Consider the following 56188-nt stretch of genomic DNA (forward strand, 5'->3'; position numbering starts at 1 on the left):
CCTGCCGCCCGCAACGTGCCGTACGACTCGCCGCACAGGAACTTCGGCGACATCCACCGCCCGTTGCGCGCGGTCCACAGCCGGATGATCTCCGCGATGGAGTCGATGTCGGGCTGGTAGCCGTGGTAGTCGCCCGGCTTCTGCCCCTCGGCGGCCCGCGAGTAGCCCGTCGACACCGGGTCGATGAACACCAGGTCGCTCTCGGCGAGCAACGTCTCCTCGTTGTCCGCGATGCCGTACGGCGGCGGCGTGAGGTTGCCGACGTCGCCCGACAGCACCCGGCGCGGTCCGAGGAGACCCATGTGCAGCCACACGCTGGCACTGCCGGGACCACCGTTGAACGCGAACGTGACCGGCCGCTTCAACGGGTCGGCGCCGTCCAGCGTGTAGGCGGTCAGGAACACCTCCGCCTTCGGCTTGTGACCCTCGAAGACGCCGTCCTTGAGCACCTCCTCCCTGAGCACGACACGCCCGGTGGTGGCGGTGTAGTTCAGCTCCCGGCCCTTGACGGTGGTGCTGTGCTGGGTGGTGACCAGATCATCGGCAGGAGATACTGGCTTCTCTTCGGTCTTCTCCTCGGACATGGGAGCAACACTACGGAACTCGACGATCGAATAACGTCCTGTCGAGCGTGCCCGCGCCTGGTCGCCTGGCGCGAAACCGCCGCGCGCACCAAACGCGCCGCCTTCCGCGACCAGGTCTACTGGGGCCGCCCGGTCCCCGGCTTCGGCCCGATGGACGCCTCCGTCCTCATCGTCGGCCTGGCCCCCGCGGCCCACGGCGGCAACCGCACGGGCCGCATGTTCACCGGCGACGCGTCCGGCGACTTCCTGTTCCGCGCGCTGTACGAGGTGGGCTTCGCCTCCCAGCCCACCAGCACCTCCCGTGACGACGGCCTGGAGCTCCACGGCCTGCGGATGGCCTCCCCGGTGCGGTGCGCGCCGCCGGAGAACAAGCCGACGACGGAGGAACGCGACCGGTGCCTGCCGTACCTGCGGGAGGAGATGGCGCTGCTGCCGAACCTGCGTTCCGTCGTGGTGCTGGGCGGGTTCGGGTGGAAGGCGTTCCTGCCGTTGGTGGGTGGCCCGCCGGTGAAGTTCGGGCACGGGGTGGAGGTGGAGGCCGGTGGGGTGCGCGTGTTCGGGTGCTACCACGTGTCGCCGCACAACACCTACACCGGGCGGTTGACGCAGGAGATGCTGCAAGGGCTGCTGCTGCGGGCCAAGGAGCACGCGGGGCTGAGCTGACTGGACGTGCGGCGGCGCCGCGCGGTGTTCCCGCACCGGGACCGACCGGCTCGATCCTGCGAACCGGTGGGGAAACGCGCGCGGGCGTGCGACGCTGGCGCGCATGAGGTGGTGGCGGGCCGGTGTGGCCGTCGCGGCGCTGCTGGTCGTGGCCGCCGCGGCGAGCGGGGCGTCGCCGGTGCGGTTCGTGCCGCGCACCGGCTCCTCGCCGCCGCGGCCCGCCGACAACTCGCTGCCGGTGGACCTGCAGGTGCCCGGTGAGCTGCCGGACGTGGTGGCGGTGCCGTTCACGGTGTTCCTGTTCGTGCTGCTGGTGCTCGTCCTGTTCGGACTGGTCGGCCTCGTGCTCGCGGTCGAGCTGCCGCCGTGGCGCCGGCGCGGGGGCACCCGCGGGGTAGAGGTGGGGGACACCGCGCTGCCGCCGGAGCAGGCGCTCGTCCGGCGGGCCGAGAAGGCGTTGCAGGAGTTCACGGAGCACCCGAACCGGCCGCCGCGGGACGCCGTCATCGCTGCCTGGCTGGCGCTCGAAGGAACACGTACGCGCGAGCCGCACCAGACGTCGACCGAGTTCACCGGGGGCCTGGGCGTCGACGCCGACGTGCTCAGAGGTCTCTACCAACGCGCGCGGTTCGGGCACGAGGACGTCACCGCCCAGCAGGCGCGCGCCGCCAGGGACGAGCTGGACCGCATCATCAGGGAGCTCGCGTGAGGACCGTTCTCGCACTGGGCGCCGGGGTCGTCATCGGCGGCGTGCTGTGGTGGCTGGGCGCCACGCCGCTCTGGGCGACCGCGCTCGCCGTGCCGCCCGCCGCGTTCGCCGTGCTGGTCACCCGGCTGCCCAGGGCCACCGACGTGCTGTGGAGCGCGGGACCGCAGGTGCCGGGCTCGATCAGCACCGCCCACGCCAGCACGCTCGCGAGCAGGCTGGAGGAGGCCGCGGGGGATCAGACCCGGTTCGACGAGCGGTTCCGCGCGCGGTTGCGGCGGCTCGGCGTCGACGCCGACCGCATGCCGGACCCCGCGGACCTCGCGGAACGGCTCAGGAGGGTCGAGTGAGGGTCCGGGAGACCGGCACGCACGGCGTGTGGCTGCCCGAGGCCCTGCCGGCGCTGCGGCGCGTGCGGAGCACCGGGACCGCGGCGGACGAACCACCCGGGAGGGGCGAGTGACGATCGAGCTGGAGGCCGAGGCCGTTCTCGACGAGATCGGCCGGGTCGTGGTCGGGCGGGGGCGCACGGTGCGGCTCGCGCTCGCGGCGGTGCTGGCCGGTGGCCACGTGCTGCTGGAGGACGTGCCGGGGCTGGGCAAGACGCTGATCGCCCGGTCGCTCGCGCAGGCGCTCAGCCTCGACTTCCGGCGCCTGCAGTGCACGCCCGACCTGCTGCCCGCCGACGTCACCGGGTCGTTCCTCTACGACCCCGGCACGCGCGAGTTCGAGTTCCGCGAGGGGCCGGTGTTCACCGGGCTGCTGCTGGCCGACGAGATCAACCGCACGCCGCCCAAGACGCAGTCGGCGCTGCTGGAGGCCATGCAGGAGCGGCAGGTCACGGTCGAGGGCCGCACGTTCGCGCTGCCGGCGCCGTTCCACGTGCTGGCCACCTCCAACCCGGTGGAGTACGAGGGCACCTACCCGCTGCCGGAGGCGCAGCTCGACCGGTTCCTGGTGCGGCTCGACATCGGCTACCCGCCGGTCGACGAGGAGGTCGAGGTCCTGCGCAGGCGCATCGCCCGGCAGCGCGAGGACGCCGAGGTGCCGCCGGTGCTGGCGCCCGGCCGGCTCGCCGAGCTGCAGCGGGAGCTCGAACTGTCCACTGTGGACGAAGACGTGCTGCGGTACTGCGTCGACCTGGCCCGCGCGACGCGGCAGCACCCGTCGGTCGAGGTCGGCGCCTCCCCGCGGGGCGCGCAGGGGCTCGTGCTCGTCGCCCGCGCACTGGCCACCCTGGACGGACGCGGCTACGTGCTGCCAGAGGACGTGAAGGAGTGCGCCGTCGCGGTCCTCGCGCACCGGCTCGTGCTGAAGCCGGAGACGTGGACCTCCGGCGTGAGCGGCGTGCAGGTCGTGACCGAGCTGCTCGGCAGGGTGCCGGGACCACCGAGCGCATGAGCAGGGCCGACCGGGTTCGCAAGGCGTTCGCCGCCTCCCACGGCGCGCACTGGCACCCCACCGACGCCTATGCGCGGGCGGTGTGGCTGGGCCTCGGGCTGGTGCTGGCCGGACTGTTCCTGCACGAGGTGGAGCTCGTCCTGTTCGGCACCCCGCTCGTGCTGTCGGTGCTGCTCACGACCAGGCCGAAGGGCACGCCGACGGTGGAGGTCCGGCCCGTCCCGCGCGGTGCGGGCGCAGGGCTCGTGCACACCGTCGCCCACGTCGAGGGCGCCGACGCCGAGATCGCCGTCGTGAAGCTGCCCGGCAAGGTCGTCGCGCTGCCCGCCGAGGTGCCCGACCTGCCCGTCGAGGTCCGCCGCGACGCCTGGGGACCCGGCGTCGACCTGCGGCTCGACCACCTCTTCGCCGGACCGGACGGCCTGCACGTCCACGGCCCGGTCGTCGGCGTCGAGCACGTCCGCACGATCCTGCCGCCGGTCGAGCACCACCCGGCCGGCCTGGTCGGCGTCCACCGCTCACCACGCCCCGGCGACTCGACCGAGCTGCGCGACATCCGCGCGTTCCAGCCCGGCGACCGGCTGCGGCGGATCGACTGGCGGGTCACCACCCGCACCGGCGCGCTGCACGTCCGCGAACGGCACGCGGAGGCCGACGCGGAGGTCGTGCTGGCGGTGGACACCAGGACCGACCTCGGCGCCGAGGTCGGCGAGTGGGCGTCGGTCCGCCACGGCGCCACCACCCGCCCGGACGGCAGCCTGGACCGCTCGGTGCGCGGCGCCGCGTCGATGGCCGCCGGGTACCTGCGGCAGGGCGACCGGGTGGCGCTGGTGGACCTGGGCCGGCCGCAGCTCAACGTCCGCTCCGGCGTCGGGCGCCGCCACCTGATGCGCATCCGCACGCAGCTCGTCGTGTGCGCGCAGGCCGCGGGGTGGTCGGCCAAACCCGTGCTGCGCGCTCTCCCGCACGGCTGCGTGGTCGTGCTGCTGTCGCCGTTCATCGACGACGACATCGCCGACCTGGCCGTGCAGACGGCGAAACGCGGTCACCTGGTGCTGGCGGTCGACACGCTGCCCTCGCCGCTGGAACCCGACCGCGAGACCCCGTGGGGCGAGGTGGCGGCGGAGCTGATCGCCGCGGAGCACCGGGTGCGGCTGCGGCGGATGGCGCGGCACGGCGTGAGGGTGACGAGCGGATGCTGATGCGGCTCGCGCTCGTCCTGGCCGCGCTCCCGGTGGCCCTGGTCCTCGACGCCGAAGCGGACTCGATCGTGCCGCTGGTCGTCGTCGCGGGGCTGACCGCGTTGTCGGTGTTCCTGCCGGCGAGCGCGGGACCGGCGTTGCTCATCGGGTACGCGGCGGTCACGATGGCGTTCGGGGACGGGCACCCGCTGCGGCTCGGGGTGCTGGTGATGATCCCGTTGTTGCACCTCGTTCACGTGACGTCCGCGCTCGCGGCGGTCGTTCCGGTGAAAACGAATGTGGAACCCGCCGCGCTGAAAGCACCGGCACGCCGGTTCGCCATTGTCCAGACGATCACATTCGTTGTTGCGGCGTTCACCGCGTTCATCCCATCAGGGACTCGGACCGGGCTCGTGGAACTGCTCGGCCTGGGCTCTCTCACGGTGCTCATCGGGGTCGTCGCACTGAGGATCTGAACCGTTCCTCTCAGCGAGAACCGGTCGAACCGGGCTCCCGGCGCAGGTCAGTGCCGAGGGTGTCCGGCGTCACCCGGCGACGGTAGTCACAACGGCCCCTCCGGACGCGCGAAAAATGGGGTCGTGGTGCAACCATGTGTGTATGGCTGCTGTGAAGTCGCAACCCACGCGAATCGTCATTGTCGGCGGTGGGTACGTCGGGATGTACACGGCTCTCGGACTGCAGAAGAAGCTGCGTTCCGGTGAGGCGTCGGTCACCGTCATCGACCCGCAGCCGCACATGACCTACCAGCCCTTCCTGCCAGAGGCGGCGGCCGGCTCCATCGAGCCGCGCCACGTCGTCGCCCCCCTGCGCAAGGTGCTCAAGCGCTGCCACGTCGTCACGGGCCGCGTCACCAAGATCGAGCACGCGCGCAAGATCGTGACCGCCGAGCTGTCGGACGGCCACGTCGAGGAGATCGAGTACGACGTGCTCGTCTCCGCGTTGGGTGCGATCTCCCGCACGCTCCCGATCCCCGGCCTGGCCGAGGTCGGCATCGGCATGAAGACGATCGGCGAGGCGATCTACGTCCGCAACCACGTGCTGTCGCGCCTGGACCAAGCCGCCAGCACGAACAACGCGGACCTGCGCAAGAAGCTCCTGAGCTTCGTCGTGATCGGTGGTGGCTTCGCGGGCATCGAGACGCTCGCCGAGCTTGAGGACATGACGCGGTATGCGCTCAAGTACTACGAGGGCATCAAGCCCGAAGAGATGAACTGGGTCCTCGTCGAGGCGATGGGCCGGATCATGCCCGAGGTCTCCGCGAAGCTCGGTGCGTGGACGGTCGAGGCGCTGGAGAAGCGCGGTATCAAGATCTACCTCGACACCCGCGTGAAGTCGCTGGAGAACGGGCACGTCGTCCTCGACGACGGCACCGAGTTCGACTCCGACACGATCATCTGGACCGCCGGCATGAAGGCGAACCCGGTGCTGCGCAACACCGACCTGCCGCTCGACGAGCGCGGTCGCGTCCGCTGCACCGCCGCCATGCAGGTGCAGGGCCTCGAAGGCGTGTGGGCCGCCGGTGACTGCTCCGCGGTGCCGGACCTCTCGCGCACCGACGAGGACCCGACGGCGACGTGCGTGCCGAACGCGCAGCACGCCATCCGCCAGTCGAAGCTGCTCTCCAAGAACATCGTCGCGTCGCTGCGCGGCCAGAAGCCGAAGGACTACTTCCACAAGTACCTCGGCTCGGTCGCCGGCCTCGGCCTCTACAAGGGCGTCGCGGACGTGTTCGGCCTGCGCTTCAAGGGCCTGCCGGCGTGGTTCATGCACCGCAGCTACCACGTGGCGTTCATGCCGACCGTGAACCGCAAGCTCCGCGTGCTGATGGACTGGACGCAGGCGCTGTTCTACGGCCGCGAGGTCGTGGCGCTCGGCCAGATCAACGACCCGAAGTCGGACTTCGACCGCGCGGTCCAGAGCTGATCCTGGTTCGGTCCAGTGGGCCGAACGCGTGACCGCCACTCGCTGTGAGTGTGAAGATGCCCCGGACGACACCTCGTCCGGGGCACTCTTATGGCCCAGAGGCGGAACTTGAGCGCCCAATCGGAGTAAAGCGCTGACGCCTGCCTTGACATTGCGTTACGTGAACCTGAGACTACGGCTGGTGCATCACCTGAATGCGTGGTGCGCCCGTGTGGGAAAGAGGTGATCCCGATGTCTCTCGAGGAGCTGGCCGCACAGCTTCGTCGCGGCGAGATCGAGGACCCCGCGTTGGCGCGGTACGCCGCGGAGTACGCACAGGCGGGGAAGAGTTTCAGCAGCAAGAAGGACGATTGAGCAGGTCGGCTGACGGGCGGGTGCCGAGTGCCCCGTCCGAGGCTGCCAGACCACTGCTGCTGCAGGGTCAGGACTACCTCTTCCGCTCTCCTCCCAAGTGCCTGGACTTCCAGGAGCAGGTCCACCGCCTCGGCATGGTCGACGAGGGCGACGGAAACCCCCAGCCGTGCGTGCTGGTCCTGGCGCGCGCCGCCGACATGGAGATGAACGAGCTCTCCATCGCACTGGCCGAGCGCGGCATCCGGATGGCCCGCATCGATGCCGACCGCTGCGTCGACCTCCCGCTGTCGGTCTACACCGACCAGCCCCTCGTCGAGCTCGACCGCTGGCTGCTGCGCCCCCTGCTGGTCTGGCGCCGTCACTTCGAGCTCTCCGCGGTCCCCGTCGAGCCCGGCACCCTCGCCGGCGCCTACGCGGTCGACCAGTGGGCCTCAGTGGCCAACTGGCTGTCCTCCCGCTCCGACTGGGCCCACGTGAACCCCTCGCGCTTCTCGACGCACCTGGACCGCCTCACGCAGCTCTCCGACGCCGCCGCGTTCGGCCTGCGCGTGCCCCGCACCGCCGTGACGACCCGCCCCGGCCGCACCCGCCCCGGCGGTGGCCGCTGCATCGTCAAGACCGCGGGCCGCCACCTGCTCGAACCCCGCCCCGGCGTCCAGCACGGCCTGTTCCCGCGCCCGCTGGAGACCTCCAGGGCCTCCGACGCCCCCGAACCCGCGCCGGTGATCGTGCAGGAGTACGTCCCCTCCGACACCGAGCTGCGCGTCTTCGTGATCGGCGAACGCTGCATCGCCTACCAGGTCGACAAGCTCGACCCGGCCCAGCTGTGGGTGGACCCGGACGCCGTCCGCGTGACCCCGACCTCGGTCCCCACCTCGCTGTCGGACCGCCTGCTGGCACTGGCCCGCCACTGGCGCGTCCAGGTCGCCGCCTTCGACCTCCTCGTCACCGGCCGCGACCACGTGTTCCTGGAGATCAACGTCAACTGCGACTGGCGCTGGTTCGAACACCGCGCCGGCGACAACTCCGTGTCCGCCGCCGTCCACGACTGGGTCGCGCTGCGCTTCAAGGAGCTGCTCGGAGCGGGGAGGACGCGCTGATGTTCGGGTCCGTTCGATGCTTAGCCGGATGCTCGCTCTAGTCCAATTCACTGGGCCGCTCGGGCGAGAAACGACCATCCGCGCACACAAGCCGACGATCAAGGCCTAGGCTCCCCGTCGCCCCCGTAGCCCAATCGGTAGAGGCAGGTCCCTTAAAAGGATCACAGTACGGGTTCGAATCCCGTCGGGGGCACCATGCGCATCACCCGGTCGACCACGGCGTTGACCAGCGCGACCGTGCCGCAGAGTTGATCTTGTAACCGTCGGTGACACCCATTGGTCACCGATCTTCCCGGAGCGCTGAGAGCGCTCCCGCCCTTCTGCCGGGACGGCTGAGAGTTCTCGCAGCTCAGACCCCCTCCGTTACAGGATTTGGCAAACCTTTCATCGTCACCTAATCCATTCGGGTGTCAGCATGCCCACTGGGCTAACGACGACTACGGAGAGGCATATATCCCGGTCACGAGCATGTCCATAGGGGGACGAAGGGGGCCGGGATGCCGAACCCGATCGTGACCGAGAACCAGTTGCCGGGGAGTCCGAAGTCCGAGTGGGACGGCATCAGCGGGGCCGCTGATCCCACCCTGGCGGGCTTCACCACGAAGCTGAGCGTCAACAGGGGCCAGACGATCGACTTCAAGATCCACTCGAACTCCGCGAACTACCGCATCGACATCTACCGGCTCGGCTACTACGGGGGTGCCGGCGCGCGGAAGGTGCACACGATCCAGCGCACCACCTCGTCGGTGCAGCCGGCCGCGTTCAACGACCTCGGCACCGGGTTGTGGGACGCGTCGAACTGGTCGGTCACCGCCTCGTGGGCCGTGCCCGCGACCATGGTGTCCGGTGTGTTCCTCGCGAAGCTGGTGCGGCAGGACGGGGTCGCGGGGGCGAGTCACATCCCGTTCGTCGTGCGCGGCGACGGGACGCAGCGCGACATCGTCTTCCAGACCTCGGACACCACCTGGCAGGCTTACAACGGGTGGGGTGGCGCGAACCTCTACGGCGGCAACGCGGCGACCGGGACGCCGACGGGGCGGGCGTTCAAGGTGAGCTGCAACCGGCCGTTCAGCACGCGGCTCGCGCAGGGCGGTGTGGACGCCGGGCCGCAGGACTTCGTGCTCAGCGCCGAGTACGCGATGATCAGGTGGTTGGAGCGCAACGGGTACGACGTGGCCTACGTGACCGGCCTGGACGTCGGGCCGGGCAACTACGTCCTCACCAACCACCACGTGTACCTCTCGGTCGGGCACGACGAGTACTGGTCGGGGGCGCAGCGTGCGCGCGTCGAGGCGGCCAGGGACGCGGGGGTGCACCTGTGCTTCTTCAGCGGCAACGAGGTCTACTGGCGGGTCCGCTGGGAGCCCGACGTCACCGGCACGCCGAACCGGACCATGGTCTGCTACAAGGAGACCAGGAACGCCGCCAAGATCGACCCGAGTCCGGAGTGGACGGGCACCTGGCGCGACCCGGCGTTCTCACCGCCCTCGAACGGCGGCGTCGCGGAGAACCGGTTGACGGGCACCAGCTTCTCCGTCGACTCGCACCAGGCCGACCGGATCGAGGTGCCGGAGGCGTACGGGAAGCTGCGGTTCTGGCGCAACACCGGCATGGCCGCGCTGACCGCGGGGCAGGTCGGGTACGTCGAGGACGGCGTGCTCGGCTACGAGTGGGACGAGTCGCCGGACAACCGGTTCCGGCCGCCGACGCTCGTCAAGCTCTCCCGCACCGACCGGTTCATCGGCGCCAAGTACCTCCTCGACTACGGCACCACGACCGGTGACGGCGACGCCACCCACCACCTCACGCTCTACCGGGCGCCCAGTGGTGCCCTGGTCTTCGGCGCCGGCACGGTGTTCTGGTCGTTCGCACTCGACGCGGTGCACGACTACACCAGCACCGACCCGTCCATGCCCGTGGTGTCCGAGGACCGCGACGCGCAGCAGGCAACCGTGAACCTGTTCGCGGACATGGGTGTGCAGCCGGAGACGTTGCAGGGCAACCTGACGCCCGCCACGGCCTCGACGGACACCACGCCGCCGGTCACGGTGATCACGACGCCCGCGAACGGTGCGACGTTCACGCAGCAGGCGCAGGTGATCATCAGCGGCACGGCGAGCGACGTCGGCGGCCGCGTCGCGACCGTCGAGGTGTCCACCGACAACGGCCAGTCCTGGCGGGCCGCCACGGGTACGACGAGCTGGTCGTTCTCCTGGTGGCCGCACCTGCCGGGCACGTACGCGGTCAAGGTGCGGGCCGTCGACGACAGCCTCAACGTCGAGAACGGGCCCACGCGCACGGTGACGGTGACGCCCGCGGCCTCGGTGCGGCTCTTCCAGCCCACCGACGTGCCGTACGGGCTGCACGCGCCCGACGAGAACCCGCTGGAGCACGGCATGCGGTTCTCCGTCAACACGCCCGGTTCCGCCACCGCGCTGCGGTTCTACAAGAACCCGTACAACACCGGTGCGCACACCGCCCGGCTCTACAACGCGGCCGGCACCAAGCTCGCCGAGGTGGGCTCCACCAGCGAGACCGCGAGCGGCTGGCAGCAGGTGAACATCGCCCCGGTCGCGTTGACGCCCGGCGAGACCTACACCGTCAGCGTGCACTCGGCGAAGTTCGAGAACTCCGACCACAACTTCTTCCACGTCCCGCGCACGTGCGGTGCGATCACCGCGCCCGCCGACGCCGGCGTGTTCCGCTACGGCGCGGGCGGCACCATGCCCACCGAGACGTTCCTGAAGTCCAACTACTGGGTCGACGTGGTGTTCGCGCGGGCGGGCGGTGCCGGCAACCTGGCGCCCGTCGCGGTCGGCAACAGCGGCTTCACCACGCCGGTGGGCACCGCGCTCACGATCCCCGCGGCGACGTTGCTGGCCAACGACTCCGACCCCAACGGCTACCCGATCTCGATGGTGTCGGCGGGTTCCGCCACCAACGGCACGGTGAGCTTCGACGCGGGCGCCCAGACCGTCACGTTCACGCCCACCGCCGGTTTCTCCGGGCCCGCGAGCTTCCAGTACACGATCACCAACGGGTTCCTGCAGTCCTCGACGACGGTGAGCCTGAACGTCGGTGTCGCGATGACCGCGCAGTCGCTGTTCACCGGCGCCGACGTGCCCGCCATCCCGAACTCCACCGACAACGGCCCGGTCGAGCTCGGCGTGAAGTTCCAGTGCACGGTGGCGGGGGCGAGCGCGACCGGTGTGAAGTTCTACAAGGGCACGCTGAACACCGGGCCGCACACCGGCCGGTTGTGGAGCGCCACCACCGGCGTGCTGCTCGCGACCGCCACGTTCAGCGGTGAGACGGCGAGCGGCTGGCAGAGCGCGGCCTTCCCGTCACCGGTGTTGTTGACGCAGAACCAGTTCTACGTCGTCTCGTACCACACGACGACGAAGTACTCGGTGACCGAGAACGGGTTCACCTCGGCGCGGACGGCGGGGCAGCTCGTCGCACCGTCGAGTGCGAGCGCGGGCGGCAACGGCGTCTTCACCTACGGCCCGGCGGGCAGCTTCCCCTCGTCGTCGTTCGCGGCCAGCAACTACTTCGTCGACGTCATCGCCGCGGTCCCGGTGCAGCCGCCGGCACCGGTCTCGTTGTTCAGCGGCTCCGACGTGCCCGCGATCGTGAACTCCGGCGACGTCGGCCCGCTGGAGCTGGGCGTCAAGTTCCGCACGTCCTCGGCGAACGCCACGGCGACGGGCATCAAGTTCTACAAGGGTTCCCTGAACACGGGCACGCACGTCGCGCACCTGTGGAACGCCGCCACGCAGCAGCTGCTCGCCACGGCGACGTTCACCGGCGAGTCGGCGAGCGGCTGGCAGACCGTGACCTTCGCGAACCCGGTGCCGTTGACGGCCAACACCACCTACATCGCCGCGTACCACACGACGACGCGCTACTCGGTGACGAACGGCTACTTCGCCAATGCCAGGGTGGTCGGCTCGTTGACCGCGCCGTCGAGTGCGAGCGCGGGCGGCAACGGGGTGTTCGTCTACGGCCCGGCCGGGTCGTTCCCCGCGTCCAGCTTCGACTCCACGAACTACTGGGTGGACGTGGTCGTGCAGGCCGGCTGAGCAGGGCTACCAGGTGGGGCGTGCGGTCACCCCGCCGTCGACGACCAGGTCGTGGCCGGTGATCCACGCCGCCAGGTCGGAGGCGAGGAACACGCACGCGTTCCCCACGTCCTCGGGCGTGCCGAGGCGGTGCAACGGGGCGGCGTCGTGCCAGCGCGCGACGCCCTCCGGCCACTGCTCCTCGATGCCGGGGCGGCTGATCAGGCCGGGGGACACGGTGTTCACCCGCAGCCGCGGCCCGTACTCCTGGGCCGCGGCCCGCGCGTGCACGACCAGCGCGGCCTTGGAGGCGCTGTAGTGGGCGTGGCCCGCGGCCGGGTGGGTGCCCTCGATCGACGCGATGTGCGTGATCGACCCGCCCTGCGGCAGGACCTCTGCGGCCGCCTGGGTGACGGCGAACGGCCCGGTCAGGTTGATGTCCACAACGGACTGCCAGGACTCGGTGCTCATGCCCGGCAACGGTTCCACGGGCTGCACACCGGCGTTGTTCACCACCGCGTCGAGCCTGCCGTGCAGTGCGAAGGCCTCCTCGACCACGCGCCGCGCCGCGAACCGCAGGTCGCCGTCGGCACGGCCGCGGTGCGGCACGACGACGGCGCCGGCCGCGGTGAACCGGCGTGCGATGCCGGCCCCGATCGTGCCGCCCGCACCGGTGACCAGGACGACCCGGCCGCTGAGGTCGATCACGAGACGATGCCCTCCAACCGGTCGCGCAACCAGTCGACGATCTCACCACGGCCGGCCACGAAGCCCGCCGCCCCCAGCGCGTCGCCGCCGACGTGGTGGAACACGCCGCCGGCCGCCCGCACCAGCACCGCGCCGGCCGCCACGTCCCACGGGTGGATGCCCAGGTTCGCCGCCGCGTCCGCCCGCCCGGCCGCGACCCAGGCCAGCGACAGCGCCGTCACGTAGACCCGCCGCACGTCCGCGACGGCGAGCAGGTCGGCCAGCAGCTCCACCTCGCCGCTGTAGGGGCTGCCGGGCAACGGGACGTCGGTCAGCACCACCGGCCGCGGGCTCGGTCCCGGCGGGATCACCAGCCCGGCCGACCGCACCGCGAACGGCACGCCCTCGGCCGCGGTGAACAGCTCGTCGCGGAACGGGTCCAGCACGCACCCCGCCACCAGCCGCCCGTCCACCGCCGCCGCCACCGACAGGCACGCGAGCGGCAGCCCGCGGACGAAGTTGCGGGTGCCGTCGATCGGGTCGACGTACCAGGTGATCCGAGCCTGCTCCGCGCCCAGCTCCTCGCCGACGACGGCGGAACCGGGCACGTCGAGCGCACGCCGCAGGAACGCCTCGACCGCCAGGTCGACACTGCTGACCTGGTCGAACGCGCCCTTCGCGGCAACGTCCACCGGCAGCTCGCGCAGCAGCTTCGCGGCGTCCACGCAGGCCTGCGCGGCGAGGTCGAGGAGTTCGCCAGGAGTCACGCCCCCATTGTGATCGGTCACAAACCCGACCGGCCGACTCTGGGCAACGTCCCACTCCCGCACGTGACCGGAACCACCACGATGAGCTGACGTGACGACGACGTGGGAGGTTCGGGATGCGGATCGTGGCCGGGTTGGCTCTGGTGGCGGGTTTGGTCGCCGGAACAACCACCGCCCAGGCGGACACCGTGGAGTACGTGGCACTGGGCGACTCGGCGGCGGCCGGTCCGCTGGTCCCGGCCCAGGACCCGGCGCTGTGGTGCCTGCGGTCGGCCCGCGACTACCCGCGGGTGGCGGCGGAGCTGCTCGGCGCGCGGCTGACCGACGTCACCTGCTCCGGTGCGAAGACCGACGACTTCACGGGCCGCCAGTTCGGGTTCGTGGCACCGCAGTTCGCCGCGCTCAAGCCGTCCACCGACCTGGTGTCGCTGACGGTCGGCGCCAACGACGTCGGCCTGTTCCAGACGGCGTTGAGCTGCATCAACCTGCTGCCCGAGCCGATCGGCATCTCCTGCAGGGACCGCTACACCGCCGGTGGGACGGACCGGCTGGCCGCGGCCGTGGACGCGTGGGGGCCGGAGCTCGGCGCCGCGCTCGACGAGGTCAAGCGCCGGTCACCGCGGGCGAAGGTGCTGGTCACCGGCTACGGCACGTACATCAGGCCGGGCGGCTGCTACCCGGTGCAGCCGGTGTGGAGCCGCGACGCCGACTACCTCCAGGGCGTGCTCAACCGGGTCAGCGCCACCGCGCGGGCCGAGGCCCAGAAGCGCGGCGCGACGTACGTGGACTTCGCCGCCGTGACCGTGGGCCACGACATCTGCGCCGCACCCGAAGACCGCTACCTGGAGGGGTTGGTGCCGACGACCGCCGCCGCGCCGCTGCACCCCAACGCCGCCGGCATGGCCGCGTTCGGCGCTACGGTCGCGCGCGCCGCGCGGCCAGGGCAGCCGCCAGCAGCGTGACGTGCTCGATCCGCGTCGGGTCGAGGCCGGTGAGCTCCGCGACCCTGCGCAGCCGGTAGTCCACGGTGTTCGGGTGGACGTGCAGCTCGGTGGCGGCCGGCCGGCGCGACCCGCGGCGCAGGTAGACCTCCAGCGTCTGCACGAGCTCGTCGGACAACGGCGCCACGACCGCGGCCAGCGGTTCCAGCGCCGCGCTCGGCCGGGACAGCTGGTACTCCAGCAGCACGTCGGCCAGCCGGTACAGGCCGGGACCCGAGCGCACGGCGACGGCGAGCACCTCGCGGGCGAGCCCGGCGGCGGCCGCGACCCCGGACGGCGGGGCCGCGACCGCCGCCACCGTCAACGACACCCCGGCGGCCCGTGCCGCGTCCGCCACGACCCGGTCGGCCCGTTCGTCCTCACCCGGCAGCAGCACGATCCCGCCGTCGGGGGTGAGCGCCGACAGGACCGGTTCGCGGCTGTGCCGTTCCAGCTCGGTGCGCAGCCGCCGCAGCTTGCGCCGCCCGGCCACGGCCGTGTCCACCCCGTCGGTCAGCTCGTCCGGGTGCGGCGGCACGTGCAGCGCCAGCACCACCACGGGCCCGTCCGCGACCCGCGTGCCGTCGAGCAGCCCGGTCAGCTGCGTGTGCCGCGCCGACCGCTCGTCGTCGAACATCGTCTGCCGCTCGTCGAGGTACCCGGCGCTCACCACCGGCGTCACGAGCTGCAGGTACCGCATGGCCAGCGCGTTGAGCGCCAGCACCTCGCCGACCTCCTCCGGCCGCGCCTCGGGCACCAGCACGTCCCACACCACCTGGATGCCCACGTGGTACGCCGTGAGCACGACGTCCACCGGCACGCCCTCCTCCGCACGCCGGGCCGCCGACTCGCGCAGGAACCGCAGCTCGTCGGCCGTCGGCAGCTCCCGGCTGCGCAGCACCCGCGCGAACGCCCGCAGCGTCCCCTCGATCACGCGGGCGATGTCACCGGAGAGCTCCTCGGCGGGCAGCTGCCGGTAGCCGGGCACCCGGTCGGTGATCTCCGCGAGCACGAGCCGCACGAACGACGGCAGCTCCGCGACGATCCGCTCGGCCAGCGGACGACCACCGATCACGAAGGACATCCGCCCATTCTGGCCCGTTCGGGGTCCGGGGCACCTCAGAGTCCGGGCACCTCAAAGTTCGAGCACCGTGCCGTCCTGCGGGAGCTCCACCCCCGCCGCGCGCACCTGTGCCGCCTCCGGCGAGTCCGGGTCCAGCACCGGGTTGGTGTTGTTGAGGTGCGTGTAGATCCGCCGCACGGCCGGGAACCGCCGCAACCGCGGCAGGCTCGCCGTGATCGGCAGGTGGCCCATCGCGGCCTGCCCGGACCCGCTGCCCGTCGCCGTGCCCATCTCGGAGGCCGCGTGGAACGTGCCGTCGAGCACCAGGCAGTCCGCCCCGGCCACCACGTCGTCGAACCCGTCCGGCCAGTGCGCGAGGCACGGCGCGTAGACCAGCACACCACCGGTGACCGGGTCGGCGAACCGGTAGGCGACCACCCAATCGCCCTCCACGGTGGACGACCGCGCGTACTTCGGGCGCTTGCCGCTGATCGGGACCGCCGTCACCCGCAGGCCGTCGAGCTCGACCTCGGCGGTGGTGACCTCGCGCCAGTCCACGGGTGCGTACCCGTCGACCACCGAGCGCAGGTCGAACCGGTCGCGCAACGCGTGCAGCACCGGGCCCGGCGCCCACACCGCCAGGCCCGTGCCGCCGCGCAACGTCAGCAGGCCGAGCGCGTGGTCGAGCTCTGCGTCGGTGAGCAGGGCGCCGCGCACCGGGGTCTCGCGCGGGCCGGGACCGGGGTTCAGCAGCGCGCAGGCGACGAGCTGCGTGCGGATGTCCGGCGAGGCGTTGACCAGCCACCAGCGCGTGCCGTCGGCGCTGACCGCCAGGCAGTCCTGCGACCGGGCGGGCAGCTCGCCGGACCGGGCGCGGACGCACAGCGCGCAGGCGCAGTTCCACTGCGGGAACCCGCCGCCGGCCGCGGTGCCCAGCAGGACCGCCTTCACGACATCCTCCGCATGGCCACGGCCGGTTCGACCGCCGGTGCCACCTCGGTCGCCAGAATCAGGTCCACAGTGGACCGATGCGGCGACAGCGAGCACACCGGGTCGGTGGCGGCGGCGTCACCGGTGAGCTGGAACGCCTGGCACCGGCAGCCGCCGAAGTCGACCTCCTTGCGCGGGCACGACCGGCACGGGTCCCGCATCCAGTCGAAGCCGCGGAAGGCGGTGAACGACGGCGAGTCGTGCCAGATGTCGTGCAACGACGAGTCGCGCACGTTCTCGACCGGCAGCGTCGGGATCACGGTGGCGGCGGGGCAGGGGAGCACCGAGCCGTCGGGCGCCACGGTCAGCTGCCGCGCACCCCACCCGTACATGCACGGCTTCGGGTGCGCCTCGTGGTAGTCGGCGATGACGTAGACGATCTCCATCACCCCGCGCAGCCGTTCCTGCGCCGCGGCGACGACCGGGCCGGCCGCCGCCAGCTGGTCGCGCGTGGGCAGCAACGCCGCCCGGTTGCGCAGCGCCCAGCCGTAGTACTGGGTGTTGGCGAGCTCCAGCCGTTCCGCGCCCAGCCGCTCGGCCAGCGCGATGATCCCGGCGACGTTGTCGAGGTTCTGCCGGTGCAGCACGGTGTTCACGGTCAGCGGCAGGCCTTCGGCGCGGATGAGGGCCGCTGCCTCGACCTTCCGGTCGAACGCCTTGATGCCCGCGATCCGGTCGTTGCCTGCCTTGGTCGCGTCCTGCAAGGAGAGCTGCACGTGGTCGACGCCGCGCCCGGCCAGGTCGTGCAGCCGGTCGCGGGACAGGCCCACACCGGACGTGACGAGGTTGACGTAGCAGCCGAGGCTGTTCGCGTGCGCCACCAGCTCCGGGAGGTCCGGTCGCAGCAGCGGTTCCCCGCCGGACAGGTGGACCTGCAACACGCCCAGCGAGCGGGCCTGGTCGAAGACGCGCAGCCAGTCCTCGGTGGGCAGCTCGGCGTCCCTGCGCACCAGCTCCACCGGGTTCGAGCAGTACCCGCACTGCAGCGGGCAGCGGTGCGTGAGCTCGGCGAGCAGGCCGAACGGTGCCTCAGCCATCGACGTCGACCACCCTCCGGTCCACCAGCCGCGCCACCAGCTCCGCCACGTCCGCGGGCTCGACGCCGGCATACTCGTCGCCCAGCGCCAGCGCGATGTCCCCCACCGACCGGACGCCGTCGCACAGCGCCACGACGGAGGCGGCGGTCTCGTTGAGCACCAGCACGCCCTCGGGGAACAGCACGACGTGCGCGGAGCGGATCTGGTCGTAGCCGCGTTTCACCCCACGCCGGATGCGCGGCACGGCGCCGAGTGCTAGCACGGCCTGCCCCTGCCCGAGTAGTAGTCGACGGCGTCCAGCACGGCCCGCAGCACGTCGCACTTGAACGCCAGCGCCGCCACGGCCGCCAGCTGCTGTTCGCGGGTGCGGGCGTGCCCGACCACGACGTCCACAGTGGCCTGTCCCTCGCCGGCGACCGCCCGGATGCGGTCGGTGAAGTAGGCGAACCCCTCCTCGGCGATCCACGGGTACCGCTCCCGCAACGCCGCGAGTCGCTTGCGCATCAACGCACCCGAGAACATCTCGGTCAGCCCGGAGGCGACCCCCTCGACCCACGGCCTGGTGCGCGCGAAGTTCACGTAGGCGTCGACGGCGAACCGGACGCCGGGCAGCACGTGCCGTTCGTCGAGCACCTCGTCCCTGGTCAGCCCGACCGCCTCGGCGAGCAGCAGCCAGTTCTCGGCGCCACCCTCACCGGGTCCCGTGCCGTCGTGCCACACGATCCGCTCGCGCCACTGGCGGCGGACCTCCGGCACCGGGCAGTTCGACAGGATCGCGGCGTCCTTCTGCGCGATGCAGCGCTGGTAGTACCAGCGGTTCGCGGCCCACGCCTGCAGCTCGTGCTTGCTCAGACCGCCCTCGTGCATGCGCAGGTGGAACGGGTGGCTGTCCCAGTACCGCGGGGCCAGCGCGCGGAGCTCCGCAACGAACTCCTGGGCGGACACGGCTTTCATCAGCGTGCACTCCTCAGCGGTTGGCCAGAAGTCGTACCCGTCGCGTTCGCTCCCCTGGCTTCGACGACGATTCGATCATGTGTTGGTGGTACTTGCAGATGCCGTTGCCAGCAGGGGAGTGCGGGAGACCGGGGCCCCCGCCGCCGCGAGGGTCCCGGTGCGGGCCGCGTCAGCTGCGGGCCGCGTAGGCGGTGACCTCCATGGGCGTGTCGAAGTCGCGGAAGTCGGGCTTCACCCACTCGCGCTTGACCTCGGGAAGCTTGTGCTCGGTAGCGGTAGCGGCAACGTTCATGCGCGACTCCTCGGGTCTACGGCGTGCCCGGGAAGGGCACGCGCGGCTCTTCCGTGGGGCGCGGCGGCGACTTTCACCGTAGGACGTCCCGCGTGGATCGCGCTAGACCGTTCACAAGGTTCCCAAAGATCATCGGAGCGGAACCGCCTTTCAGGCCTTGCAAGACGGATGGTTGTATCGAAACATCCGATGAGCGTTGTGGGTTTGTGCGAGCTGTGATTGGGTAAACACGCCCTGCAACACCTCCGCCGCAGACTGAAACCACGAGCGGACCCGAAGGAGAGCACACATGCGTGCTCGTCGTATCGCGGCAGCGGCAGCCTGCACCGCCGTCGCCGCCTCCCTCTGCGTGATCCCGGCCTCCGCGCAGGACGGACCCTCCGCGCAGGCCGAGCGGACCCTCGCCAGCGGGTTGGACATCCCCTGGGACATCGAGTTCCTGCCCGACGGCAGCGGCATCTTCACGGAACGGGACACGTTCAAGATCAAGAAGCTCAGCGGCACGACCGTGACCGAGCTCGACACCGTGGAAGCGGCCCAGAGCACGGGCGGTGAGGGCGGACTGCTCGGCCTCGCGGTGTCGAAGACGTTCGCGACCGACAACTCGGTCTTCATCTACTACTCGACGGCGACCGACAACCGGATCGCCAAGCTCGCGCTGGGCGGCACGCCGCAGCCGATCGTCACCGGCATCCCGAAGAACCGCTACCACAACGGCGGCGGCCTGGAGTTCGGTCCGGACGGCTACCTGTGGGCGACCACCGGCGACGCGCAGAACACGGCCAACGCGCAGAACTGGAACTCGCTGGGCGGCAAGATGCTGCGCTTCGACACCGCGGGCAGGCCGGCGAGCGGCAACCCGCGCGCGAACAGCGTCGTGTACACGATCGGCCACCGCAACCCCCAGGGCATCACCTGGGTCGGCACCACCGCGTACGCCACCGAGTTCGGCAACAACACGACCGACGAGATCAACCGCATCGAGGCCGGGAAGAACTACGGCTGGCCGACGTGCGAGGGCAACTGCAACGTCGCCGGCATGACGAACCCGGCCGTCACGTGGTCCAACCGGCTGGCGGGCCCGACCGGCATCGCCCTGCACAAGAACGCGCTCTACGTCGGCGCCGTCACCGGCCGCCGGATCTGGAAGGTCCCGGTCAACGGCACCACGCTCGGCACGCCGCAGGCGTTGTTCACCGGCGCCTACGGCCGGGTGCGCTCGATCGCTCCCGCACCGGACGGCACCCTGTGGTTCGGCACGTCCAACCAGGACGCCAACGGTCAACCCGGTTCGACCGACGACCGCATCGTCTCCACCGACGCCTGACCCACCCGTTCGCGCACCGCTGCTTCGGCACGCGGGGACCTTTCGTGCGCTTCTGGGGTACGAAGGGTCCCCGCGTGCCGTAGGCGGACACGAGTGGGTGACGTCGGGAGGTGGGGTCAGTTGCGGGCGGCGGGCATCCGGCGGAGCTGGTCGAGGACCGCCGGGTCCTGCAGCTGCATCCACTGGATGACCTCGGTGTAGGTGGCGCACACCGTCTCCGGCTTGCCGCACACCTCGCCGAGGAACTGCTCCATCGCCGTGGAGAACGCCGACCCGTTCCACTCGTTGAAGTGGTTGCCGATCACCAGCGGCGCGCGGTTGCCGTTCAGCGCCGCCCGGTACACCGACCGGTACGTGTCGACGACGATCTGCGTGAACTCCGGGGCGCGCGCCGGTTCCTCCTTGGCGCCGTTGAGCGCGTACCAGAGGTTGAAGTCCATCATCACGACCTGCCGGCCCAGCGCGGGGACGCGCACCTCGGGCATCGGGAACTCGTACAGTCCCCTTTGGACGGACGGCCACTGGACGCCGAGCGCGACCTGGCTGGTGTCGTAGACCAGGCCGTGGGCGGCCATCGCAGGGAAGGCCTCGTCCCAGTTGCCCTCCAGGCACGGCGTCCGTCCACCCCGGACCGCGTCGGCGGGCAACCGGAAGCCCTCGGACCGCGCCTTGTCGACGATCAGGCGGAACTGCGCCAGCTCCGCGTTCCAGGCGGCGTTGTCCCACTTGTCCACCGAGGGCTGGCTGCCACCGGAGCAGAAGTGGCCGTTGTAGTGCGTGCCGATCTCGTGGCCGTCGGCGATCACCTGGTTCAGGTAGCCGATCCTGGCCTCGATGTCCTGCCTGCTGCCGCCGAAGTCGATGTCCGACCGGCCCCGCTTGAGACCCGCGGGCGGCTGGTACAGCGTCCGGTCCTGGTCGGCCAGCATGTACACGCCGGACAGCAGGCCGGTGACGTGCGCGCCCGTCTGCCTGGCGACCGGGAGCACCTTGTCCCAGTGCTGCTTGGACACCGCGCCGTCGAAGGAGAAGAGCACGAACTGCGGCGGCTTCTCACCCTGAGCCAGCTTGTGCATCCACGGTTGCTTCGCGAGCTGTTCCGGCGTGGGCCCAGGCACCCGCGGTGCGGGTCCGGACTCCTTCGGAGTCGGAAGGCGGGGCGCCATCGGCAGCGGGCCGTTCTCCGCCTGCTGGTCCGGGTCGTCGTGCGGACTCAGCGTCATCACCAGCACGAGTGCCAGTGCCAGAGCCACGCCCGTGGTCAACCATCCCCAGCGCTTCACACAGTAGGAGACGATCGGTCACCCGAACGGGTTGCGCCGGGGAGGCGATTGGTCACCTGACGGGGTCGGCGATCACCACTCGGTTCGCCTCGTAGCCCTGCTGCCCACCGATCCAGGTACCCCCGCACGTGACCAGCACCAGCCGGTGCGGGCCGCGCGGCCCGAAGAGCTCCAGCGCGCGGGCCGGCAGCTCCTCCTTGCGGACCGTCTCGATCTGCCGGATCTTGAACCGGAACTCCTCGCCCGCGCTGTCGGCGACGACGACCTCACGGCCGTTCTGCGCCTGCCACAGCTCGGCGAACGGTCCCTTCGCGCCCTTCCAGTCGACGTGCCCGGCCAGCACGGTCGCGCCCTCGGCGCCCGCCAGCTCGGTGCCCCACCAGGTCGCCTCGCCGATGCCGTCGGGCACCGGCAGCACGCCGTCCTTGACCTCGCGCCGCACCAGAGTGGCCGAGCCACCGGCGGGCAGCCGCACCGAACCGGGACCGGCCTTGGGCGGCGCGGGCTGTTGCTGCTGCGGTGGTGCGGGCTCGACCGGTTTGGCGTTGCCGGTGTTCGCGCCGCCGATCAACCCGGTGAGGTCGGCGCCCCTGCCGGTGCTCATGCTGTCGCCGACAGGACCGGGCCCGACCACGGGGATCTCGTCCGCGACCGGCCGTCCCGCGAGGACGTCGGTCTCGGACGAGGTGACCAGCACGCTGGTGGCGGCGACGCCCACCACCAGCACGCCGGTCAGGAAAGCCCGGGAACTCACTGCCTGCGCCACACCAGCAAGCCTGCCAGTGCCCCGCCGAGCAGCACCAGGCCACCCACCGAGAGCAGCAGACCGGGGCGCAGCTGCGAGTCGAACGACGCGGTCGCGACCGGCGTGCTGCCCTCCGTGCCCGCCGGGATCGTGCTGGGCACGACCGGGGTGTTCGGCTTGTTCACCAGCTCCAGCGCGAGCGTCGAGCCGGGGCCGACGGACCCGCACGCGGCCGGTGGTGCCTTCGCGTCGAAGAACTCCTCATACCCCTTCGGCGCGGCCACCTCGACGAGGCAGATCTCCTGCGGCGTGCGCAGGTCCGGCACCTCGACCGTGCCGTCGGCGCCGGTCTGCAGCACCAGCGGCTTGCCGTCCGTGCCGACCAGCGGGCTGTCGTCCTGCTTGAGCGCGGGGCTCGTCTGGTCCTTGGCGGTGACGCGCAGCGCGACGCCCGCGATGGCCTTCTTGGTCTCCGAGTCGATCTTCGTGATCTTCACGGCGCCCGGAGCGGTCTTGGCCTGGGCGTTGGCGGCGGCGGTCAGCTTCTTCTCGCCGCCGGTGGTGACGATCCGCTGCATGTTCTCGGTCTGGATCGGCTGGTGCACGACCGGCTTGTCCGCGGGGGAGTCGGCGGTGACCGCGATCGCCGGCTTCGGGCCGGTGGGGACGACCTTGAGCGCGACCGGGCTGCCGTTCGCGTCGGTGGTGACCTTGCCCTCCGCGCTGCCGTCGACGAGCGTGGCGTCGGTCAGCGCGAAGCTGATCGGCGCGCCGGAGACGCCCTTGTCGTTCTGCTTGAGCAGCGACACGGTCCACGTCGACTCGGTGCCGATGACGAGCGGTTCCTGCGGCGCGGTCGCGGCGAGCTTCCACGGGCCGCGGTTGGCCTCGGCGTCGGCCCGCATCCGCGCGACGGCCTCCAGCACGGGCGCGGGCAGCCGGGCGGCGTACCACTCGGCGTTGTAGGCGAGGTAGCGCGGGTCCTTCGCGTCGAAGTTCACCGCACCGTCCGGCGCCGCGGTCCAGCTGTGCAGCAGGTGCGCGAGCGCCGCCGCCTCCTCCGCCGACTTGGTCGTGGAGTAGCGCAGCAGGAGGTAGGAGATGTTCGCGGCCACGTCGGGCGCGAGCTTCTTGCCCGCCTTCGTCAGCAGCTCGTCACCGGGCTGGTAGCCCACCGCGCTGTCGGGAGCGGGCAGGGCGTACTGCACGCACCACACGTGCTTGTCCTGCCACACGTACGACCCGTGCCACTCCGAACCCGTGGTGGCGTTGGGCTGGACCTCTGTCGCGTTGTAGCCGATGCCCTTGACACCGACCGCTGTCGCCGTCGCGGGGGCGGTCAGGAGCGCGAGCCCCGAGACCGCAGCCACTGCGGCAAGACGTTTCCAGCCCATGGTGAATCGTGGTCCCCTCTGACCTGTACATATCCCGCGTGCGAGCTTGTCGGTAGCCCACTTCGGGGACAAGCCGCCACGAGGGGGAACTAGGGCGCTGCGCAGGGTGTGATCGTGAATGTTATGTGATCGGCGTTACGCGCACGGGGCCGGACACGCCGCGACACGCCGTGGTCAGGTCACGCTCCGGAGTCTTCGCGCGAGTTCGCACACTATTAGCGCACGTGTGATCGCTTGTGCGAGTAAAGTCGGCTTTACCGACGGGGAACCTGGCACCCAGCGTGCTCGTTGTACCCGTGACGGCGTAAAGCAACGCCCCAGGAGGACCAGGTGCGCTCCAGCAGCAACCCGGCTTTCCGTAACCTGCCGACCGGCGGCGGGTACGGAGGCTATGCAGGCTTCGGACAGCCCGAAGCCGGCTACCAGCAGGCCCCGCCGCCGCTGACCAGCGAGCGGCCGATGACGATCGACGACGTCGTCACCAAGACCGGCATCACGCTGGCCGTGGTGGCGGTCACCGCCGTCATCACCTACCTGATGCAGGCTTGGGTACTGCTGTTCCCGGCCGCGATCATCGGACTCGTGCTCGCGCTGATCATCTCGTTCAAGCGCGTCCCGAGCCCGCCCCTCGTCATCGCCTACGCCGCCGTCGAGGGTGTCTTCCTCGGCGCGTTCAGCGGGATCATCGGGCGGCTGATCGACGGCTGGACCGGCAACCCCGGCCAGGGTGTCGTGGTGATCGGCCAGGCGATCATCGGCACGATCGGCGTCTTCGCCGGCATGCTGGTCGTCTACAAGACCGGCGCGATCCGCGTCACGCCGAAGTTCACGAAGTGGATCACCGGCGCGATCATCGGCGTCGCCGTCCTGATGCTCTTCAACCTGATCATGAGCTTCTTCACGACCGGCGGCCTCGGCCTCCGCTCCGGCGGCACGCTCGCGATCATCTTCAGCCTCGTCTGCATCGGCCTCGCGGCGTTCAGCTTCCTGATCGACTTCGACGCCGCGGACCAGGCGATCCGGGCCGGCGTGCCGGCCAAGTTCGCGTGGCAGATCGCGTTCGGTCTCACGGTCACCCTGGTGTGGCTTTACACCGAGATCCTGCGCCTGCTCTCGTACTTCAACTCGGACTGACGTCCGGGCATCCGATCGGAGGGCGTTCCGCTGCGGCGGGGCGCCCTTCTGCATTTGTAGGCTGGGTCGCGTGGAAAACGGGTACCGCCTGGAGATGAGTCCGCCGACCGTCGACGACTACCTGCGCCTGCGCGAGGAATCCGGCCTGAGCGCGCGCAGTCGTGAGGAAGCCGAGAACGGCATCAACGGCGCGTGGGCCACTGTTCGCGCGATTCACGCGGAATCAGGTGAAACCGTGGGCATGGGTCGCGTGCTGAGCGACGGTGGCTGGTACTTCCACATCATCGACATGGCGGTGTTGCCGCGCCACCAGCGCAAAGGCATCGGTGACGCGATCATGACCGCATTGCTGGACCGCATCGGCGACCACTCGCCCGACGCGTACGTCAGCTTGCTCGCCGACCCGCCCGGCCGTCGTCTCTACGAACGGCACGGCTTCACCGAGAGCGCCCCGGCGTCGGTCGGCATGCGGCTCGTGCGCTAGACCCGCCAGCGCACGTCCGGCAGCTCGGTGCCGATTTTGATCAGGCAGTCCGTGCAGAGGGCCCCCACCTGCGAACGCGACACCCGTTCATCGGGCACCGAGTGCTCGCACACCGCCTCGTAGAAACTGCGGCGGGAACCACGGGCCTGGTCGAGCGAGAACGCGTGGCATTGCAGGTCGTATTCGCTTTGCCACCACACATAGGGCATGTCCCAACCTCCTGACTCGTCGGTAGGGACGGACTTCCCCTCGCCCGATGACGCCATTGCTGGACGATTCAGGTCATCGGCAGAACGGTGGTGGGCAAGTAGCTCCGTTCGGGTGAAACGGAGCTACTTGCAAGTGGCAAATTGCAGATCTTGGAATCGGTCCAGGATCAGCTGAGGCGTTCCAGCACCATCGCCATGCCCTGGCCACCGCCCACGCACATCGTCTCCAGACCGAACTGCTTGTCGTGGAACTGGAGCGAGTTGATCAGGGTCGTGGTGATCCGCGCGCCGGTCATGCCGAACGGGTGGCCGACGGCGATGGCGCCACCGTTAACGTTCAGCCGGTCCAGGTCGATCCCGAGGTCCTGGTAGGACGGGATGACCTGGGCCGCGAACGCCTCGTTGATCTCCACGAGGTCGATGTCGGAGATCGACAGGCCCGCCAGCGCCAGCGCGCGCTTCGAGGCCTCGACCGGCCCGAGGCCCATGATCTCCGGCGACAGGCCGGAGACGCCGGTGGAGACGATCCGCGCCAGCGGCGTGATGCCGAGTTCGCGGGCCTTGGTGTCGGACATGACCACGAGGGCGGCCGCGCCGTCGTTGAGCGGGCAGCAGTTGCCGGCGTTGATCCGGCCGTCCGGGCGGAACACGGGCTTGAGCTGCGACACGGCCTCGTAGGTGACGCCGGCGCGCGGGCCGTCGTCGGTGGAGACGACAGTGCCGTCGGGCAGCGTCACCGGGGTGATCTCGCGGGCCCAGAAGCCGTCTGCGATCGCCTTCTCGGCGAGGTTCTGCGAACGGACGCCGAACTCGTCCATCTCCTTGCGGGAGACGCCCTTCAGCAGTGCCAGGTTCTCCGCGGTCTGGCCCATCGGGACGTAGACGTCCGGCAGGGCACCGGACACCCGCGGGTCGTCCCACGTCGAGGCGCCGGAGGCGGCGACGGAGGCCGTGCGGGCCTCGGCGTCGGCGAAGAGCGGGTTGTGGGTGTCCGGCCACGAGTCGGAGCTGCCCTTGGCGAAGCGCGACACCGTCTCGACGCCCGCGGAGATGAACACGTCGCCCTCGCCCGCCTTGATGGCGTGCAGGGCCATGCGCGTGGTCTGCAGCGACGAGGCGCAGTAGCGGGTGATCGTCGTGCCGGGCAGGGTGTCGTGGCCCAGCAGCACGGACACGACGCGCGCCATGTTGAAGCCCTGCTCGCCGCCGGGCAGGCCGCAGCCGAGCATCAGGTCGTCGATCTGCGCCGGGTCGAGCTGCGGCACCTTGTCCAGCGCCGCCTTCACCATCCGCGCGGCGAGGTCGTCGGGCCGCACGTCCTTCAGCGAGCCCTTGCCCGCGCGGCCGATGGGGGAGCGGGCGGCGGAGACGATCACGGCCTCAGGCATCGGGGAGCTCCTCGTTGGGGGTCAAGGTCGCAGCCGAGCCTAGTTAACGCCCGCTCACCCCGGCCAGCGCACGTGACGAGGATTTCCGGAACTCACGCGTGCCGCCGGTGCAGCCACGCGGGCCACCGCGACGCGCCCACCGCCAGCGCCGCCGCCGAGCGCAACGGCACCGGCGCCGCCGCCCACTCCGGCAGGAACCCCGCCACCCGGCACAACGGCGCCAGCAGCACACCGGCTGCCGCCTCGTAGCCGGCGGCGCTGGGGTGGAAGCGGTCGGAGCTGAACATGTCGGCGTGCCGCGCGGTGAACTCCGGTGCCAGCAGGTTCCCCAGCGGTACCGCGACGCCGCCCGCCCGCCGCACCTGCGCCGTCTGCGCCGCCGCCAGCCGCAGGCTGTACCGCCGCCCGATCGCCCGCAGCGGCTGCGGGATCGGCCGCACGATCCCGAGGTCGGGGCAGGTGCCGACCACGACACCGCACCCGGCGGCGCGCAGCCGGCGGACCTGCTCGCCCAGCAACGCCGCCGAGTCGCGCACCCGCGTCCGCGTCGTCACGTCGTTCGCGCCGATGATGACCAGCGCCGCCTGCGGTTCGCCCGGCAGCGCCGCGTCGACCTGCGGCACCAGGTCGCGGGTCGTCGAGCCGCTGATCGCGTACGTCGACAGCCGCACCGGCCGGTCCGCCTCCTCGGCCAGCGCCCCGGCCAGCAACACGCCCGGCATCTGCGAGGGGTGCGTCACACCGACGCCGACCGCCATCGAGTCGCCGAGCACCGCCAGCCGCAGCGGGTCCCGGCCGTCGTCGCGGTACACGCCGTCGGGTGCGGGCCACAGGTGTTCCAGCACGCCGATGGCCACGCGGGCCCGTCTGCCCTGCTCGTTCAGCAGCCCGACGAGCGCCCCGGACAGCCCGCCGAGCGTCGCGGCGGTCATGGCGGCCGCGCGCAGGTGTCCCGTGCCGAGCATCCGCACCACCCCCTCTCCCCTGGAATCGTCGGCATCACCGTTCGAATCAACCTCCGCTGCCACTAGAGCTACGCTTCGTGCGCTATCTCGGAGAGTGGGAGTGGGGAGTACAGCGGTGGAGTACGTCGAGCACGTCGTCGACCTGGTGGGCAACACGCCGCTGGTCAAGCTCAACTCCCTGACCTCGGGCATCAAGGCGACCGTCCTGGCCAAGGTCGAGTACCTGAACCCGGGCGGCAGCGTGAAGGACCGCATCGCGCTGCGCATGGTGGAGGCGGCCGAGAAGTCCGGCGAGCTGCAGCCCGGCGGCACGATCGTGGAGCCCACCTCGGGCAACACCGGTGTCGGCCTCGCGCTGGTCGCCCAGCGCAAGGGTTACAAGTGCGTGTTCGTGTGCCCCGACAAGGTCAGCGAGGACAAGCGCAACGTCCTCAAGGCCTACGGCGCCGAGGTCGTGGTGTGCCCGACCGCCGTCGCGCCCGAGCACCCGGACTCGTACTACAACGTCTCCGACCGGCTGGTCCGCGAGATCCCCGGCGCGTGGAAGCCCAACCAGTACGCGAACCCGGAGAACCCGGCGAGCCACTACCACCAGACCGGCCCCGAGGTGTGGCGCCAGACGGCGGGCAAGATCACGCACTTCGTCGCGGGCGTCGGCACCGGCGGCACGATCTCCGGCACCGGCCGTTACCTCAAGGAGGTCTCGGACGGCGCGGTGAAGATCATCGGCGCGGACCCGGAGGGCTCGGTCTACTCCGGCGGCACCGGCCGGCCGTACCTCGTCGAGGGTGTCGGCGAGGACTTCTGGCCGGAGACCTACGACAAGACCGTCTGCGACCAGATCGTCGAGGTCTCCGACGCGGACTCGTTCGACGTCACCCGGCGCCTGGCCCGCGAGGAGGGCCTGCTCGTCGGCGGCTCCTGCGGCATGGCCGCCGCCGCGGCGCTGCGCATCGCGCGGGACCTGCCCGAGGACGCCGTCGTGGTCGTGCTGCTGCCCGACGGCGGCCGCGGCTACCTGTCGAAGGTCTTCAACGACCGCTGGATGGCCTCCTACGGCTTCCTGCCGCCCGACTCGACCGGCGCGACCGTCGGCGACGTGCTGCGCCGCAAGGGCGGCCAGCTGCCCGACCTGGTGCACGCGCACCCGAACGAGACCGTCGGCGACGCGGTGGCGATCCTGCGCGAGTTCGGCGTCTCGCAGATGCCCGTCGTGAACGCCGAACCGCCGGTCATGGCGGCCGAGGTCGCCGGCGCGGTCAACGAGCGCGACCTGCTCGACGCGCTGTTCACCGGCAAGGCCCAGCTGGCCGACCGCCTCGACAAGCACATGGGCGCCCCGCTGCCCACGCTGGGCGCCGGTGAGCCGGTGAGTGTGGCCATGAACGCCATGACCCACGCCGACGGCGCGCTGGTGCTGGAGGACGGAAAGCCCGCCGGTGTCGTGACGAGGCAGGACATTCTCGGTTTCTTGGCTGGTCGCTGAACGTAGAAGGCCGTACGTCCGATAGCGTGACGCCCCAGATCAACCAGACTCATACACACACGGCCCAGCCAAGGGGGTTGGAAACCGGATGAACGCTCCGCAGCCGCCAGGAAATCCGTTCGGCGGTCAGCCGCAGCACGAGCAGCCAAACGCGGACGCCACGCAGGTCGTCCCAGGAGGTGGGCAGCCGCAGGCGTCCCACAACCCGGACGCCACGCAGGTCGTCTCGCCTGGTCAGACGCCTGCCGCGCCGCAGCAGAACGCGGACGCCACCCAGGTCGTCAGCCCGGGGCAGGTGCCCCCGGCCGGCGCTCCCGGCTCCGGCGGTTTCCCGGCACAGGGTCCCGGCTCCGGCGGGTTCCCCGCCCAGCAGCCGCCCCCGTACGGTGCTCCGCAGCCGCCCGCCTACGGCGCTCCGCAGTCGAACCCGTACGGGCAGCCCGTGCAGTCCAACCCGTACGGCCAGCCCGCGCAGTCGAGCCCGTACGGCCAGCCGCAGCAGCACCAGCAGCAGCCCTACGGCGCTCCGCAGAGCTCGCCGTACGGCCAGCCGCAGCAGCAGCCCTACGGCCAGCCCTCCTACGGCGGCGCTCCCGGCTTCCCGCCGCCGCCTCCCACCGGCTACGCCGAGTGGGGCTCGCGGTTCGTGGGCTACCTGATCGACGTCGCGGCGCCGGTCGTCGTGGTGTGGCTCGTCGCGTTCGTGCTGGGCCTCGTCGGCGCGGGCATCGGCCCCGACGCCGCGTGGATCTTCGCGATCATCGGCATCGTGCTCTACCTGGCGCTGTTCGGGTTCTACATCTGGAACCTGATCATCAGGCAGGGCGCGACCGGCCAGACGATCGGCAAGAAGATCGCCAAGATCAAGCTCGTCTCCGAGGAGACGCTGCAGCCGCTCGGCGCCGGCACCACCTTCGTGCGCCAGCTGTGCCACGTCGTCGACTCGCTGCCGTGCAACGCGGGCTTCCTCGCCCCGTTGTGGGAGCCGAAGAACCAGACCTGGGCCGACAAGATCATGAAGACCATCGTGATCAACGCCCCGGAGACGGCCTCGCCGTACGGCGGTGGCACCGGCGGCTTCCAGCAGCCGGGCACCGGCGGCTACCCGCAGCAGGGTGGCTACGGCCAGCCGCCGCAGCAGGGCTACGGCCAGCAGCAGGGTTGGTAAGACCTCACCAGAACAGCCCCCGGTCCCCGTGACCGGGGGTTGTTCTGTTCCGCACTCCTGCCGGTCGGCGGCCGGACGGGTGAGTACCCTTCGGACATGAGCACCCCATACGGCTTCGCGACCAGGGCGATCCACGCCGGTCAGGACCCGGACCCGACCACGGGTGCGGTGAACGTGCCCATCTACGCGACGTCGACGTACGCCCAGGACGGCGTCGGTGGGCTGCGCCAGGGCTTCGAGTACTCGCGCACCGGCAACCCGACCCGCCGCGCACTGGAGACCGCCCTCGCCTCCCTGGAACGCGGCCGCTTCGGCCGTGCGTTCTCGTCGGGCATGGGTGCCACCGACACGGCCCTGCGCGCGTTCCTCAAGCCCGGCGACCACATCGTCATCCCGAACGACGCCTACGGCGGCACGTTCCGCTTGATCGACAAGGTCTTCTCGCAGTGGGGCGTCACCCACTCGCCGGCCCCGGTCTCCGACGTCGACGCGATCCGCGCCGCCATCACGCCGGCCACGAAGCTCGTGTGGATCGAGACGCCGACCAACCCGCTGCTGAACATCGGCGACATCGCCGCGATCGCCGAGGTCGCCCACTCCGCGGGCGCCAAGCTGGTGGTGGACAACACCTTCGCGTCCCCGGCCCTGCAGACCCCGCTGGAGCTCGGCGCCGACGTGGTGCTGCACTCCACCACCAAGTACGTCGGCGGCCACTCCGACGTCGTCGGCGGCGCCCTCGTCACCTCCGACGAGGAGACCGACGCGGCGTTCGGCTTCCTGCAGAACGGCGCGGGCGCGGTCCCCGGCCCGTTCGACGCCTACCTGACCCTGCGCGGCCTCAAGACGCTCGAGCTGCGCATGGAGAAGCACTCCGACAACGCCGAGCTGGTCGCCGAGGCCCTCACCCGCCACCCGCGCGTGAAGAAGGTCATCTACCCCGGCCTGGAGTCGCACCCCGGCCACGCGGTGGCGGCCAAGCAGATGCGCCGCTTCGGCGGCATGATCTCGTTCCTCGTCGAGGGCGGCGAGGAGGCGGCGCTCGCGGTCTGCGCGCGCACCAAGCTCTTCACTTTGGCCGAGTCGCTCGGCGGCGTCGAGTCGCTGATCGAGCACCCCGGCAAGATGACGCACGCCTCGACCGCGGGCTCGATGCTGGAGGTCCCCGCCGACCTGGTCCGCGTCTCGGTGGGCATCGAGTCGGGCGACGACCTGGTGTCCGACCTGCTGGCCGCCCTCGGCTAACCCCTGCCCTCTGCTGCCCCACCGCACGCGGGGCCTCACTACACGCGGGGGCCTTTCGTGCGCTCCTGGTGCACGAAAGCTCCCCGCGTGCACTTCCAGGAGCATGAAAGCTCCCCGCGTGCACCAGGAGTACGAAAGCTCCCCGCGTGCGCTCCTGGTGCACGAAAGGGCCCCGCGTGCACTCCGAGCAACGGGAAGAGGGCGTCTGCAAGTACGGCCAACGTGGAGTTGGTGGTACTTGCAGACGCCCTCAGCGCTACTACGGCTTCTTCGAGCCGCCGAACCTGTCCACGTTGTCCGCGGTGTCGGCTGTGGGCGCCGCCGGTAGGTCGGCGCCGTTGACGCAGCCGCCGACGAACTCGATCGACTCGCCGGTGCGGACGAAGCGGCCGGCCTCGTCGCAACCCGCGTGGGCCACGGTCAGGAACGCCGCGCCGGTCAGCGCCGCAGCCGTGGTCACGGCTCCGACCAGCGGAATCACCGCGGCCACGCGTCGTACGAGTGCCATGCCACCTCCCCACGATGTGAGTCCCCCGTAAGGCAGCCTACCGGGGAACGCGCATCAGAGGTTGCCGCGGCGCTCCTGTTCCCGCTCGATGGCCTCGAACAACGCCTTGAAGTTGCCCTTGCCGAAGCCCAGCGAGCCGTGCCGTTCGATCAGCTCGTAGAACACGGTGGGGCGGTCGCCGATCGGTTTGGTGAAGATCTGCAGCAGGTAGCCGTCCTCGTCGCGGTCAACCAGGATGCGGTGCTCCTTGAGGACCTCGATCGGCACGCGGACCTCGCCGATGCGGGCGCGCAGCTCGGGGTCGTCGTAGTAGGAGTCCGGGGTCTCGAGGAACTCCACGCCCGCGTCGCGCATGGCGGTGACGGTCTTGATGATGTCGTTGGTGGCCAGCGCGATGTGCTGGACGCCGGCGCCCTCGTAGAACTCGAGGTACTCGTCGATCTGCGACTTCTTCCGCGCGATCGCCGGCTCGTTCAGCGGGAACTTCACGCGGTGGTTGCCGTTGGAGACGACCTTGCTCATCAGCGCCGAGTAGTCCGTGGCGATGTCGTCGCCGATGAACTCCGCCATGTTCACGAAGCCCATGACGCGGTTGTACCACTCGACCCAGTAGTCCATCTTGCCGAGCTCGACGTTGCCGACGCAGTGGTCGACGGCCTGGAACAGGCGCTTCGGCGCACCTTCCGGGCGCTTGACGGTCGAGGTCCTGGCGACGTAGCCGGGCAGGTACGGGCCGGTGTACTTCGAGCGGTCCACCAGCGTGTGGCGGGTCTCGCCGTAGGTCGCGATGGCCGCGAGCCGGACGGTGCCGTGCTCGTCGGAGACGTCGTGCGGCTCCTCCAGCACGGTCGCGCCCTGCTTGCGGGCGTGCTCGATGCACTGGTCGACGTTGCCGACCTCCAGCGCCAGGTCGACGACGCCGTCGCCGTGCTTGCGGTGGTGGTCGAGCAGCGGGGAACCGGGCTGCACGCCGCCGTGGATCACGAAGCGGGCCGAGCCCGACTTCAGCACGAACGACTTGTGGGTGCGCTGGCCGGTCTCGGGGCCCGCGTAGGCCACGAGCTCCATGCCGAACGCCACCTGGTACAGCCAGGCGGTCTGGGTCGCGTTGCCCGCGACGAACACCACGGCGTCCATGGCGCGCACGGGGAAGGGGTCCTTGGTCGCGTCGTAGTCGACCAACCCCACGAGCTGCCGGAGCTGGTCGTAGCTCACGTCGTCAAGCTGCTGCGTCATGCTCATCAGCATGAGATGACCCGACAGGGTGAGCAACAGTCTTCAATTTCGCTGCGCATTTTGTACAGTGATGCGTGGCCGAAGACCAGCAGAGTGAGCACTCTGACCAGACAGTCGACGAACTGGACGCACGGCTGCTGCTGCTCCTCACCGACGAGCCGCGGCTGGGCGTCCTCGAATGCTCCCGCAGGCTCGGTGTCGCACGTGGCACCGTGCAGGCCCGGCTGGACCGGCTGACCGCCCGCGGTGTGCTCACCGGGTTCCCGCCCGCGCTGGACCTGGGGGCGATGGGCTACGGGCTGACCGCGTTCGCGACGGTCGAGATCGCGCAGGGCCGCCGGCAGGAGGTGTGCGAGGGCCTGGCCGCGATCAGCGAGGTGTGCGAGGTGCACGCCACGACCGGGCAGGGCGACCTCTTCGTGCGGATGGTCGCGCGGTCCAACGCGGACCTGCAGCGCGTGGTCGACCACATCGTCGACGTGCCGCACGTGCGCAGGCTGTCGACCTCCATCGCGCTCTCCACGCCGGTGCCGCCGCGGGTGCGACCGCTCCTGGAACGCGTGAAGGGGCGGTCACCGCAGTGACCGCCCCTCCGCAACGTCGTGTGATCAGCCGGAGTACGGCACCGCGGAGATCAGCGTGACCTTCTGGAGCTTGCCGTTGGGCAGCTCGTACTCGACGGTCTCGCCGTCCTTCGAGCCGTTCAGCGCCTTGCCCAGCGGTGAGGACGGGGAGTAGACCTCCATCTCGCCGTGCGCGCCCTCTTCCCGCGTCGCCAGCAGGAAGGTCTCGGTCTCGTCGTCGCCCTCGTAGCGGATCGTGAGCACCGTGCCCGGTGCCGCGACACCCTTCGTGGTGGGAGCTTCGCCGACCTTCGCGGCCTGGAGCAGCTCGTGCAGCTGGCGGATGCGCGCCTCCTGCTTGCCCTGCTCCTCGCGAGCCGCGTGGTAGCCGCCGTTCTCGCGGAGGTCGCCCTCTTCGCGACGAGCGTTGATCTCGGCAGCCATGACCGGGCGGTACGCGATCAGTTCGTCCAGCTCAGCCTTGAGCCGGTCGTAGGCCTCCTGGGTCAGCCAGGTCACCTGGGTGTCGCTCACGGTCACCAACTCCTCGTCTTGCTCCGGCGCACGCGTGTGTGCCAGATAGTTCCCGGGCCGCCAGCCCGGAACGGAAAAACACGGCCCGCGCCGGGGCCGTGCTTGAGCTGCAATAGTAACACGGAGACAACGTTCAGCGACGGCGATTTGTTCCTCATCTCGCCGCTTAAACCGCAGATCACCCGCTTGGCCGCTAGGTCGTGGACAAGTAGGCGGGAACCTGGTAGGAGCAGCCGAACACTTCGCCGGTGACCGGCGGCTTCGAACCGCGAACAACAGTTGTCTCGACAACGGTCGAATTCCCCGGCGGGATCAGAACTTCACGCCGACCCGCTTCGTCCCCGTCCTTGGACCGGGCCCGAATGATGCAGACGGCCGGTCGCTCCGGTTGGTCTCGGGAAACCTGGAAAGTGACCTGCACCCGCTCGCTGTCGAGGATCTGGAACGCCGTCTGTTCGGCCTCGATCGGTTTTGTGCCGAGATTTCGGTAACCGACGAACGCGACGACCGCACCGACCACCACGGCTACGGCGAGTAACGCCCACCGCGCGAGCCTGGGCATCGCCGCGCGGCTGCTCTTGCCGTACCGCCCCTCGGGGAGAGCGCGCTGTGCCACTATCCCGCGCCTCCTCAAGCCTCTGGGGAACAATGGTGCTCGACGTTCAGTTGTTGAGTGTCGCAGGACCGTTCACACAGGAGGACCACGGGGGTCATGGCCGACAAGCTGCGCCTTATGGCAGTGCACGCACATCCCGACGACGAGTCGAGCAAGGGCGCGGCCACGATGGCCCGCTACATCGCGGAAGGGCACGACGTCATGGTTGTGACCTGCACCGACGGTGGTGCGGGCAGCATTCTGAACCCGGCGATGGACAAGCCGGACGTGCTCGAGAACATCATCGAGGTCCGCCGCGAGGAGATGGCCAACGCGGCCAAGATCCTCGGCATCCAGCACCGCTGGCTGGGCTTCAAGGACTCCGGCCTGCCCGAGGGCGACCCGAAGCCGCCGCTGCCCGAGGGCTGCTTCGCCCTCGTCCCGCTGGAGGAGTCGGTCCCGTCGCTGGTCGAGGCGATCCGCGACTTCCGCCCGCACGTGATCGTCACCTACGACGAGAACGGCGGCTACCCGCACCCCGACCACATCCGCACGCACGAGATCTCGATGGCCGCGATCGACGCGGCCGCCGACGCCTCGTACAAGCCGGAGCTCGGCGGGGCGTGGGACACGGTGAAGGTCTACTACTCGCACGGGTTCTCCCGCGCGAAGCTGGTGGCGTTCCACGAGGCGCTGGAGGCCCGCGGCCTGGAGTCGCCCTACACCGAGTGGCTCGCGAACTGGGACGCCGCCCGTCCCGACGTGATGGACCGCGTCACCACCCGCGTCCAGTGCTCCGAGTACTTCGACGTCCGTGACGAGGCCCTCAAGGCCCACGCCACCCAGATCGACCCGACCAGCCGCTGGTTCGCCATCCCGATGGACATCCAGGTCGAGGTGTGGCCGACCGAGGAGTACGAGCTCGTGCGCTCGCAGGTCGACTCGACGCTGCCCGAAGACGACCTGTTCGCCGGAGTTAAGGTCTAGGGGTGAACCCCTGGACCGACACGGTTGCGATCGTCGCTGTTCAGCAGCCGTCGAACACGAACGACGACAAGGGCGGCCAGGGGGAGGACTTCGGCAAGTCCTCCCCGGTCGGCCTCGTCCTGCTCATCCTGTTCTTCGTCGCCGTGTTCTTCCTGGTGCGCTCGATGAACAAGCACCTGAGGAAGCTGCCCGCGTCGTTCGACGAGCCGGCGGAGACCGCGGAGCCGGCGAAGGCGCCGAAGAAGGACTGACCGGGTTCCGGCGCACGCCCGCCAGGATGCAGGCGTGCGTCCCGGCCGTCACAGTCGCGGGTCCACCGGTTCCGACTCCAGTGCCAGCACGCCGAACACGCATTCGTGCACGCGCCACAACGGCTCGCCGCGTGCTGCCCGTTCCAGTGCCTCGATGCCCAGTGCGTACTCGCGCAACGCCAGCCCGCGCTTGCGGCCGAGGCTGCGCTTGCGCAGACGGGCCAGGTTCGCCGGCTCGGTGTAGTCGGGGCCGTAGATGATCCGCAGGTACTCGCGCCCGCGCACCTTCACGCCCGGCTGTGCCCGCCGGGTCAGGTTCGCCAGCGGCTTGACGACCATCCCCTCACCGCCGTCCGCTGTCAGCGACTCCCACCACCCGACCCCGCGCGCCACCGAGGACTCGTCGGTGACGTCGACCACGAGGTGCCGAGTCTGCTGCCACAGCGGACCCTCCAGCGCACCCAGCTTCTCCAGGTGCCACAGGTGCGAGCGGTCGTGGAACGTCTGCCCGGCCGCCGCCAGCAGCTGGAACGGTGCGATCCGCACGCCCTCCAGACCGTTCGTGGGCCAGCAGTAGCGCGAGTAGGCCTCCTGGTACGCAACGGCGTTCGCGGCACGACGCGAAGTACGCGCCAGCAGGTCCGACACGTCCACACCACGGGCCGCCGCAGCCGACAACGCCTCGACCGCCACCGGCAGCGCGCCACCGGCCGCCGCGCCGACCGCCGCGTACTGCTCGCGGATCAGGCCGGAGGCCTTGGCGTTCCACGGCAGCAGCTCGGCGTCGAGGAGCAGCCAGTCGGTGGCGAGCTCGGCGAACAGCGGCCGGACGGCCTCCCGCACCCGGTCGAGCAGTTCCTCGCCCAACGCGCCGTCGAAGAACGCGCGGCCGGTGCGCGTGTACACCGCCCCGCCCTCCTCGCGCACCAGCAGCACCGCGCGGGAGCCCATGTGCTTCTCCTCGCAGATGACCTGCGCGACACCGGCCGCGCGGTACTCGGCGAACGCGTCGGAGGGGTGCTCCAGCACGTCCTCGCGCCGCGAGGTCGCCGTGGGCGCCATCGTCGGCGGCAGGTACAGCAGGTCGTGCGGGTCGATCGCGAACCGGCTCATCACCTCCAGCGCCGAGGCCGACTGCTCCGCGCGCACCGTCACCGCGCCCATCACCGACGTCTCGATCCGGCGCAGGCCGGTGACGTCGGTCAGCGACAGCACGTCCGGCGCGCGCTCGGCGACCGGCGGCGGGAACGGCCGGTCGTTCTCGTACCAGACCTGGTGCGCCTTGACGGAGACGAGCTCCTTCTCCGGGTAGCGCAACGCGGTCAGCTTCCCGCCGAACACCACGCCCGTCTCCAGGCACATGGTGTTGTTGACCCACTCGGCCTCGGGCACCAGCACGTGCCCGTACAGCACCATCGCGGAGCCGCGGTAGTCGTTCGCCCACGGCAGCCGCACGGGCAGGCCGTACTCGTCGGTCTCGCCGGTCGTGTCGCCGTAGAGCGCGAAGCTGCGCACCTTCGCCGACGCACGGCCGTGGTAGCGCTCGGGCAGGCCCGCGTGCGCCACGACGAGCTTGCCGTCGTCCAGCACGTAGTGCGCGATCAGCCCGTCGCAGAACTTCTGCGCAGCCAGGCGGAACTCCTCCGGCTCGTGCGCGAGCTGCTCCAGCGACTTCTCCAGCCCGTGCCGGACCGTCACCTTGTGCCCGCGCAACGCGCGGACCAGCTTCTCCTCGTGGTTCCCGCGCACGCTCAGCGCGTGGCCGTTCGCGACCATGCCCATGACGAGCCGCAGCACACCGGGCGTGTCCGGGCCGCGGTCGACCAGGTCGCCGACGAACACGGCCCTGCGGTCACCCGGCGGCAGCGCGTCGACCGCGCGCCCCTCCTCGTCGCGGACCAGCGCGTAGCCCAACTCGGTGAGCAGCTCCTCCAGCTCGGCGCGGCAGCCGTGCACGTCACCGATCACGTCGAACGGGCCGGTCTCGTGCCGCAGGTCGTTGAGCAGCTTCTCGTGCACGACGGTCGCGTTGTCCACATCGGACTCCGAGCGCAGCACGTGCACGCGCTTGAAGCCCTCCTTGCCCAGATGCTTCAACGACCGGTGCAACGCGGCCCGGTGCCGCTTCACGACGTGCGCGCCGAAGTCGCGGTCCGGCCGCGATGCGTTGCGCCGCAGGCAGACGTCGGCCGGCGTGTCCAGCACGATCGCCACCGGCAGCACGTTCGCGCGCTTCGCGATCTCGACCAGCTTCGCGCGGTCGGGCGCCTGCACGTTGGTCGCGTCGACCACGGTGACCTTGCCGGCTTCCAGCCGCTTCGCCGCGACGTGGTGCAGCACGTCGAACGCCGCCGCGGACGCCGACTGGTCGTTCTCGTCGTCGGAGACGAGCCCGCGGAAGTAGTCGCTGGACAGCACCTGCGTGGGCAGGAAGTGCCTGCGCGCGAACGTGGACTTGCCCGAGCCGGAGGCGCCCACCAGCACCACCAGGCACAGGTCCGGGATCTTCAGTTCCATCAGTTCTCCGCCCCCAGGCTGAACACGGCCATCTGGGTCGGTGCGCCACGTTCGGCGTCCTCCGGCCCGATCGGCACATGTCGCACGGTGTAACCGCGTCGTGCGGCCACACCTCCCGCCCACTCCCGGAACTCCGCGCGAGTCCACTCGAAACGGTGGTCGGAGTGCCGCAACCGGCCCTCCGGCAACGTGTCGAAGAGCGGGTTGTACTCCACGTTCGGCGTGGTCACGAGGACCGTCGCCGGGCGCGCGACCACGAACACCGAGTGCTCCAGCGCGGGCAGCCGCGACGGGTCGACGTGCTCGACGACCTCCATCAGCACCGCCGCGTCGTACCCGGCGAGCTCGGGGTCCGCGTAGGTCAGAGCCGACTGCCGCAGCGTGATCCGCTCGCGCGCCCGGTCGTTCACGCGGTCGAGCTTCAGCTTGCGCGCGGCCTCCTGCAGCGCCTTCGCGGACACGTCGACGCCGTGCAGCTCGGTGAACTCGGGTTCGTCGACGAGCACCCGAAGCAGTGCGCCCCCGCCGCAGCCGAGGTCGAGCACGCGCTTGGCCCGCGCCTGCTTGAGCGCCTCGACCACGGCCACCTTGCGCTGCGCGGCGAGCGAGACCTCCGGTTCGGCCAGCGCGTTGTCCAGCTCCTCCGGCTCGACCTCGTCGACCTCGGCGAGCCGTTCCAGCGCCGACAGCACCAGCGGCCGCTTGCGCGCCAGGTACCGGGTGGTGATCAGCTCCTTGTCCGGGTGCCGCGCCAGCCAGCCGTCACCGGCCTTGAGCAGCTTGTCGACCTCGTCGGCGGCGACCCAGTAGTGCTTGCCGCCGTCGAGCACGGGCAGCAGCACGTACAGGTGCCGGAGCGCGTCGCTGAGCTTGACCGTGCCGGTCAGCGTGACGTCGCCGTAGCGGGAGTCGCCGTGCTCGTCGACCTCGACGGTCCAGCCCAGCGGCGTGAACAGCCGGTCGGCGAGCCGGTGCGGCAGCGCGGGAATGCGGACCACCAGCGGGATCGGCGTGCGCGCCAGCTCCGGGTAGCTGTCGCTGCGGCCGTTCATGGCGGTGCGGAACACGCTGCCGAGCGCGACCGTGAGCAACGACCCGGCCGCGTACGGGCGGTCGTTGACGTACTGGGTGAGCGTGCTGCCGGGACCTCGCACCAGCGCGACCGGGTCGACCTCCAGCAGGAGGGCGACCGTGCACTCCTCGTGCGTCGCCTTCGGGTAGAAGACGTGCGCGACACCCGAGCTCGTCGTGAACGACTGGGCCCGGTCCGGGTGCTTGTGCAGCAGGTGACCGAGGTCGGTCGCCGGCCGGTGGGTGGTGGTCATGGTGAGCAACACCCGGTCGAGTCTGATCGAGAGTCGCCGTTTCCGCTGCTCATTTAGTGTTGTTCGCATGACGAACCGGCTAGCGGACGCGACCAGCCCCTACCTGCTGCAGCACGCGGACAACCCGGTCGACTGGTGGCCGTGGTGCCCCGAGGCGTTCGAGGAGGCCCGGCGGCGCGACGTCCCGGTGCTGCTCTCCGTCGGGTACGCGGCCTGCCACTGGTGCCACGTCATGGCACACGAGTCGTTCGAGGACGCCGGCATCGCCGCGTACGTGAACGAGCACTTCGTGGCGGTGAAGGTCGACCGCGAGGAACGCCCGGACGTCGACGCGGTGTACATGGAGGTCACGCAGGCCATGACCGGCCATGGCGGCTGGCCGATGACCGTGTTCCTCACCCCCGACGCCAAGCCGTTCCACGCGGGCACCTACTACCCGCCGTCGCCGCGGCCCGGCATGCCGTCGTTCCGGCAGCTGGTCGAGGCGGTCTCCTCGGCGTGGACGACGCAGGGTGACGAGGTGCTGGCGTCCGCCTCGGCCGTGGTGGAGGAGATCTCGCGCCGCGCCACGCCGCTACCGCCGTCCACTGTGGACGCCGAGGTGCTGGGCGGTGCGGTGGTGTCGTTGCTGGGCGAGTTCGACCGGCGCAACGGCGGCTTCGGCGGCGCACCGAAGTTCCCGCCGTCGATGGTGGTGGAGTTCCTGCTGCGTCACCACGAACGCACGGGCTCGGTGCAGGCGCTGTCGATGGCGACCGTCACGGCCGACGCGATGGCCGACGGCGGCATGTACGACCAGCTCGGTGGTGGGTTTGCCCGATACAGTGTCGACGCGTCCTGGGTCGTGCCGCACTTCGAGAAGATGTTGTACGACAACGCTTTGCTGCTCCGCTTCTACACGCACCTCACGCGTGTCACGGGTTCTTCGCGCTACGAGCGGGTCGCGCGTGACACGGCCGGGTTCCTGCTGCGCGAGCTGCGCACGGACGAGGGCGGCTTCGCGGCGTCGCTGGACGCGGACACCGAGGGCGTCGAGGGCCTGACCTACGTGTGGTCGTACGACGAGCTGGGTGCGGCGGCGGCAGAAGCCTTCGGCGTCACCGAGGAGCCGAACTTCGAGGACGGCAGGTCCACGCTGCGGTTCGTGTCCGAGCCGGGGGAGGACGTGCGGGCGGCGTTGCTCGCGCGGCGTGCCGAGCGCCCGCAGCCCGGCCGCGACGACAAGGTGGTCGCGGCCTGGAACGGCATGGCGATCGCGGCGCTGGCCGAGGCGGGCGCGTTCTTCGGCGAGACGTCCTGGGTGCTCGCGGCGACGACGGCGGCCACGACGCTGACCGGCGTGCACCTGGTCGAGGGACGGCTGCTGCGGACCTCGCGCGACGGCGTCGCCGGCCCGTCCGCGGGCGTGCTGGAGGACTACGGGTGCCTGGCGGACGGCCTGCTCGCGCTGCACCAGGTCACCGGGTCGGTGCGGTGGCTCGACACGGCGTGCGGCCTGCTGGACACGGCACTGGCGCGCTTCGCCGTCCCCGGCACCGCAGGGGCCTACTTCGACACCGCGGACGACGCCGAGGCGCTGGTGCGCCGCCCGGCCGACTCGACCGACAACGCCTCGCCCTCCGGTGCCTCGTCGCTGGCCTCGGCGTTGCTGACCGCGTCCCTGCTGGTCGGCGCGGACCGGTCGGCCCACTACGCCGAGGCCGCCGCTGCGGCGGTGACCCGCGCGGGTCTGCTGGCCGCACGCGCGCCCCGGTTCGCGGGTCACTGGCTCACCGTCGCCGAGGCGCTGGTGGCGGGCCCGGTGCAGGTCGCCGTGGTGGGGGCGGTCGACGATCCGCGCCTGGTCGAGCTGTTCGCGACGGCGGTGGCCCACGTGCCCGGCGGTGGGGTCGTGGTGGCCGGTGAACCCGGCTCGGCGCCGTTGCTGGAAGACCGTCCGCTGGTGGACGAAGCGCCCGCCGCGTACGTGTGCCGCGGTTACGTGTGCGACCGGCCAGTGGTGTCGGTGGACGCGCTGGTCACTTCACTGTCGGCGAACACCCTCTGACTGGTTGCAGGCGTAACGTCAGTAACGACGTAATCATGTAATCAAGGGTGTGGTGGAAATGGGACGTGGATGGCGCGGACGAGGAGGCTGGCAGCAGGCTGACCTGCCACCGGCCGACGACGCGGCGGCCTGGTTCGCAGGCCGGCTGCCGGACGGCTGGTTCACCGGCGCCCCCGAGGTCGTCGTCGACCGCGAGGAGATCACCGTCGTCGGCACGCTGCCCGACCTGGAGGGCGAGTTCGACGACGCCTCCCGCGCGGCGGCCGAGTCGGGCCGCATCTCCCGGTGGCGCGAGCAGACCCGCGACGAACGCATCGAGATCGCCCGCCAGGCCGAGCACCGCTACGGCCGCAAGGTGGCGTGGGGCGCCGTGCAGGGCGGCACCCGCGAGCTCTTCACGCACCTGGCCGTGCCGGTGATGACGCGCCTGCGCCAGCCGGAGCGCCAGGTGCTCGACACCCTGGTGGCCGCCGGTGTGGCGCGGTCACGGGCCGACGCGCTGGCGTGGGCCGTGCGGCTGGTCGGGGAGCACGCGGACTCGTGGCTGGCCGAGCTGAGGGACGCGATGTCGAAGGTGGACGACCTGCGGGAGCAGGGCCCGGACCTGACCTGAGGTCCAGGGCGGCGTGGACCGGCTCCCCCGCGACTTCCGCCCGCGGGGGAGCCGCTGCCGCACCCCGGCTCGGTGCCGCCGTCCGGTTGCCCTGCGGCGTGAGCTGCGCCCGATCGGCCAGGAAGGCGCTCGACGTCTCGCTGCCGCTGAACCAGCGGGTCAACGGCCTGAAGGGCTGCGTCGAGCGCTACCACCCCATCGGGTTCGCGGCGTCGATGAGCTTCCTGGAGGCCGTGGCCGGTGACTTCGCCTCCGACCCGGCGGCGTTGCCACTGGCGGTGGAGGTGCTCACGGCCGGCCGGGACGCGTGGCAGGCCGAGGTCCGCGCCTACGCCGTGCTGCGGCGGAGGGCCAAGCGGCTCGGTCTGCGGGTGCCGCACCCGGCCGCGCCCAACCCCAACCGGCCGTCGCACTGGCACGGCGCACGGCGGGAAGCGGCGTTGCACGCCGTCTGGTTCCGGTACTCGCAGGGCACCATCGCCGACGTCGACCTGCACTGCCTCGCCGCCGCGCTCGTGCGGCGCGGACGGCTCACGGCGATGCAGCTCGCCGTGTTAGACGAGGTGCACGCCGGGTTGGAGGAGCGCTTCGCCGCCGCCGGCACGCACGACTACCAGCACTACGACGAGCTGCGGCAGCTGCTCGCGCTCGCCGCGCAGATCGCGGTCGTCACAGGCCGGTGCTGAGCGCCGTCGGCAGAAGGGCGCGCACCTCCTCGATCGTCGTGGCCTCGGACGGGTCCTTGTCCGGGCGGTAGCGGACCACGCGGGCGAAGCGCAGGGCCACGCCACCGGGGTAGCGCGGCGAGACCTGCACGCCGTCCAGCTCGATCTCGATCACGAGCTCCGGGCGGACCATCACGACCCACTCGTCCTCGGAGACCGCGATCTCCTGCAGGGCCTTCGTCTGCCAGGTCAGCAGCTCGTCGGTGAGGCCCTTGAAGGTCTTGCCGACCATGATCGGCGGGCCACCGTCCGGGTCGCGGGCGCCGAGGTGGAGGTTCGACAGCCAGCCGCGGCGGCGCCCGGAGCCCCACTCGACGCCCAGGACCACGAGGTCGAGGGTGTGGACCGGCTTCACCTTCTGCCAGGAGCGGCCGCGCCGGCCCGCCGCGTAGACCGAGGACAGCGACTTCACCATCACACCCTCGTGGCCAGCGCCCAGCGACGCCGCCACCACCGCGCCTGCCTCCTCCGGTGACGGGTCGAGGACGCCGGGGATGACGTGCTCACCCGCGACCGAGCGCAGGGCGGCGAGGCGGTCGCGCAGCGGTTCGTCGAGCAGGTCCTCCCCGTCGAGGTGCAGGCAGTCGAAGAAGTACGGGTGCAGCAGCAGCTCGCGTTCGTCCTGCGCGCCGAAGCGGCTCATCGTCTCCTGGAACGGGCGCGGGCGGCCCTCGTCGGTCAGCGCCAGCGTCTCGCCGTCCAGCACGACCGAGGTGCACGGCAGGCCGCGGACGAGCTCGACCAGCTCCGGCACGGTCTTGGTGATCTCCCGCAGCGTGCGGGTGTAGACGTGCACCTCGTCGCCGGAGCGGTGCACCTGGATGCGGGCCCCGTCGAGCTTGTGCTCCACGACGCAGCCGCCCAGCTCGGTCAGCGCCGCGTCGAGCGACTCGGCGGGGGAGGCCAGCATCGGGCGCAGCGGCCGGCCGACCTCCAGCCGGAACGCCTCCAGCTCCCCGGCACCGCCCCGCAACGCCGCCACGGCCGTCTCCGGCAGGCGACCGGACAGCATGAACGCCCTGCGGACCGCCTCACCCGGCACGTCCGCCGCCGAGGCGATGGCGTCGAGCATCACGCCCTCCAGCGCGCCCTGGCGCAGCTCACCGGTCAGCAGGCGGCGCAGGAAGTCCTGCTCGGCGGCCGTGGCCAGGCCGAACAGCCCGACCAGCAGGTCGACCCGCCGCTGCGCCGACCCCTTGCCGGACGTCGTGGCGACGGCCCCCAGGGTCAGGTCGACCTCGGCCACGGTCAGCGACGGCTCCGCGGCCGGGGGCACGGACAGGTCGAGGACCGTCCGCCAGCCGGTGCCGATGCGGCCCTGCCGGGGCGTGCCGATGAGGAACGACACGACGGCGACCACCGTGTCCGCGGTGCCGGCGGCGTTCTCGGCGTCCAAGGTGCCCTCGGCTCCTGCGGCGTCCCCGGTGCCAGCGGCGCCTCCGGCCCCTGCAACGCTCTCGGCTCCAGCGGCGTCCGCGGGGGCCACCGCCGCGCGCAGCACCGCGGCCAGCGCCTTGACCTTGGCCAGGCGCGACCGCGTCGCCGCCACCGCGGCCGACGTGTCGACTACTTCGGAGAGGTGCACGGTTTCATGGTGCACCCGTGCACTGACAATTTCTCGAGGGCCGGACTAGGCTGGGCCCGACATTCGTTCTACCTGGGGGTTCACCGCGCCATGCGAGCCGTCAAGATCATCGCCGCCGCCCTGCTCGTCGCCGCCGTCGCCGCTGTCACGGCCGGTGCCACCGCCGGTCAGGCCCGCGAGCACATCCTCCAGGGCAACACCGTCGCCGAGAAGCGCGAACACATCCTCTGAGCAGGTTGCCAGCTGTTGTGCCTGTGACGCTTCCGAGCTCCCACTCCTGGCTCTGCTGGCGTCTGCAAGGAGGGGGAGGGGCGGGCAAGGCTTCTGGCCAGGTGCTCAGACCAGCCCTCTAGACCACCGCGGCGATCTCGCGGACTGCCTCGCGCAGGCGGTCCGGCGTCAGCGCGGCGTAGCCCAGCACCAGTCCGGGCCACATGGGCGTGCGCGCGTACTGCGCGAGCGCCCACACGTGCACACCTCGCGCCTCCAGTGCGCGCTTCAACGCCATGTCGTCCATGCCGTCCGGCATGCGCAGCACCACGTGCAACCCGGCCGCGACACCGATCGGCTGCCACGACGGCAAGTGCGTCGCAACGGCGTCGAGCAACGCATCCCGGCGCTTGCGGTAGAGCGCGCGCGTACGGCGCAGATGCCGGTCGTAACCACCGGCCCGCAGCAGGTGCGCGAAGGCGGCCTGCGGGATCGTGCCGGTGCCCATGTCGTTGTACTTCTTGCGGTCCACGACACCCGCGCGCAACCGCTCCGGCACCACCAGCCACCCCAGCCGCAGGGCCGGCGCGAGCACCTTGCTCGTCGTCCCCTGGTACACGACGTGGTCGGGCGCCAGCGCCTGCAACGCGCCCAGCGCCGGCCGGTCGTAGCGGTGCTCGGCGTCGTAGTCGTCCTCGATGATCAGGCCGTCCCGCTCGCGCGCCCACTCCACCAGCGCCCGCCGCCGTTCCGGGTGCAGCACCACCCCCAGCGGGAACTGGTGCGCCGCCGTCACCAGCACCGCGCGACAGTCCGTTCTGGACAACAGGTCGACCCGGATTCCCTTGTCGTCAACGGGAACCGACACCGGCCTGAGGCCGTGCGACCGCAGCAGGTCCGCGCCGCCGAAGTGGCTCGGCTCCTCGATCGCGATGCTGCCGTTCAGCATCCGCGCGGTCAGCTGCAGCCCGTCCGCCGAGCCGTTGGTGATCACCGCGTCGCGCGCCACGACCGCGCGCACCCGCGCCAGGTAGTCGACGATCTCCTTGCGCAGCCCCACGAACCCGGCCGGGTCGGGGTAGGCGAGGTCGTCGTCGGGCAGCTCGGCCAGCGCCGCGCGGTGCGCCGCGACCCAGTCGGCGCGCGGGAACGCGCTCAGCGCGGGCAGTCCCGGCCGCAGGTTGTACCGCCAGCGCCGCGGCGGCTCCGGCACCCCGCACACCCCGGCCGGCCCGAGCGCCGCGACCGTCGTACCCGACCCGCGCCGGGCCGTGAGGTAGCCCTCCGCCACGAGCTGCGCGTACGCCGACGTGACGGTGCCGCGCGCGACGCCGAGCTGCGCGGCCAGGTCGCGCGACGACGGCAGCCGCGTGCCCGGTGCGAGCCGCCCGTCCCGGACCGCCCGCCGCAGCGCTGCCTCCACGCCACGGCGCCGCTGGTGCTCGGGCAGCAGCAGCTCGCGGAAAGTGGTCCAGTTCGCAGACATCGAAGTGGAGCTTAAATCTGGACCAGTCTGCGGCAAAGCTCTGGTGCATGAGACTCGGGGTGGCCGCGGGAGCGACAGCGGCAACGATCGTCGGCGCGTCGGTTCCGATCACGGGGATGCTGGCCGGCTACCCGGTCCTGACCGGCCAGGCCCTGCGCTACGCCCTCGCGGCGGCCATCCTGCTGCTGGTCGCGCGCCGGCTGCCGGTGCCGTCGTGGCGCGACCTCCCGCCGCTGCTCGGCGTGGTGCTCACCGGCATGCTCGGCTTCAACGCCCTGCTCATCGCCGCCCAGCAGTACGCGGAACCCGGTTTCGTCGCCGCCGTCATGGGTGCCTCGCCGATCGCCCTCGCCCTGCTCGCCCGGCAACGGTCGCTTGCCGCGATCGTCGGCGCGGTGGTGGTGGCCGCGGGTGTGGTGGTGTTGTCCGGCGGTGGCGCGTGGCACGGCCCCGGCCTGCTGCTCGCCCTGCTCACGATGGCCGGCGAGGTCTGCTTCACGCTGTTCGCGGTCGGTGTGGTGAAACGGCTCGGCGTGCTCGGCGTGGCCACCTGGACGTGCATCATCGCGGCCGTCATCGGGTCCGTCCTGGGCACGTTCGTCGGCGGCTGGCAGGTGCCCGACGCGAAGCAGGCGCTTGCGCTCGTGTCGCTCGCCGTCCTCGTCACCGCGCTGGCGTTCGGCCTCTGGTACTTCGCCGTGCACCGCCTCGGCTCCGACCGCGCGGGCGTGCTCATCGGCCTGATGCCGGTCGCGGGGCTGGCGGCGTCCGTGCTGCTCGGCGTGCAGGACCTGACGTTCGCGTCCGCGGTCGGCGTCGTCACCGTGACGCTCGGGTGCGGCATCGCGCTGCACAAGGGCGGTAAATCGCGTGCGGTCGAGGAACCGGCGCCCATAGCGTTGGGTCAGTGACCGACGCTGCCGCTCTGCTGAGCGCCTACGACACCCAGGCCCGTCCCGCCGAGTGGGCGAACGCGGTCCCCGGCGCCCCCGTGCACCGCGACGGCCCGGTGTTCCGGGTGGAGGGCCCGCACGGCGGCACCGTCGCGGGCCTGCCCGACCTGGGCGTCACCGGCGCCGAGCTGGACGCCCTGATCGCACGGCAGCGCGACGTCTTCGCGCGGCGCGGTCAGCCGGTCGAGTGGAAGACCTGGGCCCACGACCGGCCCGCCGGCCTGCCGCGGCGCCTGGAGGCCGCCGGGTTCGCCGCCGAGGACCGGGAGACGGTGTTGATCGGCCTCGCCGAGGAGATGACGGCGCCGGTCGAGGTCGCCGGCGTGGTGCTGCGGGAGACGCGGGCCGAGGCCGACCTGCGGCGCATCGGCGACTGCCTCGGCGAAGTGTGGGGCAAGGACTGCGGCGCGCTCGTCGACCGGCTGGTGTCGATCAAGGACGACCCGGACGTGGTGATCGTCGTCGCGGAGGCCGGGGACGTGGTCGTGTCGTCGGCCCGGCTGGAGGTCGTGCCGGGCACCGAGTTCGGCGGGCTGTGGGGCGGCTCGACGCTGGAGCGGTGGCGCGGGCGCGGCATCTACCGGGCGCTGGTGGCGCACCGGGCGCGGATCGCGGTCGAGCGCGGCGTCCGGTACCTGCAGGTGGACGCGTCGGAGGACTCACGGCCGATCCTGGAACGGCTCGGGTTCACGGCTGTGACGACCACGACGCCGTACGTGTGGCGGCCGTAGACGCGGCTGGCCATCCCGGGCGCTGCGCGTATCGTGGAAGCACGTGCGGTTCATCGAAGGGCATCGACCCTCTTACGACCTGACCTACGACGACGTCTTCCTCGTCCCCGGCCGCAGCGCCGTGGAGTCGCGGTTCGGCGTCGACCTGTCCACCTCGGACGGCACCGGCGCCACCATCCCGATCGTCGTGGCGAACATGACGGCCGTGGCCGGGCGCAGGATGGCCGAGACCATCGCGCGGCGCGGCGGGATCGTGGTCATCCCGCAGGACGTGCCCACGGAGGCCGTCGCGGAGATCACCGCCTGGGTCAAGGAGCGGCACCCGGTCTGGGACACGCCGCTCACCCTCACCACCGGTGACGCCGTGGCGGACGCGCGCAACCTCATGCACAAGCGTGCGCACGGCGCGGTTGTCGTCGTCGACGACGGTGGGCGGCCCATCGGTGTGGTGGACGAGGCCGCGTGCACCGGGGTCGACCGGTTCGCGCGCATCGGCGACGTCATGAACACCGACGTCCTCCTGCTGCCGCTCGACACCAAGCCGCAGGACGTCTTCGAGCACCTGCACCACAGCACCCACAAGATCGCGCTCGGCGTCGATGAGCAGCAACGGCTGCGCGGCGTGCTGACCGAGCTCTCGGCGTTGCGGGCGGAGATCTACAAGCCCGCCACCGACGACGACGGGCAGCTGCGGATCGCCGCGGCGGTCGGGGTCAACGGCGACGTCAGGGCCAAGGCGGAGGCGCTGCTCAAGGCCGGGGTGGACGTGCTGGTGGTCGACACCGCGCACGGGCACCAGGAGAAGATGATCGGCGCCATCCGCGCGGTTCGCGAGGCGAGCCCGACCGTGCCGATCGCCGCGGGCAACGTGGTCACGAAGGAGGGCGTGCGGGACCTCGTCGAGGCCGGTGCGGACATCATCAAGGTCGGCGTCGGACCGGGCGCGATGTGCACCACCCGCATGATGACCGGCGTCGGCCGGCCGCAGTTCAGCGCCGTCGCCGAGTGCTCCGCCGAGGCGCGCGGGCTCGGCAAGCACGTGTGGGCCGACGGCGGCGTGCGGCACCCGCGGGACGTGGCGCTGGCGTTGGCGGCGGGCGCGAGCAGCGTCATGGTCGGCAGCTGGTTCGCCGGCACCTACGAGTCGCCCGGTGACCTGCAGCGCGACGAACGCGGGAATCTCTACAAGGAATCCTTCGGAATGGCGTCGAAGCGGGCGGTCACGGCGCGCACGCGCAGCGACAACGCGTTCGACCGTGCGAAGAAGGGCCTGTTCGAAGAAGGCATCTCGACGTCGAAAATGCGGTTGGACCCGGCGCGCCCGAGCGTGGAGGATCTGCTCGACGCGATAACGTCCGGCGTTCGCTCGGCCTGCACGTATGCGGGTGCGACCTCGCTGGAGGAGTTCCACGACAAGGCAGTTCTCGGCATCCAGTCCGCTGCTGGCTTCGCGGAAGGGCGGCCGTTGCCAGGGGGTTGGTGAGAAATGGACGACGCGGTCTCCGTGAGAGAACTCCGCAAAATCTACAAACCAGGACAAAAGCCGGCGGTGGACGGGTTGAGCTTCACCGTCCGCCGCGGTGAGGTGTTCGGCCTGCTCGGCCCGAACGGGGCCGGCAAGACGACCACGGTCGGCGTGCTCACCACGCGCGTCCGCCCCACCTCGGGGCAGGCGCTCGTGGAGGGCGTCGACGTGGTCGCCGACTCCAAGCGCGCACGGCAGCTGCTCGCGGTCGTGCCGCAGCGCAACAACCTCGACCGCTCGCTCAACGCACGGCAGAACCTGCTGTTCCACGCCGCCTACCACGGCATCGGACCGAAGGAACGCCAGCAGCTCGCCGACGACATCCTCGAACGCATGGGGCTGAAGGACCACCGCAACGCGCTCGTGGACACGCTCTCCGGCGGTCAGGCGCAACGGCTGATGATCGCCCGCGCGCTCATGCACCGCCCGAAGGTGCTGTTCCTCGACGAGCCGAGCACCGGGCTCGACCCGCAGGCCCGGCTCTTCGTCCACGAACGCGTCGCCGCACTGCACGCCGAGGGCGTCACGGTCGTGCTGACCACGCACGACATGGACGAGGCGGCGAAGCTGTGCGACCGGGTCGGCATCGTCGACCACGGCAAGCTGCTCACCCTCGACACGCCCGCGGAGCTCACGAGGAACCTGCCCGGCAGCAACACCGTCAGCGTCACGGTGAGCCCGAACGGCCACGAGCCCGCGAAGATCAACCAGGTGCTGTCCGAGGTGGACGGTGCGCAGCGGGTCGAGGAGGTCGGCGGGATGTACCGCGTGTACACCGACGCCGACACCGCGGTCACGCTGCCGGCGGTGCTGAACGTGCTGCGCGACCTCGACGTCGTCGTCAGCGACGTGGCGATCGGCAAGCCCAGCCTGGAGGACGTCTTCATCCACCTGACCGGGCGGGAGCTGCGGTGAGCCAGTTGCGCACGTTCAAGGCGATCCTGTGGCGCGACGTCTTCGTCACCGGCCGCGAGCTGCCGAGCTTCCTCGCGCAGGTCATCATCCAGCCGTTCTTCATCCTCTTCATCTTCGCGAAGGTGCTGGGGGACATCGGGTACGTCCAGGACGACTTCGCGCAGGTGCTGCTGCCCGGCATCATCGCGATGAACGGGTTCCTGGGCGCGCTGCAGAACACGACACTGCCGCTGGTGCTGGACTTCTCGTGGACGCGGGAGATCGAGGACCGGCTGCTGGCGCCGATCTCCATCCCGCTGGTCGCGGTGGAGAAGATCGTGTTCGGCGCGATCCGCGGGTTCTTCGCCGCGGTGCTGATGGTGCCGGTCGGGTTCGTGATGCTCGACGTCTCCTGGCAGTGGTCGGGAATCCCCGGTGCGCTGCTGGTGATCGTCCTGGGCTGTCTCGCGGGCGGGTCGGTCGGCATGGTCATCGGCACGTCGGTGCCCGCGCGCCGGGTCAACGTGATGTTCGCGGTGATCCTGACGCCGTTGCTGTTCACCGGTTCGTCGCAGTTCCCGTGGCGGTCGCTGAGCGACGACCTGCTGTGGTTCAAGGTGGTCTGCGCGCTGAACCCGTTGACGTACGTCAGCGAGGGCATGCGGGCGGAGCTGGTGCCGGAGGTGCCGCACATGCCGCTGCCGGTCGTGCTGCTGGTGCTCGTCGTGGCCATCGCGGGCTTCGGCGGCCTCGGTCTGCGCGGCTTCATGAGGCGCGCGCTCGACTAGGGCCTGTGTCCTGGCAGAGAACGGGAAACGGCCCCGCGCGGTGGGAACGCGGGGCCGTTCCGTCCACTCAGGACACTACGAGGCGTAGTCCTCCAGCATCTCCGTGACGAGCGCCGCGATCGGCGACCGCTCCGAGCGGGTCAGGGTGATGTGGGCGAAGAGCGGGTGGCCCTTCAGCTTCTCGATCACCGCCGCCACGCCGTCGTGCCGCCCGACCCGCAGGTTGTCGCGCTGCGCCACGTCGTGCGTCAGCACCACCCGCGAGTTGCTGCCCAGCCGCGACAGCACGGTCAGCAGGACGTTGCGCTCCAACGACTGCGCCTCGTCCACGATCACGAAGGAGTCGTGCAGCGAGCGGCCGCGGATGTGGGTGAGCGGCAGGACCTCCAGCATCCCGCGGTCCAGCACCTCCTCCAGCACCGCCTGGCTCACCAGCGCGCCGAGGGTGTCGAACACCGCCTGCGCCCACGGTCCCATCTTCTCGTTCTCGCTGCCGGGCAGGTACCCGAGCTCCTGGCCGCCGACCGCGTAGAGCGGCCGGAACACCACGACCTTGCGGTGCTGCCGTCGTTCCATCACCGCTTCGAGACCGGCGCACAGCGCCAGTGCCGACTTGCCGGTGCCCGCACGTCCGCCCAGCGAGACGATGCCGACATCGGCGTCGAGCAGCAGGTCCAGCGCGATCCGCTGCTCAGCGGACCTCCCGTGCAGTCCGAACGCCTCCCGATCCCCGCGCACCAGCCTGATCTGCTTGTCCGCGGTCACCCGGCCCAGAGCGCTCGACGTGCCCGCCAGCAACCGCAGACCGGTGTGGCAGGGCAGCTCGGCGACGTGCTCCAGGCCCTCGTACTGGGCCGGGTCGACGACGTTCTCCTTGAACAGGCCGTCCACCAGGGACTGCGGAGCGTCCAGGTCGGACATCCCGGTCCAGCCGGACAAGGTGACGTCGTGCGCCCGGTACTCCTCCGCGGGCAGGCCGACCGATCCGGCCTTGACCCGCAGCGGCATGTCCTTCGTCACCAGGGTGACGTTGCGCCCCTCAGCAGCGAGGTTGAGGGAGCACGCGAGGATCCGGGCGTCGTTGGAGTCCGTTCGGAAGCCTGATGGCAACACCTCCTGGTCGGAGTGGTTGAGCTCGACGTGCAAGGTGCCCCCCAGATCCCCGATGGGGATCGGCGAGTCGAGGCGACCATGCCGCAAGCGCAGGTCGTCGAGCAGGCGCAGGGCCTCCCTCGCGAACCAGCCCAGTTCGGGGTGGTGGCGCTTGCCCTCCAGCTCGCTGATCACCACGAGCGGGAGCACGACCTCGTGCTCCGCGAACCGGGTGGGGGCGAGCGGGTCGGACAGCAGTACCGACGTGTCCAGCACATACGTGGTGATGGCCGGAGCGGCGGACTTGCGCCGGGAGGAGGATGTGCGCGATGAGCCTGAGGAACGGCTCGCGGGACGTCGTGCGTTCACGGCAACTCCCTCACGAACGCGGCACCCGCGTCCGCTCCTCGCTGGGCCAGGCACCACCCTGATCGACCGTCCCGCCCTTTCAGGCTGGTCGGCCACGAGGGCCGGGTGCCGGCCCCCTCGCGACGTCGTCTGCCACGATCAGAGCCTCCCTGCGCGGTCCGCAGTGGTCGCGTCCCGCCACTTCCGAAGTTACCTGCGGAAGTGCCACGTGTGCATGAAGCCACACAGGTGAATCCGAACTTGTCATCTCCGCGAAAACTGGACGAAACGTGGTCGCGGAGGTTTATCCGCAGGTCAGGAGCCGCTCTCGGCGGCGTTGCGGGCGAGCCACGACAGCCCTTCGCGGACCTGGGCCCGCAGGGACTCCGGCACCAGCGGCTCGTCGAGGAGCCTCAGGTACCGGGACTCGAGCGACTCACCGGGCGCGCGGACGTCCAGCCAGGCCCTGACCAGGCGCACCCCCTCGACGTACGTCGTCGTGTACGCGCGCCACAGCGGGTCCGCCAGAAAACGCACCATCTGCCGTGCGCGGCGGTCCGGCACCAACAGCCACTTGCGCAGGTACGCGACGACGTCGTCCTGGTCGGCACCTCGGTCGTGCAGCATCAGCGCGGCGTCCTGCCGCACGGTGAGCAGACCGGCCGCCGCGGCCTCGACCTCTTCGGACAGTCGGCCGTCCATTCGCAACCCGAGGTCGCGCAGGACCTCCTCGGTCCACAGGCCCCAGCCGGGCCCGACGACGGCGTGCAGCCCCAGGTCGGCCATGCCCTCGGCCATCAGGCACTGCGGCGTGTTGATCAGGAAGATCGACTGCTCGGCGTGCCCGCGCCGGTGGACGAGCCCGGCCTCCTTGCGGCAGTGCTCGGTGTGGTGGCCGGGGTAGGACTCGTGCGCGACCAGGTGCGGCAGGTTCGACATGCGGTGGCCCATGTCGGCGTTGATCGCGACCCTGGACCGGTAGCCGCCCAGGTAGTAGTTGAAGCCGCTCCACGGCTTGTTCGTGACGACCTGGTACTCGACGATCTCCTGCTCGGGCAGCGCGTACCGGTGCCGCACGCGGTCCCGCAGGGCGCTGGACAGGGCCTGCACGCACCCCTGGAGCCGCCGTTTCGGCACCTCGTCGTCCGCGCGGAAGTCGGCCAGCCGGTCGCCCAGCGACCCGCGACCGGGCAGCAGCGCGTCGAGGTTGCGGTGCGCCTGCGCGTACGCGTCCTCGTCACCGGGGCGGATGCGCACCTGGAAGTACTGCTCCACCTCGTCGACGAACGAGATGCGCTCGCCGGCGAGCTTGCGCGCGTTGCACTCCATCGCCCTCAGGTGCGCGTCGAGGAACTGTTTGCGCTGGTCGGCGAGGTCGGCGCAGTCCAGCAACTCCGCGCGCAGCTGCCGGGCGTGCCCGGCGAGCGCCCGCGGGTCCAGGCGCGGTTCGTTGTCGACCGCGCGGCTCAGCGCCGGGTCGCCGGTGTACGAGTCCACGAACCCCGACCTCAGCCGCCCGAGCCGCAGCCCCAGCACCAGGTACCTGCGCACCAGCTCGCCTGCGTCCATGAGCAGGAGAGCGTAGAGCGTGTACCACAGCGTCCCGGTCGCGGCCGAATCGCGAAACGAACACCACCTGAAGGGGGAATGTTGTTGATCATGCCGTCACACAATGGGGGCAACGGGAGCATCAAGCCAGATTCCCGCGGGTAGCTTTTCTGCACGAGAACCCCACCGTCCGGAGATCCCCGAAGACTCCGGAAATGACGGGGAGACCCGACATGAAGGAGAACGACGTGAAGAAGGTTTTCGCCGCGGTCGCCGCTGCTGCCGCTCTGTCGCTCGCGTTCGCCCCGGCCGCCATGGCCGGCGAGGGTGACGACCACCACGGCCACGACCAGGGCCACCACAACTACTACCACGGCTTCCACCAGTCGAACGGCCCGCTGCTCAGCGTGCTGAACGGCAACAACGTCAACGCCGTCGTCGGCGCCTGCGGCAACAACGTCGGCGTGCTGGGCGCCGCGGTGCCGATCAACTCGCCGAGCATCACGGAAACCTGTGCCGCCGGCGGCATCGTGGACGGCGACGACGTCAACTTCGAGGGCTGATTTCCGCCTTCGGGTTAATTCCCGGGTCCAGGGACGTCATTTGATGGCGTCCCTGGACCGTTTCCGGCAGTAGCACCCGTTCACGAGGAGAAGAAATGCTGAAGAAGGCGTGTGCCGCTGCGGCCGCCGCGGCTGGCCTGATGATGCTCGGCGTCGGCATGGCCTCCGCGGCCCCCGATTTCGACCAGTCCAACGGCGGGCTGCTGAGCGTGCTGAACGGCAACAACGTCGACGCCGTCGTCGGTGTCTGCGGCAACAACGTCGGCGTGCTGGGTGCGGCCGTGCCGGTGAACTCGCCGAGCATCACCGAGACCTGTGCCGCCGGCGGCATCGTGGACGGCGACGACGTCAACTTCGAGGGCTGACGTCCTCACGCACGAACGGGGCGCCCACCTTCGCCGTGGGCGCCCCGTTCCGCGTGCGGGTCACTAGCCGCCGTAACGGCGGTGGCGCTTGGCGTACTCGCGCATCGCCCGCAGGAAGTCCGTGCGCCGGAAGCCGGGCCAGTACGCCTCGCAGAACCAGAACTCCGAGTGCGCCGACTGCCACAGCATGAACCCGGACAGCCGCTGCTCCCCGGACGTGCGGATGATCAGGTCCGGGTCCGGCTGCCCCGAGGTGTAGAGGTGCTCGGCGATGTGGTCGACGTCCAAGACCTCCGCGAGCTCCTCGATCGTCCCGCCGCGCTCGGCGTGCGCCTGCAACAGCTTGCGGACCGCGTCCGCGATCTCCTGCCGCCCCCCGTACGCCACGGCGACGTTGACCTGGATGCCGGTGCGGTCCCTGGTCTTGGCCGCCGCGGTCGTGAGCCGCTCGGCGTGCTCCCGCGGCAACATGTCGATCGCACCCACGTGCCGCACCCGGAACGGGTTGCCGTCGGCGGCGAGCTCGTCGGTGATGTCGGCGATGATGTCCAGCAGCGGCGCGAGCTCGTCGGACGGCCGGTTGAGGTTGTCCGTGCTCAACATCCAGAGC

General features: G+C 71.0%; 57 protein-coding genes and 1 tRNA gene (2 of these 58 cut by a window edge). 32 read left to right on the plus strand and 26 right to left on the minus strand.

Annotation, left to right across the window (positions count from 1 at the left end):
• Window positions 1-584: the 5' portion of a peptidase S10 gene (locus AB0A63_RS06300; RefSeq protein WP_360385930.1), read on the minus strand. It extends 874 nt beyond the left edge of the window; 584 of the gene's 1458 nt are visible here — the first part of the coding sequence; its start codon is at window positions 582-584; its stop codon lies beyond the left edge, outside the window.
• Here AB0A63_RS06300 and AB0A63_RS06305 point away from each other — a divergent pair.
• From AB0A63_RS06305 to AB0A63_RS06355, 11 genes are all read left to right on the plus strand, one after another.
• On the plus strand, window positions 540-1247 hold the full coding sequence (locus AB0A63_RS06305; RefSeq protein ID WP_360386676.1) for a uracil-DNA glycosylase: 708 nt from the start codon (window positions 540-542) through the stop codon (window positions 1245-1247). The two genes, AB0A63_RS06300 and AB0A63_RS06305, sit on opposite strands and share 45 nt — an antisense overlap.
• A 103-nt stretch (window positions 1248-1350) precedes the next feature.
• Complete coding sequence (locus tag AB0A63_RS06310) at window positions 1351-1956, plus strand: hypothetical protein (RefSeq protein WP_360385932.1); 606 nt, start codon at window positions 1351-1353, stop codon at window positions 1954-1956.
• The gene (locus tag AB0A63_RS06315) at window positions 1953-2303 is read left to right on the plus strand and encodes a hypothetical protein (RefSeq protein WP_360385934.1); all 351 of its coding nucleotides are present in this window, start codon (window positions 1953-1955) and stop codon (window positions 2301-2303) included. The genes AB0A63_RS06310 and AB0A63_RS06315 overlap by 4 nt, the downstream gene beginning before the upstream one ends.
• Window positions 2304-2412: 109 nt before the next feature.
• On the plus strand, window positions 2413-3354 hold the full coding sequence (locus AB0A63_RS06320; RefSeq protein WP_360385936.1) for a MoxR family ATPase: 942 nt from the start codon (window positions 2413-2415) through the stop codon (window positions 3352-3354).
• Complete coding sequence (locus AB0A63_RS06325) at window positions 3351-4556, plus strand: DUF58 domain-containing protein (protein ID WP_360385938.1); 1206 nt, start codon at window positions 3351-3353, stop codon at window positions 4554-4556. The genes AB0A63_RS06320 and AB0A63_RS06325 overlap by 4 nt, the downstream gene beginning before the upstream one ends.
• Window positions 4550-5011, plus strand: coding sequence for a hypothetical protein (locus AB0A63_RS06330; protein WP_360385940.1), 462 nt, complete (start codon window positions 4550-4552; stop codon window positions 5009-5011). Before AB0A63_RS06325 ends, AB0A63_RS06330 begins: the two co-directional genes overlap by 7 nt.
• A gap of 142 nt (window positions 5012-5153) precedes the next feature.
• On the plus strand, window positions 5154-6479 hold the full coding sequence (locus AB0A63_RS06335) for an NAD(P)/FAD-dependent oxidoreductase (protein ID WP_360385942.1): 1326 nt from the start codon (window positions 5154-5156) through the stop codon (window positions 6477-6479).
• Window positions 6480-6710: 231 nt separating this feature from the next.
• On the plus strand, window positions 6711-6833 hold the full coding sequence (locus AB0A63_RS06340) for a hypothetical protein (protein ID WP_360385944.1): 123 nt from the start codon (window positions 6711-6713) through the stop codon (window positions 6831-6833).
• Window positions 6830-7933 (plus strand): hypothetical protein, encoded by a 1104-nt coding sequence (locus AB0A63_RS06345; RefSeq protein WP_360385946.1) that lies wholly within the window; start codon window positions 6830-6832, stop codon window positions 7931-7933. Before AB0A63_RS06340 ends, AB0A63_RS06345 begins: the two co-directional genes overlap by 4 nt.
• 119 nt (window positions 7934-8052) lie before the next feature.
• Window positions 8053-8129, plus strand: a tRNA-Leu gene (locus AB0A63_RS06350).
• 301 nt (window positions 8130-8430) lie between these two features.
• On the plus strand, window positions 8431-12015 hold the full coding sequence (locus AB0A63_RS06355; protein ID WP_360385948.1) for a DUF4082 domain-containing protein: 3585 nt from the start codon (window positions 8431-8433) through the stop codon (window positions 12013-12015).
• A 6-nt stretch (window positions 12016-12021) separates the two neighbouring features.
• Here AB0A63_RS06355 and AB0A63_RS06360 read toward each other — a convergent pair whose 3' ends face one another.
• Together AB0A63_RS06360 and AB0A63_RS06365 are read right to left on the minus strand one after the other, a co-directional pair.
• Entirely contained in the window at window positions 12022-12702 is a 681-nt protein-coding gene (locus tag AB0A63_RS06360) for an SDR family oxidoreductase (protein ID WP_360385950.1), read from the minus strand.
• On the minus strand, window positions 12699-13448 hold the full coding sequence (locus tag AB0A63_RS06365) for an inositol monophosphatase (protein ID WP_360385952.1): 750 nt from the start codon (window positions 13446-13448) through the stop codon (window positions 12699-12701). The genes AB0A63_RS06360 and AB0A63_RS06365 overlap by 4 nt, the downstream gene beginning before the upstream one ends.
• A 116-nt stretch (window positions 13449-13564) precedes the next feature.
• Here AB0A63_RS06365 and AB0A63_RS06370 point away from each other — a divergent pair, with 116 nt between their 5' ends.
• On the plus strand, window positions 13565-14410 hold the full coding sequence (locus AB0A63_RS06370) for an SGNH/GDSL hydrolase family protein (RefSeq protein WP_360385954.1): 846 nt from the start codon (window positions 13565-13567) through the stop codon (window positions 14408-14410).
• On the opposite strand, the gene AB0A63_RS06375 is transcribed toward AB0A63_RS06370, so the two are convergent.
• The 6 genes from AB0A63_RS06375 to pqqA form a co-directional block, all read right to left on the minus strand.
• Window positions 14364-15512, minus strand: a complete 1149-nt coding sequence (locus AB0A63_RS06375) for a helix-turn-helix domain-containing protein (protein WP_360385956.1) — start codon at window positions 15510-15512, stop codon at window positions 14364-14366. The two genes, AB0A63_RS06370 and AB0A63_RS06375, sit on opposite strands and share 47 nt — an antisense overlap.
• 51 nt (window positions 15513-15563) lie before the next feature.
• Window positions 15564-16442 carry a pyrroloquinoline quinone biosynthesis protein PqqB gene (gene pqqB / locus AB0A63_RS06380; protein ID WP_360385958.1) on the minus strand — a complete coding sequence of 293 codons (879 nt, stop codon included), beginning with the start codon at window positions 16440-16442 and terminating at the stop codon, window positions 15564-15566.
• Entirely contained in the window at window positions 16439-17518 is a 1080-nt protein-coding gene (gene pqqE, locus AB0A63_RS06385) for a pyrroloquinoline quinone biosynthesis protein PqqE (RefSeq protein WP_360385960.1), read from the minus strand. The genes pqqB and pqqE overlap by 4 nt, the downstream gene beginning before the upstream one ends.
• Window positions 17511-17780 (minus strand): pyrroloquinoline quinone biosynthesis peptide chaperone PqqD, encoded by a 270-nt coding sequence (gene pqqD / locus AB0A63_RS06390; protein WP_360385962.1) that lies wholly within the window; start codon window positions 17778-17780, stop codon window positions 17511-17513. The genes pqqE and pqqD overlap by 8 nt, the downstream gene beginning before the upstream one ends.
• A complete protein-coding gene (gene pqqC / locus AB0A63_RS06395; RefSeq protein ID WP_360385964.1) occupies window positions 17774-18472 on the minus strand; it encodes a pyrroloquinoline-quinone synthase PqqC in 699 nt (232 codons plus the stop codon). Before pqqC ends, pqqD begins: the two co-directional genes overlap by 7 nt.
• A 169-nt stretch (window positions 18473-18641) precedes the next feature.
• On the minus strand, window positions 18642-18764 hold the full coding sequence (gene pqqA / locus AB0A63_RS06400; protein WP_360385966.1) for a pyrroloquinoline quinone precursor peptide PqqA: 123 nt from the start codon (window positions 18762-18764) through the stop codon (window positions 18642-18644).
• 289 nt (window positions 18765-19053) lie between these two features.
• Here pqqA and AB0A63_RS06405 point away from each other — a divergent pair, with 289 nt between their 5' ends.
• Entirely contained in the window at window positions 19054-20091 is a 1038-nt protein-coding gene (locus tag AB0A63_RS06405; protein ID WP_360385968.1) for a PQQ-dependent sugar dehydrogenase, read from the plus strand.
• A 116-nt stretch (window positions 20092-20207) separates the two neighbouring features.
• Here the strand turns inward: AB0A63_RS06405 and AB0A63_RS06410 are convergent, their stop codons facing one another.
• The 3 genes from AB0A63_RS06410 to AB0A63_RS06420 form a co-directional block, all read right to left on the minus strand.
• On the minus strand, window positions 20208-21344 hold the full coding sequence (locus tag AB0A63_RS06410; protein WP_360385970.1) for a polysaccharide deacetylase: 1137 nt from the start codon (window positions 21342-21344) through the stop codon (window positions 20208-20210).
• An 82-nt stretch (window positions 21345-21426) separates the two neighbouring features.
• On the minus strand, window positions 21427-22128 hold the full coding sequence (locus AB0A63_RS06415) for a class F sortase (protein ID WP_360385972.1): 702 nt from the start codon (window positions 22126-22128) through the stop codon (window positions 21427-21429).
• Window positions 22125-23489 carry a hypothetical protein gene (locus AB0A63_RS06420; protein WP_360385974.1) on the minus strand — a complete coding sequence of 455 codons (1365 nt, stop codon included), beginning with the start codon at window positions 23487-23489 and terminating at the stop codon, window positions 22125-22127. Before AB0A63_RS06420 ends, AB0A63_RS06415 begins: the two co-directional genes overlap by 4 nt.
• A 354-nt stretch (window positions 23490-23843) precedes the next feature.
• Here AB0A63_RS06420 and AB0A63_RS06425 point away from each other — a divergent pair, with 354 nt between their 5' ends.
• Both AB0A63_RS06425 and AB0A63_RS06430 read left to right on the plus strand, forming a co-directional pair.
• A complete protein-coding gene (locus tag AB0A63_RS06425; protein ID WP_360385976.1) occupies window positions 23844-24647 on the plus strand; it encodes a Bax inhibitor-1/YccA family protein in 804 nt (267 codons plus the stop codon).
• 70 nt (window positions 24648-24717) lie between these two features.
• Window positions 24718-25131, plus strand: coding sequence for a GNAT family N-acetyltransferase (locus AB0A63_RS06430; RefSeq protein ID WP_360385978.1), 414 nt, complete (start codon window positions 24718-24720; stop codon window positions 25129-25131).
• Here AB0A63_RS06430 and AB0A63_RS06435 read toward each other — a convergent pair.
• From AB0A63_RS06435 to AB0A63_RS06445, 3 genes are all read right to left on the minus strand, one after another.
• Window positions 25128-25340, minus strand: a complete 213-nt coding sequence (locus tag AB0A63_RS06435) for a hypothetical protein (protein ID WP_360385980.1) — start codon at window positions 25338-25340, stop codon at window positions 25128-25130. The two genes, AB0A63_RS06430 and AB0A63_RS06435, sit on opposite strands and share 4 nt — an antisense overlap.
• A 167-nt stretch (window positions 25341-25507) precedes the next feature.
• Window positions 25508-26728, minus strand: a complete 1221-nt coding sequence (locus AB0A63_RS06440) for an acetyl-CoA C-acetyltransferase (RefSeq protein ID WP_360385982.1) — start codon at window positions 26726-26728, stop codon at window positions 25508-25510.
• A gap of 92 nt (window positions 26729-26820) precedes the next feature.
• On the minus strand, window positions 26821-27693 hold the full coding sequence (locus AB0A63_RS06445; protein WP_360385984.1) for an SGNH/GDSL hydrolase family protein: 873 nt from the start codon (window positions 27691-27693) through the stop codon (window positions 26821-26823).
• A gap of 115 nt (window positions 27694-27808) precedes the next feature.
• Between AB0A63_RS06445 and AB0A63_RS06450 the strand changes: the two genes are divergently transcribed.
• The 3 genes from AB0A63_RS06450 (at window position 27809) to AB0A63_RS06460 (ending at window position 31589) form a co-directional block, all read left to right on the plus strand.
• Window positions 27809-29179: a cystathionine beta-synthase gene (locus tag AB0A63_RS06450; protein WP_360385986.1), complete on the plus strand. Its 1371-nt coding sequence runs from the start codon at window positions 27809-27811 to the stop codon at window positions 29177-29179.
• Window positions 29180-29267: 88 nt separating this feature from the next.
• Entirely contained in the window at window positions 29268-30347 is a 1080-nt protein-coding gene (locus tag AB0A63_RS06455; protein WP_360385988.1) for an RDD family protein, read from the plus strand.
• A 96-nt stretch (window positions 30348-30443) separates the two neighbouring features.
• A complete protein-coding gene (locus AB0A63_RS06460; protein WP_360385990.1) occupies window positions 30444-31589 on the plus strand; it encodes a cystathionine gamma-synthase in 1146 nt (381 codons plus the stop codon).
• A 259-nt stretch (window positions 31590-31848) separates the two neighbouring features.
• Here the strand turns inward: AB0A63_RS06460 and AB0A63_RS06465 are convergent, their stop codons facing one another.
• Window positions 31849-32097 carry a hypothetical protein gene (locus AB0A63_RS06465; RefSeq protein WP_360385992.1) on the minus strand — a complete coding sequence of 83 codons (249 nt, stop codon included), beginning with the start codon at window positions 32095-32097 and terminating at the stop codon, window positions 31849-31851.
• 54 nt (window positions 32098-32151) lie between these two features.
• On the minus strand, window positions 32152-33333 hold the full coding sequence (hppD, locus tag AB0A63_RS06470; protein WP_360385994.1) for a 4-hydroxyphenylpyruvate dioxygenase: 1182 nt from the start codon (window positions 33331-33333) through the stop codon (window positions 32152-32154).
• A 74-nt stretch (window positions 33334-33407) separates the two neighbouring features.
• Here hppD and AB0A63_RS06475 point away from each other — a divergent pair, with 74 nt between their 5' ends.
• Window positions 33408-33917 (plus strand): Lrp/AsnC family transcriptional regulator, encoded by a 510-nt coding sequence (locus AB0A63_RS06475; protein WP_360385995.1) that lies wholly within the window; start codon window positions 33408-33410, stop codon window positions 33915-33917.
• Window positions 33918-33941: 24 nt separating this feature from the next.
• Here AB0A63_RS06475 and greA read toward each other — a convergent pair whose 3' ends face one another.
• Window positions 33942-34439 (minus strand): transcription elongation factor GreA, encoded by a 498-nt coding sequence (gene greA / locus AB0A63_RS06480; RefSeq protein WP_360385997.1) that lies wholly within the window; start codon window positions 34437-34439, stop codon window positions 33942-33944.
• Window positions 34440-34623: 184 nt separating this feature from the next.
• Entirely contained in the window at window positions 34624-35046 is a 423-nt protein-coding gene (locus AB0A63_RS06485; protein ID WP_360385999.1) for a DUF4307 domain-containing protein, read from the minus strand.
• 96 nt (window positions 35047-35142) lie between these two features.
• Here AB0A63_RS06485 and mca point away from each other — a divergent pair, with 96 nt between their 5' ends.
• Both mca and AB0A63_RS06495 read left to right on the plus strand, forming a co-directional pair.
• Entirely contained in the window at window positions 35143-36012 is an 870-nt protein-coding gene (gene mca, locus AB0A63_RS06490; protein ID WP_360386001.1) for a mycothiol conjugate amidase Mca, read from the plus strand.
• A 29-nt stretch (window positions 36013-36041) separates the two neighbouring features.
• Entirely contained in the window at window positions 36042-36263 is a 222-nt protein-coding gene (locus AB0A63_RS06495) for a hypothetical protein (RefSeq protein ID WP_360386678.1), read from the plus strand.
• Between the two features lie 48 nt (window positions 36264-36311).
• Here AB0A63_RS06495 and AB0A63_RS06500 read toward each other — a convergent pair whose 3' ends face one another.
• Complete coding sequence (locus AB0A63_RS06500) at window positions 36312-38780, minus strand: polynucleotide kinase-phosphatase (protein ID WP_360386003.1); 2469 nt, start codon at window positions 38778-38780, stop codon at window positions 36312-36314.
• A complete protein-coding gene (locus AB0A63_RS06505) occupies window positions 38780-40117 on the minus strand; it encodes a 3' terminal RNA ribose 2'-O-methyltransferase Hen1 (RefSeq protein WP_360386004.1) in 1338 nt (445 codons plus the stop codon). The genes AB0A63_RS06500 and AB0A63_RS06505 overlap by 1 nt, the downstream gene beginning before the upstream one ends.
• Window positions 40118-40172: 55 nt before the next feature.
• Here AB0A63_RS06505 and AB0A63_RS06510 point away from each other — a divergent pair, with 55 nt between their 5' ends.
• The 3 genes from AB0A63_RS06510 to AB0A63_RS06520 all read left to right on the plus strand — a co-directional run bounded on the left by AB0A63_RS06510 (window position 40173) and on the right by AB0A63_RS06520 (window position 43451).
• Window positions 40173-42152: a thioredoxin domain-containing protein gene (locus AB0A63_RS06510; protein ID WP_360386005.1), complete on the plus strand. Its 1980-nt coding sequence runs from the start codon at window positions 40173-40175 to the stop codon at window positions 42150-42152.
• A gap of 58 nt (window positions 42153-42210) precedes the next feature.
• A complete protein-coding gene (locus AB0A63_RS06515) occupies window positions 42211-42765 on the plus strand; it encodes a hypothetical protein (RefSeq protein WP_360386007.1) in 555 nt (184 codons plus the stop codon).
• 98 nt (window positions 42766-42863) lie between these two features.
• The gene (locus AB0A63_RS06520) at window positions 42864-43451 is read left to right on the plus strand and encodes a hypothetical protein (RefSeq protein ID WP_360386009.1); all 588 of its coding nucleotides are present in this window, start codon (window positions 42864-42866) and stop codon (window positions 43449-43451) included.
• Here the strand turns inward: AB0A63_RS06520 and AB0A63_RS06525 are convergent.
• A complete protein-coding gene (locus tag AB0A63_RS06525; protein WP_360386011.1) occupies window positions 43435-45075 on the minus strand; it encodes an ATP-dependent DNA ligase in 1641 nt (546 codons plus the stop codon). The two genes, AB0A63_RS06520 and AB0A63_RS06525, sit on opposite strands and share 17 nt — an antisense overlap.
• A gap of 90 nt (window positions 45076-45165) precedes the next feature.
• Here AB0A63_RS06525 and AB0A63_RS06530 point away from each other — a divergent pair, with 90 nt between their 5' ends.
• Window positions 45166-45306, plus strand: a complete 141-nt coding sequence (locus AB0A63_RS06530) for a hypothetical protein (protein ID WP_360386013.1) — start codon at window positions 45166-45168, stop codon at window positions 45304-45306.
• 118 nt (window positions 45307-45424) lie between these two features.
• Here AB0A63_RS06530 and AB0A63_RS06535 read toward each other — a convergent pair whose 3' ends face one another.
• Window positions 45425-46771, minus strand: coding sequence for a PLP-dependent aminotransferase family protein (locus tag AB0A63_RS06535; protein ID WP_360386015.1), 1347 nt, complete (start codon window positions 46769-46771; stop codon window positions 45425-45427).
• A gap of 47 nt (window positions 46772-46818) precedes the next feature.
• Between AB0A63_RS06535 and AB0A63_RS06540 the strand changes: the two genes are divergently transcribed.
• From AB0A63_RS06540 to AB0A63_RS06560, 5 genes are read left to right on the plus strand one after another with little or no spacing between them, the layout of a single operon-like run.
• Window positions 46819-47682 carry a DMT family transporter gene (locus tag AB0A63_RS06540; RefSeq protein ID WP_360386017.1) on the plus strand — a complete coding sequence of 288 codons (864 nt, stop codon included), beginning with the start codon at window positions 46819-46821 and terminating at the stop codon, window positions 47680-47682.
• Window positions 47679-48455 (plus strand): GNAT family N-acetyltransferase, encoded by a 777-nt coding sequence (locus tag AB0A63_RS06545; RefSeq protein WP_360386019.1) that lies wholly within the window; start codon window positions 47679-47681, stop codon window positions 48453-48455. The genes AB0A63_RS06540 and AB0A63_RS06545 overlap by 4 nt, the downstream gene beginning before the upstream one ends.
• A gap of 43 nt (window positions 48456-48498) precedes the next feature.
• Window positions 48499-49938, plus strand: coding sequence for a GuaB1 family IMP dehydrogenase-related protein (locus AB0A63_RS06550; protein WP_360386021.1), 1440 nt, complete (start codon window positions 48499-48501; stop codon window positions 49936-49938).
• Between the two features lie 3 nt (window positions 49939-49941).
• Entirely contained in the window at window positions 49942-50895 is a 954-nt protein-coding gene (locus tag AB0A63_RS06555) for an ABC transporter ATP-binding protein (protein ID WP_360386023.1), read from the plus strand.
• Entirely contained in the window at window positions 50892-51662 is a 771-nt protein-coding gene (locus AB0A63_RS06560; RefSeq protein WP_360386025.1) for an ABC transporter permease, read from the plus strand. The genes AB0A63_RS06555 and AB0A63_RS06560 overlap by 4 nt, the downstream gene beginning before the upstream one ends.
• A gap of 75 nt (window positions 51663-51737) precedes the next feature.
• On the opposite strand, the gene AB0A63_RS06565 is transcribed toward AB0A63_RS06560, so the two are convergent.
• On the minus strand, window positions 51738-53030 hold the full coding sequence (locus tag AB0A63_RS06565) for a PhoH family protein (RefSeq protein WP_360386027.1): 1293 nt from the start codon (window positions 53028-53030) through the stop codon (window positions 51738-51740).
• Window positions 53031-53417: 387 nt separating this feature from the next.
• Window positions 53418-54671: a DUF885 domain-containing protein gene (locus AB0A63_RS06570; protein ID WP_360386029.1), complete on the minus strand. Its 1254-nt coding sequence runs from the start codon at window positions 54669-54671 to the stop codon at window positions 53418-53420.
• A gap of 227 nt (window positions 54672-54898) precedes the next feature.
• Here AB0A63_RS06570 and AB0A63_RS06575 point away from each other — a divergent pair, with 227 nt between their 5' ends.
• Together AB0A63_RS06575 and AB0A63_RS06580 are read left to right on the plus strand one after the other, a co-directional pair.
• Window positions 54899-55213, plus strand: coding sequence for a hypothetical protein (locus tag AB0A63_RS06575; RefSeq protein ID WP_360386031.1), 315 nt, complete (start codon window positions 54899-54901; stop codon window positions 55211-55213).
• Window positions 55214-55308: 95 nt separating this feature from the next.
• Window positions 55309-55578: a hypothetical protein gene (locus AB0A63_RS06580; protein WP_360386033.1), complete on the plus strand. Its 270-nt coding sequence runs from the start codon at window positions 55309-55311 to the stop codon at window positions 55576-55578.
• 63 nt (window positions 55579-55641) lie between these two features.
• On the opposite strand, the gene AB0A63_RS06585 is transcribed toward AB0A63_RS06580, so the two are convergent.
• Window positions 55642-56188 carry the 3' portion of an isoprenyl transferase gene (locus tag AB0A63_RS06585; protein WP_360386035.1) on the minus strand. The gene runs 233 nt beyond the window's last position, so 547 of the gene's 780 nt are visible here — the last part of the coding sequence; the start codon falls outside the window, past its right edge; it ends in the stop codon at window positions 55642-55644.

The sequence above is a fragment of the Lentzea sp. NPDC042327 genome (assembly GCF_040647275.1).
GTDB lineage: Bacteria > Actinomycetota > Actinomycetes > Mycobacteriales > Pseudonocardiaceae > Lentzea.

Bases quoted from the DNA above. Each gene is read 5' to 3' on its own strand.
- AB0A63_RS06310 (WP_360385932.1), top strand. From the start codon at position 1,351: ATGAGGTGGTGGCGGGCCGGTGTGGCCGTCGCGGCGCTGCTGGTCGTG.
- AB0A63_RS06325 (WP_360385938.1), top strand. From the start codon at position 3,351: ATGAGCAGGGCCGACCGGGTTCGCAAGGCGTTCGCCGCCTCCCACGGC.
- AB0A63_RS06330 (WP_360385940.1), top strand. From the start codon at position 4,550: ATGCTGATGCGGCTCGCGCTCGTCCTGGCCGCGCTCCCGGTGGCCCTG.
- AB0A63_RS06335 (WP_360385942.1), top strand. From the start codon at position 5,154: ATGGCTGCTGTGAAGTCGCAACCCACGCGAATCGTCATTGTCGGCGGT.
- AB0A63_RS06340 (WP_360385944.1), top strand. From the start codon at position 6,711: ATGTCTCTCGAGGAGCTGGCCGCACAGCTTCGTCGCGGCGAGATCGAG.
- AB0A63_RS06355 (WP_360385948.1), top strand. From the start codon at position 8,431: ATGCCGAACCCGATCGTGACCGAGAACCAGTTGCCGGGGAGTCCGAAG.
- AB0A63_RS06370 (WP_360385954.1), top strand. From the start codon at position 13,565: ATGCGGATCGTGGCCGGGTTGGCTCTGGTGGCGGGTTTGGTCGCCGGA.
- AB0A63_RS06375 (WP_360385956.1), bottom strand. From the start codon at position 15,512: ATGTCCTTCGTGATCGGTGGTCGTCCGCTGGCCGAGCGGATCGTCGCG.
- pqqE (WP_360385960.1), bottom strand. From the start codon at position 17,518: ATGGCTGAGGCACCGTTCGGCCTGCTCGCCGAGCTCACGCACCGCTGC.
- pqqC (WP_360385964.1), bottom strand. From the start codon at position 18,472: ATGAAAGCCGTGTCCGCCCAGGAGTTCGTTGCGGAGCTCCGCGCGCTG.
- pqqA (WP_360385966.1), bottom strand. From the start codon at position 18,764: ATGAACGTTGCCGCTACCGCTACCGAGCACAAGCTTCCCGAGGTCAAG.
- AB0A63_RS06405 (WP_360385968.1), top strand. From the start codon at position 19,054: ATGCGTGCTCGTCGTATCGCGGCAGCGGCAGCCTGCACCGCCGTCGCC.
- AB0A63_RS06435 (WP_360385980.1), bottom strand. From the start codon at position 25,340: ATGCCCTATGTGTGGTGGCAAAGCGAATACGACCTGCAATGCCACGCG.
- AB0A63_RS06440 (WP_360385982.1), bottom strand. From the start codon at position 26,728: ATGCCTGAGGCCGTGATCGTCTCCGCCGCCCGCTCCCCCATCGGCCGC.
- AB0A63_RS06445 (WP_360385984.1), bottom strand. From the start codon at position 27,693: ATGCTCGGCACGGGACACCTGCGCGCGGCCGCCATGACCGCCGCGACG.
- AB0A63_RS06455 (WP_360385988.1), top strand. From the start codon at position 29,268: ATGAACGCTCCGCAGCCGCCAGGAAATCCGTTCGGCGGTCAGCCGCAG.
- AB0A63_RS06460 (WP_360385990.1), top strand. From the start codon at position 30,444: ATGAGCACCCCATACGGCTTCGCGACCAGGGCGATCCACGCCGGTCAG.
- AB0A63_RS06465 (WP_360385992.1), bottom strand. From the start codon at position 32,097: ATGGCACTCGTACGACGCGTGGCCGCGGTGATTCCGCTGGTCGGAGCC.
- hppD (WP_360385994.1), bottom strand. From the start codon at position 33,333: ATGACGCAGCAGCTTGACGACGTGAGCTACGACCAGCTCCGGCAGCTC.
- mca (WP_360386001.1), top strand. From the start codon at position 35,143: ATGGCCGACAAGCTGCGCCTTATGGCAGTGCACGCACATCCCGACGAC.
- AB0A63_RS06500 (WP_360386003.1), bottom strand. From the start codon at position 38,780: ATGGAACTGAAGATCCCGGACCTGTGCCTGGTGGTGCTGGTGGGCGCC.
- AB0A63_RS06510 (WP_360386005.1), top strand. From the start codon at position 40,173: ATGACGAACCGGCTAGCGGACGCGACCAGCCCCTACCTGCTGCAGCAC.
- AB0A63_RS06515 (WP_360386007.1), top strand. From the start codon at position 42,211: ATGGGACGTGGATGGCGCGGACGAGGAGGCTGGCAGCAGGCTGACCTG.
- AB0A63_RS06530 (WP_360386013.1), top strand. From the start codon at position 45,166: ATGCGAGCCGTCAAGATCATCGCCGCCGCCCTGCTCGTCGCCGCCGTC.
- AB0A63_RS06535 (WP_360386015.1), bottom strand. From the start codon at position 46,771: ATGTCTGCGAACTGGACCACTTTCCGCGAGCTGCTGCTGCCCGAGCAC.
- AB0A63_RS06540 (WP_360386017.1), top strand. From the start codon at position 46,819: ATGAGACTCGGGGTGGCCGCGGGAGCGACAGCGGCAACGATCGTCGGC.
- AB0A63_RS06555 (WP_360386023.1), top strand. From the start codon at position 49,942: ATGGACGACGCGGTCTCCGTGAGAGAACTCCGCAAAATCTACAAACCA.
- AB0A63_RS06570 (WP_360386029.1), bottom strand. From the start codon at position 54,671: ATGGACGCAGGCGAGCTGGTGCGCAGGTACCTGGTGCTGGGGCTGCGG.
- AB0A63_RS06580 (WP_360386033.1), top strand. From the start codon at position 55,309: ATGCTGAAGAAGGCGTGTGCCGCTGCGGCCGCCGCGGCTGGCCTGATG.